Raw genomic sequence first — 57,671 nt, 5'->3', positions numbered from 1 at the left:
ATTTCGTGAGCAATTTTTAATACGCGGAAAACGGAAGGAATATATTTCTATTGAAGACGCTCGAAAAAATAAATATCCGATAGATTGGAAGTCTTCAGAAATTGTAAAACCAGTACAACTAGGAATTCAAATTATAGATGATTTCGATATCACCAAATTGGAGAGTTTCATTGATTGGAGTCCGTTTTTCAGAAGTTGGGATCTCCATGGAAGATATCCAGACATTTTAACTGATGCCATTGTTGGACCACAAGCACAAGAATTATTCAAGGACGCTCAAGAACTTTTGAAGCGTATTTTTGATGAACAACTATTGAAAGCAAAGGCTGTTTTCGGATTGTTTCCTGCGAATTCAGTCAATGATGATGATATTGAAGTGTATGATGAAAATGAAAACCTTAAAGTAACATTTTTAACGCTAAGACAACAGTTGAGCAAAAGAGAGGGGATTCCAAATCATGCTTTATCAGATTTTATTGCACCGAAAGATTCAGGTAAACAAGATTATATTGGATCATTTTGTGTGTCCACAGGTTTTGGAACACAAGAATTAGCTCAACAATTTGAAGCGGATAATGATGATTATAATTCAATCATGATAAAGGCATTAGCCGATCGATTGGCTGAGGCTTTTGCAGAATACTTGCATAAAGAAGTGAGAACAAAACATTGGAGCTATACCAAAAATGAGGATTTAACTAATGACGAATTAATTAAAGAAACTTATAAAGGTATTCGTCCAGCTCCAGGTTATCCAGCATGTCCAGATCATTTAGAAAAAGCAACAATATGGCGTTTGTTGGATGTTGAAAACCGAATAGGAGTAACACTAACTGAAAGCTTAGCCATGTGGCCAGCTGCAAGTGTGAGCGGTTACTATTTTGGCAATCCAGAAGCTAAGTATTTTGGATTAGGAAAAATTACCGAAGATCAATTAAAAGATTACGCTAAGCGCAGACATATAAGTGAAGATGAAGCCAGAAAATGGTTAAACCCTAATTTAGCAGATTAAAATATGAAAGTAACAGAACATATAAAAAATGCCAATGGAAACACACAGTTTTCATTCGAAATTTTACCACCATTAAAAGGACAGCATATCCAATCTATTTTTGATAATATAGATCCGTTAATGGAGTTTAAACCACCTTTTATTGATGTAACCTATCATCGTGAAGAGTATACCTTTAAGGATGTTGGTAATGGCTTGTTAAAAAAACAAATTGTGAAAAAGAGACCAGGTACAGTTGGTATTTGTGCTGCCATTCAAAACAAATACGGTGTAGATGCCATTCCTCATATTTTATGTGGTGGATTTACAAAAGAAGACACCGAAAATTTCTTAATCGATCTTGACTTTTTAGGAATTAATAATGTGATGGCACTTCGCGGTGATGCTGTAAAAACGGAAACCTATTTCAAACCTGAAAAAGAAGGTCATGATTATGCTAGTGGTTTAGTGACTCAGATTTCAGAATTAAATAATGGTCAATATTTAGATGATGAGTTGCTGAATTCATCACCAACTAATTTCTGTATTGGCGTTGCTGCTTATCCCGAAAAACATGCCGAAGCACCAAGCTTGGATAGTGATATCCACTTCTTAAAAAAGAAAATTAAAAAAGGAGCTGAGTATATTGTAACTCAAATGTTCTATGATAATGATAAATTTTTCAAGTTTGTAGACAAGTGCCGAAACGAAGGGATTACTGTTCCAATTATTCCAGGTTTAAAACCAATAGCAACTAAAAAGCAATTGAATATGATTCCGCATCGTTTTCACGTTGATTTACCAGAAGATTTAATTGTTGAAATTGTTAAATGTAAAGATAATAGTCAGGTAAGGCAAGTCGGAATTGAATGGTGCATTGAACAATCTAAAGCATTACAAAAGGCTGGAATTCCTGTGCTGCATTACTATTCTATGGGTAAGAGTGATAATATTCAAGCTGTGGCCAGTCAGCTCTTTTAGTAAGGAAAAAGCCATTTCTAAATTCGTTAATTATGCCTTACTTTTGCAAAACGAAAACGATATAGTTGAAAGTTATGCAAACATCAAAATTAGCCAAAGGTTTAAAAGGTTCAGAAATTATAAAAATTGCAGGAGAAGTCAATGCTCTGAAAGCGCAAGGAGAGATTATTTATAACCAAACTATTGGAGATTTTGATGCTAGTATTTTTCCTATTCCTCAAGAATTAAAATCAGAAATTGTTTCTGCATACAATAACAATCAAACAAATTATCCTGCTGCAAATGGAATGGAAGTGCTTCGAGAAAGTGTTTCTTCTTATTTGTCACAGAACCTAGGACTTGACTATTCTAAAAATGAAATCTTAATTTCAGGAGGCGCAAGACCATTAATTTATGCTATCTACCAAACGATTTTAGATCTTGAAGATACTGTATTGTATCCTGTGCCTTCTTGGAATAATGATGCATATACATACTTGGCTAGAAACAATGCTGTGATTATTGAAACTAAGCCTGAGAATAAATTCATGCCTTCTGTTGACGATATTAAACCTCATATTCAAAATGTGAATTTAATAGCATTGTGTTCTCCATTAAATCCTACCGGAACAACCTTTGACAAACAAACCTTAACTGAGATTTCTCAGTTGGTTGTTGATGAAAACAAACGTAGAGCGGAAGTAAATATGAAACCTTTATATGTGCTTTACGATCAAATATATTGGCAATTAACTTATGGTTCTACAGTGCATTACAATCCTGTTGATTTAGTTCCAGAAATGCGAGAGTATACCATTTTTGTTGATGGTATTTCAAAAGCTTTTGCGGCTACAGGAGTTCGTGTAGGTTGGGCATTTGGACCTAGTCATCTCATCAATAAAATGAAAGCGATGTTAAGTCATATTGGAGCTTGGGCACCAAAGGCAGAACAGATGGCAACCGCATCATATTTAAATCAAACGGAAGCTGTATCAACTTATTTGGACCATATAAAAAGTGAATTAGATTTTAGATTGAATCGTTTTTACGACGGCTTTAAAAAACTTAAATCTGAAGGTTTCCCTGTTAATGCGATTGAGCCAGAAGCAGCTTTGTATTTAACAGTTCAGTTTGATCTTATCGGTAAAACAACGTCTACTGGCAAAACATTATCTACAATACAAGAAGTGACAAGCTATTTGCTTACAGATGCTAAACTTGCGATAGTACCTTTTTATGCATTTGGAACGTCAAAAGATTCTAATTGGTTTAGACTATCGGTTGGAACTTCAAAAAAAGAAGAGATTTCAACAGTTTTTGAATTATTAAAGCAAGCACTAACAGATTTATCATAAGTGTTATTTCAATTATTCTGTTACTTTTGTTTCAGAATAAAATTCATGAAGTTTTACTTAACTATCTTTCTTACGCTTTGTTGTGGAATCTTGTTTTCACAGGACAAAAAAGACAATATATTTACTTTAGATGCAAACTTGTTTTATGGGACTATTTTAGAGCATAATCCAGACATCGCACATTTAATTACAGATCATCCAACAGGTTTAATTTTAAGTTATAACAAAAAAACCTACGGTTTTAAAGATTGGGAAAGCAGATTTAATTATCCAGATTGGGGATTTTCATTTGTTTACCAGGACATGAAAAACTATAATTTGGGTGAAAACTATAGTTTGTATGCGCATTACAACTTCTATTTTCTTAAAAGGAATATTAATCTAAGAATCGGCCAAGGTCTGGCTTACAATACAAACCCCTACGATAAAGAAACAAACTTTAAAAACAATGCTTACGGTTCGCATTTATTGAGTACAACTTATTTGATGTTGAATTATAAAAAAGAAAACATATTTATAGGTTTTGGATTGCAAGCAGGTATTTCAGTTATACATTATTCAAATGCCAATTTTAAAGCGCCAAATACGTCTACAAATACATTCGTTTTTAATGTTGGTACAAATTATTTGTTTGATTATGAAAATGAACCTGAATATATACCATCTACAGAAGATAAAAAATTCAAAGAAAAGGTCAAATATAATTTTGCGTTTAGATCAGGTGTAAATGAAAGTGATATTATTGGTGTTGGTCAATTTCCATTTTATATTGTTTCAGCATATGCAGATAAACGATTGAATCGAAAAAGTGCAATACAAGTTGGTACAGATGTATTCTTTTCTAAATTTTTAGAAGAACTTATTTATTTTTATTCTGTTGCCTTTCCTGAGTTAGACGTTAGTGGTGATGAAGATTGGAAGCGTGTTGGTGTTTTTGTTGGTCATGAGTTGTTTATTAATAAAATGTCTATCATTACTCAGTTGGGTTACTATATTTATTACCCTTACGATTTTGAAGGACGTGTTTATAATAGAGTAGGTTTGAAACGCTATTTTGGAGATAAGTTTTTTGGAGCGATCACTCTAAAATCTCATGGAGCCAAAGCAGAAGGTGTAGAATTTGGAATAGGTGTTAGATTATGAAAAAGATACTATATATAATTTTAGCGATTGTCGTTTTTTCTTGTAATAGTGAAGACGCACCAGACTGTTTTCAGAATTCTGGAGATACTATTCAAGAAGAATTTATAGTAAATGACTTTACTAAAATAACAGCTTTTGCTAGAGTCGAACTTATTGTGAAACAAGAAGCTACTCAAAAGGTTGTTGTTGAAACAGGAGAGTATTTACTGAATGATATTGAAGTAAAAGTTGAAAACAATACATTGTTAATTACTAACAATAACGCTTGCAATTTTAGTAGAGACTATGGCATTACTAAAGTATATGTAAGTGCTCCTAATCTAATCGAAATTAGAAATGGTTCAGGGTTAACAGTGAGTAGTGATGGTATATTAAGTTATGATAATTTAAAATTAGTTTCTGAAGATTTTAATTCTGAAGGTGATGTAAATAGTGATGGAGATTTTAATGTAAAAGTAGATTGTATAAAGCTCGATTGCATAGTAAATAACTTATCTACAATTTTTGTAAGTGGAGAGGTAGATGACTTGTTTGTTAGGTATTACTCAGGTGATTCACGTTTTGAAGGTAGAAATCTTATAGCGCAAAACATCGACATTTTTCAACGTAGTAGTAACGATTTGATTATTAATCCACAACTAATGTTAACGGGCGAAATTAGAAGTACAGGTGATGTAATTGTTGTGAATACTCCTCCAACAATTGATGTAGAACAATTCTACACTGGTAAATTAATTTTTGAATAATTATTAGTCTGAAGTTAGTTCTCTAAACAAACTTTCCAGACTTGCATTTTTTTGATTCAATTGAAGAATTTTCAGTTCGTTATCATGAGCAAAATCAAAAACATGAGAACGCATATCTTCACTAGTTGAAAAAGTGATTTCATAAACAAAGTCATGTATGTTTTTTACTGTTTTAGCATTAGGTAATTTTAGTAAAAAAGCATCTTCTACACGATAATCAAATTCCACAATAACAGTTTGCTCTTTATCGTCACGGAGTTCTTTAAGTTTTTTATCGGCAACAATCTTTCCTTTATTTATAATAATAACACGATCACAAATAGCTTCAACTTCTTGCATGATGTGAGTAGATAAAAACACAGTTTTGTCTTTGCCTACAGATTTAATTAAATGTCTAATATCCACTAATTGATTAGGATCAAGACCAGTTGTTGGTTCATCAAGTATTAAAACTTCTGGTTCATGCAATAAGGCATTTGCTAATCCGACTCGTTGACGATATCCCTTTGAAAGCTGTCCGATTTTTTTATGAGCTTCAGGTGTTAATCCAGTAAGTTCAATAACATCATTTACACGTGTCTTAGGCGTATTATAAACATTAGCATTAAACATCAAATACTCTCTTACATACATATCGAGATATAAAGGATTGTGTTCTGGAAGATATCCAACACTATTTTGAACATTTTGTTTACTTTCTAAAACATCAAAATTGTTAACTTTTGCTTTACCTTCAGTAGCACTGATATATGTAGTAAGTATTTTCATAAGCGTTGATTTTCCAGCGCCATTTGGACCTAAGAAACCGACAATTTCACCTTTGTTAACTGAAAACGAAATGTTATTAAGCGCTTTTTGTTCGCCATAAACTTTAGAAATATTTTCAACTTCAATAGACATATACCAATTAGTTTATTCAAAAATAGTAATTATAACGAATGCCTACCTTCAAATTATGAATTCTTTAAAACTGAAACGTAAAACTCAAAAATATGTTATAACAATTTTGATTTCTTAAAATAATAATTACATTAGCAACTTAATTACGATATGAACACAATAAATAATACATATTATAGCTGGTTTTATTTCTTTTTTAGCTAAAAGAGAGAGACGTTATATGTATAATTTATTCTAATAAATATAATATGAGTCTCGATGAAAATCGAGACTTTTTTTATGATTAAATCAGTAGCCATACAAGGAGTTAAAGGGTCTTTTCATCACATTGTGTCACAGCAATTTTTTGATGAAACGATTAGTGTATCAGAATACCTAACATTTGATGGTGTGGTTGATAGCATACTGAATGCTAAAGATGATGCGGCTATCATGGCTATTGAAAATTCTATAGCAGGTTCTATAATTCCTAATTATGCACTAATCGATAATTTTGGTTTACATATTGTTGGAGAGCATTATTTAGATATTCAACATCATTTAATGGCCTTGCCAAACCAAACTATAGATGATATTAAAGAAGTATATTCTCATCCAATGGCATTATTGCAGTGTAAAGCATTCTTTAAGCAATATCCACATATCAAGTTAATTGAAGATAAAGATACTGCTGAAGTTGCGCAAAGGATTCAAGCCAATCAATCAAAACACGTTGCAGCAATTGCATCTCGATTGGCTGCAGAATTATTTGAACTCGAAATTTTAGCAGAAAGTATACAAACGATAAAGCATAATGAAACACGATTTTTTATTGTAAAGACTAAAAACTCTGAAATACCAGAGGTAGAAATCAATAAAGCGTCAATAAAATTTGAATTAGACCATAAAAGAGGAAGTTTAGCGACTATTTTGAATGTATTAAGTGATTGTAAGTTAAATTTAACAAAGATACAATCACTCCCAAAAATTGAAACACCTTGGAAATATGCTTTTTTCGTTGATGTAACATTTGATACCTATAATGATTATAAGAAAGCGAAGTCCATTATGGAAATCATGGCACAAGATTTTAAAGTTTTGGGCGAATATAAAAATGCAAGACTATGATACAGATTGCTGACCGATTAAAAAATGTTGAAGAGTATTACTTTTCAAAAAAACTTAGAGAAGTAAACTTACTAAAGGCTCAAGGGAAACCCATCCTTAATTTAGGAATTGGGAGTCCTGATTTGAATCCACCAGAACGTGTTCTTAACGCAATGGTTGAAGTTTTTAATGAAGATGGTGCACATAAATATCAAAGTTACCAAGGTATTCTAGAATTGAGAGAAGCCATGGCAGGATTTTATAAACGACATTTTAATGTGCCTTTAAGTCCGTTAACAGAAGTGTTACCTCTTGCTGGAAGTAAAGAAGGGATTTTGCACATTTCTTTAGCATTTTTAAATGAAGGTGATGAGGTATTGATTCCTAATCCTGGTTATCCAACATATCAATCTGTAACTAAATTGGTTGGAGCAAAGCCAGTTTTTTACGATTTAACCGAAGAGAATCATTGGTTTCCAGATTTTATCGCTTTAGAAAAAAGAGGTCTTGAAAAGGTGAAAATAATGTGGGTAAATTATCCGCATATGCCAACTGGTGCTCAAGCAACAAATAAACTATTTGAAGATTTAATAACCTTCGCTAAGCGTAATAATATATTAATTGTTAACGATAATCCTTACAGTTTTGTTTTAAACCGTTACCCAAGAAGTATTTTGAAATATCGAGATGCTAAAGACGTGTGTTTGGAGTTAAATTCGTTAAGTAAGACCTTCAATATGGCGGGTTGGCGAGTAGGAATGTTATTGGGTAAAACCGAATATATTGCTGCAGTATTACGTGTAAAAAGCAATATGGATTCTGGGATGTTTCTAGGCATTCAAAAAGGAGCCATCGAAGCATTGAATTGCTCAGATATGTGGTACTTAAGCCTTAATAGTGTTTATGAGCAACGACGACAAATCGTTTGGAAAATTGCAGAAGCACTTAAGTGCACGTACGATTCAAATGCTACTGGATTATTTGTGTGGTGTAAACTTCCAGATTATTTAGATGCTGAAGAATACATTGATTTAATTCTAAAAGAAAAAGGAGTATTTATTGCACCAGGAACAATTTTTGGTACTAACGGAAAAGGATATATAAGAATATCGCTTTGTGCATCTCAAGATGATTTGGAAGAAGCCTTAGAAAGATTGAAATAAAGAATGAATAAGATATACATCATAGGAGTTGGTTTAATTGGAGGAAGTATAGCATTAGATATAAAGTCTAATAATAAACATGCTAAAGTCTTCGGAATAGATACTAACGATTCCCATTTAGATGATGCTTTAAAACTCAATGTTATTGATGAAAAAGCAAGCTATGGTGATTTAAAAGAAGCCGATTTAGTTGTGCTTTCTATTCCTGTGGATAAAGCCGTATTAGAATTGCCAAAAGTGTTAGATGCTATTTCAGATAGAGCACTTGTCATTGACGTTGGTTCGACTAAGGATCCTGTTTGTAAAGCAATTGAAAATCATAAAATGCGACGTAATTTCTTAGCAACGCATCCTATTGCTGGTACAGAGTTTTCAGGACCCAAAGCAGCTATTCACGGACTGTTTCAGAAGAAAACAAATATTATCTGTGAAGTTGAAAAGACAACTTTTAAACTTCAAGAGAAAGCTTTGCAGTTATTTTCAGACTTAGGAATGCGTATTAGGTATATGAATCCTGAAGCACATGATAAACACATCGCTTATGTGTCGCATTTGTCGCATATAAGTTCTTTTATGTTAGGAAAAACAGTAATTGAAAAGGAAAAAAATGAACGCGATATTTTCGATATGGCAGGCAGTGGTTTTGAAAGTACTGTGCGATTGGCAAAAAGTTCTCCAGCAATGTGGACACCAATTTTTAAACAAAATAGAGAGAACGTCATAGAAACACTTGATGAATACATCAATAATTTAAAACAGTTCAAAGCGTTAATGGAATCTAATGATTTCGACGAGATATATAAAGAAATGCAAAGTACAAATCATATAAAAGACATATTAAACGGTATTGCATAATAAAGATTATGGAGAATAAAAAAGAAATGAGAACATGGTTGGATGATTTAGGTTTAAATCATCCTTTAGTAATTGCAGGACCATGCAGTGCAGAGACAGAAGAACAAGTTTTAAAAATAGCTCATGAGCTTAAAGATACAGATGTAAATTATTATAGAGCTGGTATCTGGAAACCTAGAACACGTCCAGGAAACTTCGAAGGCGTTGGAGCTTTGGGTTTAAAATGGCTACAAAAAGTAAAAGAAGAAACTGGCTTAAAAACAGCAACAGAAGTTGCCAATAGAAACCATGTAGAACTTGCATTAGAACATGATATCGATTTATTGTGGATTGGTGCACGATCAACTGTAAGTCCGTTTATTGTACAAGAAATTGCAGATGCATTAAAAGGGACAGATAAAATTGTATTGGTTAAAAATCCAGTAAATCCAGATTTAGCATTATGGTTAGGAGCTATTGAACGTTTAGCGTCTGCTAACATTAAAAACTTAGGCGTAATTCATAGAGGGTTTTCAACTTATGAAAAATCTAAATATCGTAACAATCCAGAATGGCAGATTGCTATTGAATTACAAACTAAATTTCCAGATTTGCCATTAATAAATGATCCTTCACATATTACTGGTAAACGTGATATGATTTTTGATGTGTCTCAAACGGCATTAGATCTAAATTTTGACGGATTAATGATTGAAACTCATTTCGATCCTGATAATGCATGGAGTGATGCTGCACAACAAGTGACTCCAAATCGATTGGTGCATATCATGAATGATTTAAGAATTAGAAAAGAAACGGATCCTGAGGCAGAATATAATAACGAACTTAATAATTTAAGAGCTCAAATTGATGTTGTAGATAATCAGCTTATTGAGTTATTAGGAAAGCGAATGAAAGTAGCCGATGGAATAGGTGAACTTAAAAAACAAAAGAACGTTGCTGTATTACAAAGTAAACGTTGGAATGAGATTTTAGGAAAAATGGTTATGGAAGGTGATGAAAAAGGACTTAGTGAAGAGTTTATCTTACGCATGTTTAAGGCCATTCACCAAGAATCAATTAATCATCAAGAGAAGATTATTAATCATTAAACAAAAAAAAAGCCTCATGAAAATGAGGCTTTTTTTAATTTATTTATGTTTATCCTTTTTTAATTTTTGAATGATTTAATTCAAGTTTATTTAAAACAGTTTGTTTAAATTCTTTAGTAATTTTTAGATGATCCTCATACTGTGTATCAGTAAGAACGGGTTTAGTATCTTTATCAATTTTAGCAACTAAAGAATGAACTTCTTCTACCATTTCTTCATAAGAATAATCAGAATCTTTATCGTCTAAACGCGACATTCTGTATGTGTATTTGGTTATAACAAAACTATATTGTACTTCTTGTTCTTCGCTTAATCTTAATTCCAAAACCTTATTATTGTACCAGATGTGAAGATTTGCAAATTCTTGTGTATTAAATAAATCAATTCTATTATTTTCTCTTTCTATTTGCTGAGGAGTTAAATTTTGTGAATTAACATTCATAAATGATAAAACACAGATTCCAATAACAATTAATTTGATAGTTTTCATGATTTTTTTTTTAAATTATATATGTACTATTGTTTGTTTCGTTTGAAAATAAAACGTGTAATAAAAATCCCGTTGTTATCGCCTTTACCAGCGCTTTCAACAGCACTAGTAACAAAAGCCAATTCCCAACCTTCTTCAATCATTGTATTAACTTTAGAAGTTAAAACAGCGTCATTCGCTGCAATATTTTGAAAACGAATACCGCCTATGTTATAAAAGTTTAACAATTTTGTTTCTTCAAAATTCTTCACTCTAATCTCGCTTCTGTCAGATTTGTTTCTTTTATCTTCTTTTTTGTCATCAGATCGTACTGAAGTGTAATCTTTGTAATCTCTTTCTTCATCTGCAGATACAATTCTAGATCTACCTAATCCATTAGGAACAATAGATTCTACACTGGTGATGATTTTGTATTCTACTTGCGCAAAAACATCAGTAAAAGTTAAGAAACCAATAGCAATAAATAGCACTAATTTTTTCATGTTGTAGAGTTTTTATTAATAAACCACTAATATAATGCTATATGTTTTATCTACAAAAAGATTAAGAAGACAAATATAGGATGCTTGTTATTGATTTTAATTTTTTGATTCAAAGAGACTTCCGGCAGGTTAATAGAAATTAAAATTGTTACTTTGCTTAATATTATTTTAAATGACAGGAACCGTTTATAAATCTACTGGAAGTTGGTATACCTTGAAGACAAATCTTGGTGCCGTTTATCAATGTAGAATAAAAGGTAAATTCAGATTAAAAGGCATTAAAAGTACCAATCCTATTGCAGTTGGAGATATTGTAAATTTTGAATTGGAAACCAATAACGACACAATTACAGGTGTTATTGATCGTATTCATGATCGTAAAAATTACATCGTTCGTAAATCGGTTAATTTATCTAAACAAACACATGTAATTGCTTCAAATATTGATCAGGTGTTTTTATTAATTACTATTGATAATCCTCCAACCTTTACCAGTTTTATAGATCGTTTTTTAGTAACAGCTGAAGCCTATTCCATAAAAACCGTATTACTATTTAATAAAGTTGATACCTACGATGAAGCTACTTTAGATGAGGTTAGATATTTAGCTCATGTGTATAGAAAAATTGGATACGAATGCATAGGTATTTCAGCCACTACAGGAAAAAATATAGATAAGGTAAAATCTCTTATGACCAATAAGGTAAGTATGTTTGCTGGTCATTCTGGAGTTGGGAAATCTACATTAGTAAATGCTATAGAACCAGATTTAGATTTGAAGACAAAAGCAATTTCAACTCAGCATAGTCAAGGTCAGCATACAACAACATTTGCAGAAATGTTCGATTTGAGTTTTGGAGCCAAAATTATTGATACACCAGGTATTAAGGGGTTCGGAATTGTTGATATGGACAGAGAGGAAATAGGCGATTATTTTCCAGAATTTTTTGAACTCAAACAAGATTGTAAATTCAATAATTGTTTACATAAAGAAGAGCCCAAGTGCGCTGTAAAAGCAGCTTTAGATAAAGATGAGGTTTCGTATTCTAGATACAGAAGTTATCTTCAAATTTTAGAAGGTGATGATGAGCATTATAGAACTGATGTTTGGGAAGAATAATATGAAGATCTTCAAGTTATGAAAGCAGTAATCCAACGTGTATCAAAAGCCAGTGTAACCATTGATGGAGAAATTGTAGCTTCTATCACAAACGGAATGCTTATCCTATTGGGTATAGTAGATGAAGATACTCCTGAAGACATTAAATGGCTGTCAAACAAAATAACGAATCTTCGTATATTTTCTGATGATGATAATGTGATGAATCGTTCACTTATTGAAACTCAAGGTGACGCAATTGTAGTTAGTCAATTCACACTACAAGCCAGTATTAAAAAAGGGAACAGACCTAGTTATATTAAAGCTGCTAAACCTGATAGAGCAATCCCTCTTTATGAATCTTTTATTGAACAATTGGAATTTGACTTAGGTAAATCCGTTGGGACAGGAAAATTTGGAGCAGATATGAAAGTTGAGTTATTAAATGATGGACCTGTAACTATTATTATTGATACTAAAAACAAAATATAATGGCATCCCTTTTTGGACATGGCATTTTAGCTTTTACAATTTCAAAAGTTATTGATAAACAAGATTTAAAAATCTTAATGATTTTAGCCATTGTTTCTTCTATAATTCCTGATGCAGATGTTTTGGCTTTTAGTTTTGGAATTCCATATGAACATATGTTTGGTCATCGTGGTTTTACACATTCAATAGTATTTGCATTACTTTGGTCGACCCTGTTAACTTTTATCTTTTCTAAAACAAAACGATTAGTCTTTTTTAGTGTGCTGTTTTTGGCAACAGTATCTCACGGAATTTTAGATGCCATGACTTCAGGTGGAAAAGGCGTAGGTTTTTTAATTCCGTTTAGCGATGATCGCTATTTTTTCCATTTTAGAGGAATTAAGGTTTCTCCAATTGGTATTGAAAAGTTCTTTTCAGAATGGGGTAAACAGGTCTTGATAAGTGAGTTTAAGTATATTGTTATACCCTGTTTTTTAGTTTTATTTTTAGTTTTTTTGAGAAATAAGTATAGAAAATAGTCGTAAAATTTTGTTCTTATTTAATGTATTTTTACCTTTGATATGTGAACTAACATACCATTAGAATGCTAAAAAAAACACTACTTTTAATTAGCTTTATTTTGTTGTCATTACCCTCAATGGCACAAGAGGAACTCTTGTTACAGTCGCTTTTAATTCCTTCAGAACTTCGCGAAAATGCCAATGCCGTTATTAGAATGGAAGACAAGCGAATAGAAATTGTTGCATTCGACAAAATGATTTACAAAAACAAGCGCATTGTTACCGTTTTGAATTCTTCTGGCGATTCTAAACATCGTGCTTACGTGAGTTACAATGATAATACCAATGTTAAAAAGTTGGAAGCAAGAATTTATAATGAACACGGTAAAGAAATCAAGAAAATACGTAAAAATGATTTCAAAGATCAATCTGCCGTAGATGGAGGAACCTTATATTCAGATAGTCGAGTAAAATTCTTAGATTATACACCAATTAGTTATCCATACACCGTCGTTTTTGAAACTGAAGTTGAATTCAGTTCAACTGCATTTATTCCATATTGGAGACCTATAGATGGATATTATATTAGCTCCCAGAACGTAAGCTTCAAAATATCAAATCTTTCAGGAATTGATTTAAAAACCAAAGCATTTAATTTTGAAGATTACGAAATTAAAAAGCATAGTGATACACATTACTCCGCAGAGAATCTGAAGGCATTAAAATATGAAACTTACAGTCCTCCATTTAATTATTTCGCACCTGTTTTAAAAGCGTCATTAACTCAATTTGATATGGAAGGTGTAGAAGGTGTCAATAATAATTGGAGTGACTTTGGGAAATGGGTAAATGATAAACTAATTCAAGATACTCAAGAATTACCTGAAGCTGTTATTAAAGAAATAAAAGCCCTAACTGCAAATGCTGATACAGATTTAGAAAAAGCTAAAATAGTATATAAATACATGCAAAATAAAACACGATATATAAGTGTTCAAGTTGGTATTGGTGGTTGGAAACCTATGTTAGCAAGTGATGTGGATAGACTGGGTTATGGTGACTGTAAAGGCTTAACTAATTATACAAAGGCCATGCTTGATGAGTTGGGTGTTGAAAGTTATTACACGCTAATATATGGAGGAAGAGATATTAGAAATATAGATGATTCTTTTTCATCTGCACAAGGTAATCATGCTATTTTATGCCTGCCAATTGAATCTGATTATGTTTGGCTAGAATGTACAAGTCAAACGTCTCCATTTGCTTATAATGCTAATTTTACCGATGATAGAGATGCCCTTATTATTACTCCTGAAGGTGGTAAAATTGTACATACTAAGGTCTATAAAACAGGAGATAATTTGCTAGATACAAATGCTAAAATTAATTTTGATGCTGCTGGAAATATAGAAGCAGAAGTTGTATCAAAATCATATGGTACACAGTATAGTCATCACGAAGGGAAAGAAAGTCAATCCTTAAAAGATCAAGTATTGTTGTATAAAGACTATTGGAGTCATATCAATGGTTTAGATGTTTCTGAAATGAATTACAATAATGACAAAGATAGTATTGTGTTTACAGAATCAGTAAAAGTTACAGCTGAACGTTATGCAGCAAAAGCGGGTAACAGACTTTTATTACAGCCCAATCTTTTTAACCGATTGGATTCTGCACCAAAGCGTTATGCTGAACGTACGCTTCCATTCGAAATTGATAGAGGGTTTGTAGATACAGATAGCTACGAGATTAAGATTCCAAGTACTCTGCAGGTCGAGGCTTTAATGAATCCTGTTTCTATAGAAAACAAGTTTGGAACATATCAGGCTTCAGTTACACAAACTTCAGAAGACACGCTTTTATATCAACGAGAATTGATAATGAATAAAGGAACTTATGAAAAAGAAGAATATGATGCCTTCAGAGAGTTTTGGCTCGAAGTTGTTAAAAATGATAAATCTAAAATAGTATTAAAACCTAAATCCTAAATAATGAAAAAATTAGTAATCATTGCTATTCTAATTATAGCTCAAACAGTTACTGCTCAGAACTATAAATTTGGTAAAGTTAGCGAAGCAGAGCTTTTAGAAAAATCTCATCCAGATTATCCAGAAGCTAATGCAGCAATATTATATAGCAAACAAAAAATTGCATTTGATTATCAACAAGGAAAAGGATTTATCCAAAATAACGAGATTCATCAAAGAATAAAAATTTACACAAAAGAAGGATTTGACTATGCTACTAAGGCAATTAGTTTATATGTAGGAGTGAGAAGTACTTCTAGGGAAGAGGTAATGGGTTTAAAGGCCTATACATACAATATTGAAGGAGGCAAAATAGTAAAAGACAAGCTAAAGAATGATGGCATTTTTGAAGAAGAAACCAATAAATTCCGTTCGACTACTAAATTTACAATGCCAAACATTAAAGAGGGCTGCGTTATTGAATTTGTGTATACTGTTCAGTCCCAATTATTAGGAATTGATGATATTACATTCCAACAATTGATACCAATTAACCGAATGGAGTTTAAAATAGCGACTCCAGAATACTTTAAGTATTCTAAGGTTTTAAACCCTAGAGCAAGTTTTATTCCAACCCTGGAAGAGACAAAAGAAAGAGGTCAAATTACAATAACTTCAAAAACAAGATCAATTGGTGGTGTTGCTCAAGGTGGTGGTGGTGTTTCAACTTCAAATAATTCAAGAACTACAGATTATCAAGCAGATGTAATTATGGCTAATATTGACAATATTCCTCCATTAAAAGATGAGGATTATGTCGATAATTTGAGTAACTATCAAGCAAAACTAATCATGGAGTTAGAACAAATTGCTTATCCTAGCGAACCAATAAAATATTTATCGACTACATGGGAAAAAGTAACTAAAACAATTTATGATGATTCAGATTTTGGAGATCAATTAAAGAAAAAGAACTACTATAAAGATGATCTTGATGCATTGTTATCTGGAGTTCCAGAAAATGATATTCAACAAAGGGCAAGTTTGATTTTTAATCACGTAAAATCTAAGGTAAAATGGAATGAGTATTACGGTTACTCAGCAGATGAAGGAGTTGCTAAGGCGTACAAACAAGGGTCAGGAAACAGTGGTGATATTAATTTAATGTTGACATCAATGTTGCGTTATGCTGGGTTAGATGCTAATCCCGTGTTAATAAGTACGAAAAGCAATGGAATTCCATTAATTCCAACTCGAACAGGTTACAATTATGTGATTTCTGCTATAAATGTAGATGGTACTATTATACTTTTAGATGCAACTCGCAAGTTTACTACAGCTAATATTTTGCCGACAAATACTCTCAATTGGTTAGGTCGTTTAATCAAGGAAGATGGAAGTTCAGCCATGATTGATTTAATTCCAAAAACATCTTCAAAAGAATCGATAACCTTTAATGTTAAGCTTAGCTCAGATTTAACAGCTAGTGGAAAGGTAAGACATCAGTATACGAACTATCAAGCAAAAAATATTAGAAACAAGTTTGAAAATTTTAATGATGATGAGCTTATTGAAAGTTTGGAAAAGGATAAAGGGGAAATAGAGATTTCAGAGTTGAAACTAGACAACATGAATGATGTCAATAAACCAATTAATGAATCTTATAGCTATGTTCTTAATAATGCGATGGAAGATATTGGAGGTAATTTATATGTGACCCCTTTATTATTTTTGGCAGATGAGGAGAACCCTTTTAAGGAAGATACACGTGTGTATCCAATAGATTTCGTATATCCAGTAGCAGATAAGTATATGGTTAATATGATGATTCCTGAAGGCTATGCAGTAGAATCTTTACCTGAGAGTGTTAAGTATCAATTTAATGGAAAAGATGGAGAGTTTACCTACTTAGCAAAATTGAATGGTAATTTTATTCAGTTTATTGTTTCTTTAGACTTGAACAAAACCTTAATTTTACCAACAGAATACGAGCAATTTAAAGAGTTTTATCAATTAATGATTGAAAAACAGACAGAACAAGTTGTTCTTAAAAAGATATAAAAATGGATATCAAAGACGCTCAAATAGAAGTTGATAACTGGATTAACGAACATGGAGTTCGGTATTTTAACGAATTGACCAATATGGCTCAACTTACGGAAGAAGTTGGAGAAGTAGCCCGAATTATTGCTCGTAGATATGGTGAACAGAGTGAGAAAGAGAGTGATAAAGATAAAGATTTGGGTGAAGAGTTGGCAGATGTTATGTTTGTAGTATTATGCCTTGCAAATCAAACAGGTATTGATCTTCAGGCTGCTTTTGATAAGAAATTAGAAAAAAAAACAAAGCGGGATCACGATAGACATCACAATAACGAGAAGTTAAAATAATAATTCTTAAAAGGTCACATCTAGCATAGTCAAATTGTTTCATAACAATACAATGAACATCAAACTTCATCAGTCTTCTATAGCATCCGCTTCAAGCATCACGATTACAGGTTCTAAAAGTGAATCTAACAGATTGTTATTGCTTCAAGCACTATTTCCTGAAATCAAGATTGAGAATCTTTCCAATAGTGATGACACAAAGGTGATGCAATATGCTCTGCAGACTTCAGAAGATTGTATAGATATTCATCACGCAGGAACTGCAATGCGTTTCCTTACTGCTTATTTTGCTACTCAGGAAAATAGAAATATAGTTTTGACAGGTTCTACTCGTATGAAAGAGCGACCAATAAAAGTTTTAGTTGATGCATTAAATTACCTTGGAGCAGATATATCGTATTTAGAAAGTAAAAATTGTCCGCCTATTCAAATTAAAGGTCAAAAATTAGTCAATGAAAAGGTCACTCTAAAGGCAAATGTAAGTAGCCAATACATTTCAGCATTATTGCTTATTGCTCCAAAGCTTAAAAATGGATTAGAAGTAACTCTCGAGGGAGAAATAACGTCTGTTCCGTATATTAATATGACCTTAGATTTACTTAACCAAATCGACGTTAAAACTGACTTCACAGATAATGTAATTACCGTGTTTCCTAAAACATCAAAAAGTGAATCCCAAACACTTGTTGTAGAATCAGATTGGTCGTCTGCGTCGTATTTTTATAGTATTGTTGCTTTGAGTCCTATTGGAACTCAGATTACATTAGCTTCTTATAAGCAGGATAGTCTGCAAGGGGATTCCGCTTTAGTTAGTATTTATAAAGATTTCGGAATTGAAACAAATTTTAAGGATCATGCAATTGTATTGAAAAAAACGACTGAAAACTTCAATCCTAAAATTTATAACCTTAATAATTCACCAGATATAGCGCAAACCATAGCTGTCACTTGTCTCGGATTAGGGATTGAATGTCAACTTTCAGGATTACATACTTTAAAGATTAAAGAAACAGATCGTTTAGAGGCCTTAAAAACTGAAATAGAAAAGTTAGGAGGACAAGTTGATATCACTAAAGATTCACTTCATTTAATGTCAAATAAAACCTTGAATGAAAACGTTTCAATTGACACTTATAATGACCATAGAATGGCAATGGCATTTGCGCCTTTAGCGTTAAAATCTTCAATAAAAATTAATGATGCTAATGTAGTTTCAAAGTCATTTCCAACATTTTGGGAAGACCTTAAAACCATCGGATTTAAAATTTCTGAATAATATCTGTCCATTTACTTGACAAGGCCTACTTTGAGATTGTATATTTGCGACTTGCAAAAAACAAACAACATATGAAATTATCTCACTTCAATTTTACATTACCAGAAGAATTATTAGCCGAACACCCTTCAGACATTAGAGATGAAGCGAGGTTAATGGTTTTAGATAGAAAAAATAAAACCATTGAGCACAAGCTTTTCAAAGATATTATCGACTATTTTCAAGAAGATGATGTGATGATATTAAACAATACAAAAGTGTTTCCTGCACGTTTATATGGTAATAAAGAGAAAACAGGAGCAAGAATTGAAGTGTTTTTACTTAGAGAGCTTAATGAAGAACAACGTCTTTGGGATGTTTTAGTTGATCCAGCAAGAAAGATTAGAATTGGTAATAAGCTGTATTTTGGAGATGATGATACTTTAGTTGCTGAAGTTATAGATAATACAACATCAAGAGGAAGAACATTACGTTTCCTTTATGATGGATCTTATAGAGAGTTTAGAAGAAAATTAACTGAACTTGGAGAAACACCATTACCTAAATACATTAAAAGAGATGTAGAGCCAGAAGATGAAGAGCGCTACCAGACTATTTTTGCTAAAAAGGAAGGTGCTGTTGCTGCTCCAACTGCAGGTTTGCATTTTTCAAAACATTTGTTGAAGCGTTTAGAAATTAAAGGTGTTCATTTACCAGAAGTAACCCTTCATGTTGGTTTAGGAACTTTTAATCCAGTTGAAGTTGAAGATTTATCTAAACATAAAATGGATAGTGAAGAAATAGAAATCTTACCAGGTGCTGCAGAAGTTATTAATAGAGGAATATCTGAAAAAAGACGTGTTTGTGCTGTAGGTACTACTGCAATGCGAACTGTTGAGAGTTCAGTGTCTTCGAGTGGTTCATTAAATGAATACTCTGGATGGACGAACAAGTTTATTTTTCCTCCATATGAGTTTAGTATTGCAAATAGTATGATTACTAATTTTCATACACCAAAATCTACATTATTGATGATGGTTTCTGCATTTGCTGGGCATGACTTTGCTAAGGAAGCTTATGAAGAAGCAGTAAAAGAAAAATATCGTTTTTACACTTATGGTGACGCGATGTTAATTATATAAATAGAGCATTTTTATTTACAATATCAAACAAAGCCTTGTCTAAAAAGATAAGGCTTTGTTTTTGCTAAATAGGAGTTCATCTATTAAAAAGCTAATCAAAAAACCTTTGCTTACTTTTGCAAAACAGATGGAAATAAAAAAGAAAGACATACGAGCATTAACTAAAGAGCAATTGCGTGACTTTTTTGTAAGTCAAGGTGATAAAGCATTTAGAGGTAATCAGGTTTATGAATGGTTATGGAGTAAAGGTGCTCATAGTTTTGAGGATATGACTAACATCTCTTTAGAAACCAGAGAAATGATGGAGACTAGCTTTACTATTAACCATATTAAAGTAGATCAGATGCAACGAAGCTCTGATGGAACCATAAAAAATGCTGTTCGGTTACATGATGGTTTAATAGTAGAATCGGTCTTGATTCCTGCTAAAAATCGTACAACTGCATGTGTGTCAAGTCAAGTTGGATGTAGTTTAGATTGTAGATTTTGTGCAACATCAAGACTTAAACGTATGCGTAATCTTAATCCAGACGAAATATATGACCAAGTGGTTGCTATTGATAGAGAAAGCAGATTATATCATAATAGACCTTTAAGTAATATCGTATTTATGGGAATGGGAGAGCCTCTTATGAATTATAATAACGTACTCAAGGCAATTGATAAGATAACATCTTCTGATGGCTTAGGGATGTCACCAAAACGAATTGTAGTATCTACTTCAGGTGTTCCAAAGATGATAAAGAAAATGGCAGACGATGAGGTAAAGTTTAAGTTAGCTGTATCTCTGCATTCTGCAATTGATGAAATTCGCACATCAATTATGCCGTTTAATGAAACGTTTCCTCTTAAAGATCTTAGAGAAGCATTGGTATATTGGTATGCCAAAACTAAAAATAGAATTACTTATGAGTATGTTGTGTGGGATGGAATTAATGACAAAAAAAAAGACGTAGATGCTTTAGTCGAATTCTGCAAGTTTGCACCAAGTAAAGTAAATATTATTGAATACAATCCAATTGATGATGGAGAGTTTCAGCAAGCTAATTCTAAAGCTTTAGATATGTATGTGTCTGTTTTGGAAGCTAACAATATTACAGTTACCGTAAGGCGATCAAGAGGAAAAGATATTGATGCTGCTTGCGGACAGTTGGCAAATAAATCATAAAAAAAAGAGCTACATATTGTAGCTCTTTTTTATTGAATGAAATAAAAATTATTGTTTAATAACTTTTATCGTTTGTTTTTTACCTTCAGCAGTAATATTTAAGAAATACATACCATCAAGTAAAGATGTCATATCAACTCTATTGTTTAAGATAGAATCACCTGAAATACTTTTAACTTGTTTTCCAAGGATGTTGAAAATCTCAACAGACTCAATTGATAATTCTGTTTTAATTGTAAGTTGGTCCTTAACTGGGTTAGGGTACACAGAAAGTGATTGGCTTTCAAATTGAGCAACACTTAACGCAGGATCTTCTTCTGTAGTAAAAGTGAATGACGTACAAAGAGTAGCAGCACCAAAACAATTTGTTGGTTCAATAGACCAAGTGTAAGTTGTATCATATGCTAAACCAAAAAGATCGATATCTGTATTTGGAGTTGCCCCTAATATATTTCCATCAAATGTTATTTGATAAGCATCAGCACCTGTAATTGGATCCCATGATAAATTAACTTCTCTACTCATATCAGCAGCTTCAGCTGTAGCGACACCAGTTTGGGTATCTGTTGGAGCTAGAAGTGTTGTACATGCTGGTGCAGCAACTTCAGGACAGTCTATTGTGTTAAAACTCCATACAGGACTTGTTGTAGTTCCAAAACAATTTATCGCATCAATTTTCCAATAATAAGTTGTGTTAGCAACGCCACCAAAGTTAACACCACCACCACTTGCAAAACCTGGTAAATTTCCAATGTCATCGCCTGATGTTGTTGTACCAATGAAAATAGTATAGCTATCTGCAGGCTCACCTGTCAAGTTTTCCCATGCGAATGTAGTTCCTCCGGCTAGAGTTAATACAACATCAGATAAATCAGCTGGTGTAGGATTTGTTACTGCATCTGGAGCAGCTGTTGCACTACAAGTACAAGTTGTACACTCAATTTGAGTAAGGATATCAGTATCTGGACCATCTGCACATGCAGCATTTAAAGTCCAATAAATTGTAATCTCAGCAGTAGAGGCAACAAAAGACACAGAATCCTGTCCAAAAACTACAACGGTTGTACCATCTGTAGTTACAGTAATAAACGTTGATATGTCAGTTGTAACAGTGTAAGACTCACCAGGAACTAGTCCATCAACAACTGAAAACTCACTTTGAGCCCAGTTATTTGCAGCAATTTGTTGCAGACCAGGTACAGCAGCAATAGTAACCGTTGTTGTTGGGAACTGATACACTGGGTTAGTACATTGGCTATAAGACCAAGACACAGCTGTTAAACAAAACAAAAGTAATAAAGTAATTTTTTTCATAATTTTCGAATTTTAAATTGATTATAAAACAAATATAGTAATTTTTAGCCTTTTACCGATTTATTGTAAATCGAAGTCGGACAAAGCATTATCATCTAAGTAATAATTGTAAGCACGCCACATATTTGTATTTTGACTATTATACTTCCATGCAACTAATCCATCCTGAGTTATTTCCCAGAAACCATAGGCACCTTCACAAATTAAAGTATTCCCGTTTTTAAGCCTCACAGCTCCTGAAATAATTCTAGAATACATGGTTGGATCTGTGAATTCCCATACAACGTTTGGCTCATTATTAGTATTAGGAAGTAAATTGAAAGTATCTGGCAAGTCTAATTCATAAACTGCAGATTGTTCTTCGTCATTGTCTTTATTGACAAAAACAAGCATGTTGTCTTTGCCAGGTACATCTTTTTCAATCAAATTCGGAAAATGGTTGTTGTAAAATAATCGATTTCCAATGTTGTTATAAGTTTCCGGATTACCAAATCGATACACTAAATCACCTCCCTTGTTATAATTGCCTCCAGAATTTGAACTTGCCTCAGTAGTTGTGGTGCTATGATCTATTACCCAAATTTCACTATAATTATTTACACTTAAATAAATAACATCATTTGTGTCATCATAATCTATACCATTGGCATGCATAATGTCTCCACCATTTGCACTACTATTATAATTAATGTCTATTAACTGCGGGTTTTCACTTATTATTCCGAAATTTAAATCACTAGATTCAAAATCTTGAATGATATGATCGAAACTATTCCATTTCCAAACAATTTGATTTGTTGTTGGATTCACTTCGACTAAAGTTTCAGGAAAAATATCATCAGTAACATTAACACCGTTTATTTGAGCAATTAAACCTTCAACACGTTCCCAGGCAATAAATAATACGTTACCATTTGGTAATAATTCTACATCGTGATGCGCAATATGATTATTTGTTGCATATGTATATTGCCAGTCTACTCCAGAATTAAGGTTTAATATTTTTACGGTTCCTCCAGCACCACCAAAACTTATTTCTGGACCAAACACTTTAAACATGCCAATTAATTTTCCATCAGGTAATATTTCTAAGTCATTCCCTAAGTTGGTGTCGAAATCCCACTGATAAACACGATGCCCTTGTTTATTTAATAAATATGAAGTATTACCACCATTTTCAACAGCCAAAACTAAACTGTTTTCTAATAAATCTTCTTCATATACTTCAACGTTTTCTGTTAGATTGGGTTGAATTATTGATCCTGAATCATCATCATCACTGCAGCCAAAAAAGCAAAGGATAAGTATAAACAATACTATTTTTTTCATAAGAAAATTTTAACTTAAATATATACATTTTTTGCATTCTAAATCAAGTGACTATTCTTTTTTTTACTAGGTTTGTTAAAAGTTAACTTCACTTGAAAATAACTGAACAAATAAAACAACCAATTGCCTATGAAATGGAGCTTTTTGAACAAAAGTTCTTGCTTTCTATGGCTAGTAAGGTTGCATTATTAAATCGAATCACGCATTATATTGTGAACCGAAAAGGGAAACAAATGCGTCCAATGTTCGTCTTTTTAGTGGCGAAAATGGTCGATAATGGTCAAGTTAGTGAACGAACTTATAGAGGAGCCTCTGTAATTGAGTTGATTCATACAGCTACTTTAGTTCACGATGATGTTGTAGATGATAGTAATAGAAGACGTGGTTTTTTCTCAATAAATGCACTTTGGAAAAATAAAATTGCCGTCCTAATTGGTGATTATTTATTATCCAAAGGGTTGTTGCTTTCTATTGATAATAACGATTTTGATTTACTGAAAATTATTTCGGTTGCCGTTAGAGAAATGAGCGAAGGTGAATTACTTCAAATAGAAAAGGCAAGACAACTCGATATTACTGAAGATATCTATTATGAAATTATCCGACAAAAGACAGCAACTTTAATTGCAGCATGTTGCAGCCTTGGAGCAGCTTCAGTAAAACCAAACTCTCAAGATGTTGATACCATGCGTAAGTTTGGGGAACTCATAGGAATGGCTTTTCAAATTAAAGATGATTTGTTTGATTATGGTGAAGAAGCTATTGGTAAGCCTACAGGAATTGATATCAAAGAGCAAAAAATGACTTTGCCATTAATTCACGTATTGAATCACTGCACTAAAAAAGAAAAGAAGTGGTTGATTAATTCTATCAAGAATCATAATAAAAATAAAAAGAGAGTAAAGGAAGTTATTGCTTTTGTAAAACAAAACAACGGATTGGAATATGCCGTGAGCAAAATGAAATCCTTTCAAAATGAAGCATTACAATTACTTAATACTTACCCAGAATCTGAATATAAATCTGCTTTACGACTCATGGTGAATTACGTTATTGATAGAAAAAAATAATTTTTTTTCTTAGTCAGGCAACCATTTGCACAATACTTGCGTCTATATAAATAGGAGACTTAAATAAGCACATTTGAAAGTTATTCAATTACATAATAATAACACTGCACTTTTAAAAAAAGCAGCCAAAAACAATCGTGAAGCACAACACGACCTGTATAAGGCGCATGCACCAAAAATGTTAAATGTTTGCAGGTATTATATAAAGGATATCCAAAATGCCGAGTCTGTAATGCTTAACGGTTTTTTTAAAGCGTTTACAAACTTAAAAAATTTTAAGCATCAAGGAAGCTTTGAAGGATGGTTGCGAAAAATAATGGTTAGAGAATCTATTTCTTTTTTAAGACAAGAGAAAAAAATTGAGTTTTCAATTGAAGACGTATCTATACCTCATGATCATTCTAATAATATTAATACTGAGATTGAAGTTGCACAAATTCAGCAATTAATCGATGAGCTTCCTGAAGGTTATAAAATGGTATTTGTCATGTATGCTATTGAAGGCTATAAACATTTTGAAATAGCCAAAATGCTTAATATTTCAGAAGGAACTTCTAAGTCACAATTATTTAAAGCACGACAAATGCTTCAGAAAAAAATTAAAGAATTAAACAAAACGAGTTATGGCACCAATTAAATTTGAGGACAAACTAAAAGAAAAGCTCGAAAATCGAACTTTGCAACCATCACCAGATGCTTGGAATGATTTGGCTAATAGACTAGATAAAGAGGAAAAAAAGAACAGTAGCACTAGATTCTGGTGGCTTGGTATTGCAGCTAGTATTTTAGGTGTAATTCTTGTAACTACTCAGTTTTATAAAAACACGTCTACAGTAGAAAACTTACCAATTGTAGTTGAAACAAAAACAAGTACTCAAAATGAGTCGAAATTAATTACAGAACCTATTACACGTGATGAAATTGTTTCAAATTCGGAAGTGGAGAAAGAAAATATTAAAATTACAACTTCTACAGAAGTAGCTTCAGTAACAAATAGTCAAACTACAGAAACTCAAGAGTCAGTTGAAAAAGAAAAAGCAAAACTGCAATTAGAGACACCAAGAAATGTTGTTGCTTCTTTAGAGAAATCTAAAGACGAAATAAATGACAACATTCCTGTAAAAGTGATAATGAGTCCGGAAGAATTAAAAATCATAGAAGTTGTGGCCGAAATAAAACAACTTCAAGCGAGTGAGAATTCAGTGTCTGATAAGGAAATAGATTCACTTTTAAAACAGGCTCAAAGAGAAATTTTAAAGCAACGAATATATAATGAAACTACCAGAACGGTAAATGCCGATGCTTTACTTCAAGACGTTGAAGTAGAATTGGAACAAACATTTAGAACTAAGGTATTTGAAGCTTTAAAATCAAGTTATAATTCGGTAAAAACTGCAGTTGTCGAACGTCGTAACTAAAATTTCATCAAACAAAAAACGAAAAGTTTAACCCATCATCAATTAAATTATTAACATTATGAACACTATTACTAAACATGTAGTGCTGCTAGTCCTATGTCTAATTGCAAGCACAATTACAGCTCAAGAGCAACAAAAAGATCCTATTGTAAATGACACCATTTCTTATCACGAAAACGGTTTAAAAATCGATAGACTAGAAGAAACAAAAAAAACAATTGCCGAGGAGGAGCGTGATTTTTTAAAGCAAGAAGTCGAAACGATTAATCAACGTTTAGATAGAGGTGAAATTACGAGCACTCAAGCCGAAAACCTTAAAAAGGAAGCTGCCATGAAACATGCAGCAAATATTGAAGATCGCATCGCAATTATTGACGCAAAAATTAACCTTCTAAAACGAAACCCTGGGACAGAACATATCGCAGATGATGAGGATAATTCTATGTCCATTAATATAGGTTCTAAAGGGTTTTTAATAGACTTTGCAAATGGAAAAAGGAAACCACCAAAGTATGATATTCGTACGACAAACAAATTATTGTTTGCCATAGGATTTAATAATGCCATAGGTGATGGACAAGATTTGAGTAATACGCCTTATGAGTTAGCTGGTTCTGGATTTGTAGAGCTTGGTTGGATTTGGGAAACACGTTTGTCTAAGAATTCTAATTTCGCGAGAATTAACTATGGTTTCTCATTTCAATGGAACAAACTAAATGTGAAAGATGAGATGTATTTTGTTCAAGATGGAGATAAAACTACACTTGAAGAATTTCCAGTAAGCCTAAGAAAATCACAAATTAGAGTGACTAATTTAGTATTGCCTGTTCATTTTGAGTTTGGTCCTTCTAAATTCAAGGATTATGGAAATAGAATACGCTACTCTAACTATAATAAGTTTAAAGTTGGTCTTGGTGGTTATGCAGGTGTGAGAATTGCTACACAAACTAAATTAAGATATAAAGAAGATGGAGATTCTGTAAAGGATAAGTCTAGACGTAATTTTAATGCTTCTAATTTTGTTTATGGATTAAGTGCTTACGTTGGTGTTGGTCAGGTTTCACTTTATGCTAAGTATGATTTAAATCCATTATTTAAAGATCAAGTTGTAGATCAGCATAATATTTCTTTAGGATTAAGATTTGATTTGCAGTAGTCTAATATGATTACAGAATAAAAAACCCGATTCAATTAAATGTGAATCGGGTTTTTTATTCTGTAATCGTTTTAGGTTATTCTTCAAGATTTAAATCAAGAATTTCTTGATCATCTAGGTCATAATTATAACACCTCCAAAAATTCACTCCAAGTCCGTTAAATTTCCAAGCTACAGTTCCGTCAGTCGTTACTTCCCAAAATCCATAATCACCTTCTGCAATCAAGGTGTTGCCGTTTTTGAGACGTACAGCGCCAGATACTCTTCCATGAAATAAATCGGGATCTGTAAAACTCCAGACAATATTCGGTTCATTGTTTGTATTTGGAATGAGATTAAAATTATTTGGGAGATCTAATTCATAAACAATAGACTGTAAATTATTAGTGCCATTGTTATAAACTAAAATATTACCCTCTCCAGGTTCATTATCCTCTAAAAGATTTGGAAAATGGTTGCTGTAAAAGAGTCTTGTGCCTTCAGTGTTTTTGTAAGCTGAAGGGTTGCCGAATCTATAAAGCAAATTGCCACCTTTATTGTAGTTTCCTCCAATGTTAGTGGAAGCTTGTTCAGTAGTTGTACTATGATCAATTACCCAAATTTCATTATAAAAATTTACACTCAGATAAATAACATCTTTTTCTTGGTCATAATCAATTCCATTTGCATGCATAATATCTCCATTATTAACAATAACATAATTGCAATCTATTAATTGAGGATTATCACTAACACTTCCAAAATTTAAAAGGGTATTGTCTATATCTTGAATAAGGTGATCAAAACTTCTCCATTGCCAAACGACTTCGTTGTTTAATGGGTTGATTTCAATTAATGTTTCTGGATAGATAGGAATAGTAGTAACGAAGCCATTTGCCTGAGCTTCAATGGTGTCAATTTTTTCCCAGACTATAAATAGTACATTGCCATTTGGTAAAAGTTCAACGTCGTGATGTGAGATGTAATTTTCTGAAGAATATTCATATTCCCAATCGATGCTGCCATCCGGATTTATAATTTTAACAATTCCTCCATAGCCACCAAATGAAATAGAAGGGTTCTCTGATTTGAAAATGCCTAGAAACTTTCCTCCAGGTAATAACTCTAAGTCATTACCAAGATTATCATCAAACTGCCATTCTTTAATTCTATTCCCTGCTTTATCTAACAAATAAGATTTTGTTCCTCCATTTTCTACAGCCAATGTGTAACTATTGTCTATTAAATTGCCGTTGTAAACTTCAATATTAGGTGTTAGTATTGGGTCAATATTCTCATTGGTGTTGTCGTCATCATTCTGACAATTGAAAATTAAAGCACTTAAGATTAAATAGCAGATAGGTCTTAAAATTCTCATAGTTTTTTTTAGTGTATTATTTTTTTCAGTATTATGCCAAAATCGCAACTACTTAAATTAATAGCTGAAAGACGTTTTTTGTCTTGATGTTAATTTAAATAAATGATGATAAATAATAATACAAAGTTAATTCACTCAGTTAATTTTTAATACAAATTCTTTATCTTAAATTTACCCTTACTTTTTAAGTGAACCAAGATCATTAATTTTTTTATAGTATTTAGTAATCAAAGTTTATAAATGATATCACAAAGCACCATAGAACAAGTATTTGAAACCTCTCGAGTTGAAGAGGTTATTGGTGATTTTGTGCAATTAAAGAAAGCAGGAAGCAACTTTAAAGGTTTAAGTCCATTTAGTGATGAGCGCTCACCTAGCTTTATGGTGTCACCTGTAAAGCAGATTTGGAAAGATTTCTCAAGTGGAAAGGGAGGGAATGCTGTCACTTTTTTGATGGAGCATGAGCACTTTACTTATCCAGAAGCTATTAAGTATTTAGCCAAAAAATATAATATTGAAATTGAGGAAACCGAACAAACCGACGAGCAAAAGCTAGAAGCTAATGAGCGTGAGAGTCTGTATTTGGTAAATGAATTTGCTAATGACTATTTTCAAAAAGTCATGTTCAAAACGGATCAAGGTCAGGCAATTGGTTTGAGTTATTTTAAAGAACGTGGTTTTACTAATGAGACTATAAAAACCTTTAATTTAGGATATTCTCTAGACGAGTGGCAGGCGTTTACAGATGAAGCAATAAAAAAAGGATATCAGTTAGAGTTTTTAGGTAAAACAGGACTTACTATTATAAAAGAGGATAAAAAGTTTGATCGTTTCAAAGGTCGAGTTATGTTTCCTATTCATAGTATGAGTGGTCGTATTTTAGGATTTGGTGGACGAATTTTAAAAACGGATAAAAAGGCTGCTAAATATTTGAACTCACCAGAGAGTGAAGTGTATCATAAAAGTAAAATCTTGTATGGTTTGTTCCATGCCAAGCAAAGTATTGCCAAAGAAGATAATTGCTATTTGGTAGAAGGTTATACAGATGTCATTCAGTTTCATCAAACTGGAATAAAGAATGTTGTCGCATCTTCAGGAACTGCACTTACTCCTGAGCAAATTCGACTTGTCAATAGACTAACAAAAAACATAACAGTTCTTTTTGATGGTGATGCCGCTGGAATTAGAGCTTCAATAAGAGGAATTGATCTCATACTGGAACAAGGTATGAATGTTAAGGTTTGTACTTTCCCCGAAGGTGAAGATCCAGACAGTTTTGCTAAGCAAAATACATTAGAAGAATTATCTGAATACTTAGATGGTAATGCTAAAGATTTTATTCAGTTTAAAGCCTCTTTGTTAGTAAAAGAAGCTAATAATGATCCTATTAAAAAGGCGGAAACTATTAGAGAAATTGTCAATAGTATCTCTAAAATTCCAGATCAAATAAAAAAGGAAATCTATATTCAAGAGTGTTCACGAATCATGGATATTAGTGAAGAGGTGTTGTTTAGTACCTTGGCTCAAATCAACAAGAAAGATAATCAAGAAGCAAATAAAGCCTACAAAACACAACAGAAAGCGTTTGATGTTGTAAGGCCAGAAGTAAAAGCTCCAAAAATAGATTTACAATATGAGTTAGAACGCAAAATTATTGAAATCTTATTGCTCTATGGAAACAAAACTGAAGATTTTGAAGATTTAGTTTTAAAAGAAGGAGATGATGGTGAATTACAATTAGAACCTGTAGTTCATAATGCAAGAGTATTTGAAAAAGTCTACTTGGATTTACAAGAAGATGAAATGCAATTTACTAACACTACTTTTAAAAGCTTGTATTATACTATAATTGATACACTGCATCAGGAACCTGAATTTTCTACACGTAATTTTGTAAATAAATTGGACCAGGATTTAGCAGGAGAAGTGACGACTATCTTAATGAATGATGAGCGATATAATTTGCACGATTGGGAACGCAATCATATTATTCCAAAAGAGAAGCATAATAGTGTTTCACAGTTGGTAAATCAAACTATTTTAACTTTGAGATGTTACTTAATTGATAAAAAAGTTGCTGAATATCAAAATGATACACTTAGAGAAGATGCCAACTCCAGAAGTATTTTAGAAGATGTAAAAGATTATTTAGGACTTAAAATGTTGCTTTCACGAAAGCTTGGAAAAGTTATAGGAGGAAAGGTTTAAGTAATCTCCATATGCTTACCTTGATTGACAAGATCGATTAAATTTGTGACATTTAGTTTTTTGAATAATCTAGCTTTGTATGTACTAACAGTTTTTTCATTAATGCTAAGTTCTAAAGCAATTTCCTTATTCTTTTTACCCGAAGACAATAGTTTCAAAACTTCTACTTCACGAGTAGATAATCGTTTGTAAATTCTACTTTTAGATTTCTTCGTGTCATCATACTTAAGGTGTTTAGACATTTTTTCACTTAAATATAAATCACCTTTATGAGCAAGTAGAATTGCTTTTTCAATAGTATCAGTAGATTCAGTCTTTGATACATACCCAGAGGCTCCAGCTTTTATAGTGCTAATAGCATATATCTCTTCAGGATGGTAACTAAACATGATAATATTAATGCTGCTATGTTCTTTCTTTATAGCTCTTAAAGCAGTTATTCCATTAAGTTCTGGGAGATCAATTTCAGAAATAATGACATCCACTTGATGTCTTCTTACAAACTCAAATATTTCAACACCACTCCCAACGGTTCCTATTACTTCTATCTCGCTATGTTCTTTGAATAAGAGTTCTAAACCAGTCCTGATTATAGGATGGCTGTCTACTACTAATACCTTGATCATGATATTCTATTTAGTTGGTTACTAAGTGCCAGAACTTTATACACATTAAGTTCTAGAAAGTGGAGACTTCAAGTGTAAAAATAGAAAAAAAATCAATAAGTACGACTTTTTACAACGATTAATTCATTGTTTGTTTCAAATCTTTAGGAATTTCGCAAATTGGTATTGGCACCATTTTATGCTGATTATTTCTATTATATCTCATAAAAATTTGAAATACTTCCTTTTCTCGACCTTCAAAATCAACAGCAGTTTTACCGTCATCTTTTTGTAACATTGCCCATTCTAATTCTGGATAGGATGCTCCAATTTGATCTTCGTCACTTCTTGCGTCACCAAAAAGTCCGTCGCTTGGTGCTGCATTCATTATAGACTCTGGTACGTTTAGCGATTTTCCTATAGCATAAACTTCAGATTTCAGTAAGTCTGCAATCGGGCTTAAATCTACGCCTCCATCACCATATTTTGTGTAGAACCCTACGCCAAAATCTTCAACTTTATTACCTGTTCCAGCAACTAATAGCCCTAAAAGACCTGCGTGATAGTATAAAGTTGTCATACGTAATCTCGCTCGAGTATTGGCCAAAGCCATATCTACGATACTTTGTTTACCCTTAAGAGAGACTTCAGTTTTAAATTCTTCGAATACAGGAGTTAAATCAGTTCTTGTGTCTTTAACATTTGGAAATCGTTGTTTTAATTGACGAATATGTTCTTCAGCTCGACTAACATGGCTAGCGGCTTGGTGAATAGGCATTTCAATACATAAAACATCTAAGCCTGTTTTAGCACAAAGTAAGGAAGTTACTGCAGAATCAATGCCTCCAGAAATACCAATAACAAAACCATTAACTTTTGCATTAGTAGCATAATCTTTAAGCCAATTTACAATATGATCAATAACTTTTTCTGTTTGCATTTTTATAGAATTTAAATGAAAGAATAGTACCTTTGCAAAACAAAAATAAAGGAATAGCGTTAGTTATAAAAATTAATAATGCTTAAGTTTTTTGAAAATAGTTATGAAAAAAATTTGTTGTATTCTCTTCTTACTATTAATTACTTTTTCTTGTAAAAAAGAAGACCAAATTGAAAACGAGATTTCTAAAATTGACGTCAATCTTATGGTTGAACGTTTTGATCGTGCATATGCAGAGGCAGGCCCAAAAGATTTAAGTCAACTCAAAAAAGCATTCCCTTTTTTGTTTTCAAAACATATTCCTGATTCAGTTTTTATTGCTAGAATGAGTGATACTTTGCAGAATCAATTGTTGGAAGAAGTAAATCAAAAGTTTAGTGACTTCTCAATTATTGAAGACGAAATTACTGGCCTTTTTCAGCATTTGAAATATTACGATATAACGTTTTCTGAACCTCGTGTGGTGACCTTAACCAATGATGTAAAGTATAGAGATAAAGTGATTGTGACCGATACGATTGTTCTTATTCCTCTCGATAATTATTTAGGACAAGAACATAAATATTATGCTAATATCCCAAAGTACATTACCCAAAACATGAAGCCTTCTCAGATTGTTTCTAATATTGCTTCTGATTATGCTAAACGTTATACATTTCAGTCTCAAAAGAAAACACTTTTAGATGATATGATCTATTTTGGTAAGCAATTATACTTTAAGGATAAAATGATTCCTTTTAAAGCTGACGAAGAAAAAATAGGGTATTCACAGTCTCAATTAGAGTTTGCAAAATTTAATGAAAGTGAAATTTGGACCAACTTTATTGAGAACGAATATTTATATAGTACAGAAAGTAGTTTGCCAGGACGTTTTATAGCTGACGCACCTTTTTCAAAATTTTATTTGCAATTAGATAGAGAATCACCAGGTCGAATTGGTCAATATATAGGATGGCAAATTGTTAGAGCGTATATGAATAATAACGATGTGTCTTTATTAGATATGATGAAGAGAGATGCCGTTGAAATTTTTAATAAATCAAATTACAAACCACCAAAATGATGGAAAAAAAACATACATCAAAAATAGAACTTAGCGTAGAGCTTGACGATAATAAAGTACCTGAACAATTGCATTGGACGGCTAAAGATGGAGGGATCTCAAATGCTGAAGCTAAGGCAATGATGTTATCTGTTTGGGATAGTAAAGCACAAGAAACACTTAGAATCGATCTTTGGACAAAAGACATGCCTGTTGATGAAATGAAACTGTTTTTTCATCAAACTCTAGTTGAAATGAGCAAGACTTTTCATAGAGCAACACAAGATGAAAAGATGTCTGCAACCATGATGGATTTTTGTGATTACTTCGCTGAGAAATTAGAACTTAAAAAGAATTAGTCTCTGTAAGACTATGAATTTTTAGATAGAGTTACTTTATACTGAATGTAGTATTAAAGTGATTTGAAATATTTATTATGAATTTAATAATCGGAATCACTCTCTTCTGTACCTACAGATGCATAAATTGGTACAACATTAAAGAGCTCCGATTTTTTTAATTCATAATATTTCGGATTTTTAGTCTGCTTGGTCATAAACTGTGATCTATTATAAATTTCATAAACAAGTAGCTTATTATTCTTTCCTATGTTTGATTTTAATTCTAACTTATTTTTTAAAATCAATTTAGCTAAGTCGCGCTTATATTCTAACCTCATTGACTTACTCGATCCAAAACTAGAATTACTTTCAGACACAACCCAGTAATAAGCGGAGTTATTTTGTTTCGCAATTTTATTTGACGTATGCTTAGATGTTAAACCCTCAAAGCCTATATCTAGCTCGTTTTGGTCTGAAGATGCAATTTCATAAGACTTACGTTTAGATGTTAAACCTTCATAGTTTAATTCTTGCTCTTTTTGGTCTGAAAATAAAATTTCATGAGGTTTATGTTTAGATGCTAAACCTCCATAATTTAAATCTTGCTTTTTCTGATTTGAAGAAGTCATTTTTAAATCTTCATTCTTTTCAAGATACATAACAATCCATTTTTCGCCTAATTTGGCCTGAATAACAAAATTTCCTTCAGGTAATGTTTTAAGGTCAATCTTGGTTTTATTACTATAAACATCAATGCGTTCCGAATAGTCCTTGTTAAAGATTTCTACTTTTTGGATTTGTTTACTTTTACTTTCCAAAATGAGGCTATCTCTGTCTGTATTAAGACTTTGTTCTAATAAACTAGCTCTGTGGTTTACGTTTTTATGAAAAGTTATTTGCTGACCATAGCTGAGAATGGTGCATAGCAAGAATGCTACAAAGTAGGTGTTTTTGATCATAGTTTTGGGGCAATGATTAAACTAATATAACTAAAAATATTTACAAATGTACGTTTTAGCTTACATATATTTTCAATTTATCTGTAAATAAGTGTATTTAGTGGTGATTTTATTCAAATATCGAACTAAAACAAAACATGTTTTAACAAATATTAATTAGACTGCGCAAGAGATTTTATTTGGGTAATCATACTATTTTTTTTAAGTATTATGAAGATAAATATGATATTAAATGTCTTTTAAAAATTTAAGAGTTGGATTTTCTCTCTTTTTTATTTAATGACTTGTAAAAAGGGACTACATTGAAGAGTTCTGACGCTTCAGATTTATAATATCCAGGATTCCTTAATTGCTTGGTCATAAACTTTGACCTGTTATAGATCTCATAAACGAGTAACTTATTATTTTTTCCTACGTCTGAATTTAATTCTAGCTTAATTTTAGTTATCAATTTATCCAAGTCTCCCTTATACTCTAGCCTCATAGTTTTACTCGATCCAAAATTAGAATTACTTTCAGATACGACCCAGTAGTAGGAAGAACTATTTTTTTGTGCTATTTTGTTAGATTTATCCTTAGCTGCTAAACCATTATGGTCTATATTTTTCTCCAATAGTTCAGAAGAAGCAATTGTCACATTCTCATTTTTGTCTAAAGACATTATAATCATTTTTTTGTCAAATCTAGCTTGAATTACAAAATTGCCTGTAGGTAATGTTTTAAGGTCAATCTTGGTCTTAATGTTGTGAACATTAATGCTTTTTGAAAAGTCTTTGTTAAATATATCTACATAGAGTATTTGTTCGCTTTTACTCTCTAGTATAAGGCTATCTCTATCTTTATTCAGGTTTTGTTGTAATGCCCTAGCTTTATAATTTACATTCTTTTGAAAGGTTATTTGCTGACCTTGCATGAAAAAGGAGGAAATCAATAATAATAATAATATGGGCAATCTTTTGTTCATTACGTTTGTTTTATTCAATATGGTCAAGTCTGGGAGTATTTAGACACTCACACTTCAGTTAGGTCACAATTAGTAAATGTTTAATTGAATATTTTATGTAAAATTATAGGTCATGAGCAATAGTTCTTTTTTTAATATTTAAATTAGCCTATGCGAAAAATACTGTTCGGAGTTGTTGTTACATTAATTATTCTATTCACATTTAAATATTGTGGAGATCAAAAGGAAAGTAGAATTACTCTTCAGGAGAATTCTGCATTGATAAGAGAGCAAGTCGAAAATGTTGGTAAACTTGTTGTTACCGAAGGTCATTTTAGCCAAGTATATACACATAAAGATTCTGAAGAAGTGTTTTTTGGATTTGATTCGGAAAAGAAAGCGATTGTTGTTGTCAATGCTGATGTGACTATTGGGTATGATTTAAGCTTGATTGAATATGAAATTGACGACCTCACTAAAACACTTCGTATTGTTAGTATTCCGAAAGAAGAAATTAAAATTAGTACAGATTTCGAATATTATGATATTGAAGATGGATTAATTAATAAATTTGAGGCTAAAGATTTTAACGATATAAAAGAGACTGTCAATGCATCATTGATGAAAAAAATGGAAGCTTCTGATTTAAAATCAAATGCTCAAAATCGGCTCATAAGTGAGCTAGCTAAATTTTATATTCTTACAAATTCTTTAGGATGGACACTTGAGTATAACGAATTGTATATCACAGATGTTGAGACGCTCGAAAATATCAATTTTTAGATGAAGCAAGAAACACGTAAAGACGAAATTATCGTTACAGCTTCTAAGCTTTTTAAAGAAAAAGGATACAGTGCAGTTACCATGCGTGATCTCGCCACAGCTATGGGAATAAAGGCAGCTAGCCTTTATAATCACATCAATTCGAAACAAGACATATTAAAAGCTATTATTATTTCTATTGCAGAAGAATTTACGAGCGGAATGAATGCAATTATACACTCCGATGCATCTAATATTGACAAACTGGAAAAGATAGTAGATTTACATGTTAACATTACATCTCATAATACGAATGGAATGGCATCTTTAAATAATGATTGGATGCATCTTGAAGATCAACTAGGCTACTATTTGCAACTTCGAAATGAATATGAAGCTAATTTTTTGAACATCATAAAAGAAGGTATTTTGTCTTCAGAACTCAAAAACAGCAATCCCGAAATCATCATGTTTTCAATGCTAACCACTTTACGGTCATTGTATTTGTGGATTCCTAAAAAAGAAGACCTTAACGCAAACGATTTATCGAATAGCTTGAGTGAAGTTCTCATTGAAGGAATTAACAACTAATTAAGAATAAAATTTTGTATCTTTGTTCACCAAACTAACAAGCGTTAGTTTAATATTTTAAGGATTTCATATGGCAGAATTTCACAACTTGAAAGTTGAAGATATTTATAAGGAAACAGAGGATACTTCAGTAGTATCTTTTGAAATTCCATCAGAATTGCAAGAGACATTTAAATTTAGACAAGGGCAACATTTGACTCTTAAAGCTGATATCGATGGAGAAGATGTTCGTCGATCTTATTCTTTGTATTCAAGTCCAATTGAGCGCCAATGGAAAGTAGCTGTAAAGCTAATTCCAGGCGGAAAGTTTTCAACCTATATAAATGAAGAATTAAAAACGGGTGATCAGCTTGAAGTCATGGCTCCAAGTGGAACATTTGGCGTTTCTGTAAAACCGGAAGAGCAAAAAAACTATTTGTTCTTTGCTGCTGGAAGTGGAATTACACCAGTACTTTCCATGATTAAAACGCATCTTAAAGCTGAGCCAAATTCAACATGTAAGTTGTTTTATGTAAATAAAACAGCAAAATCCATTATCTTTAAGGAAGAACTAGAACAGCTTAGAAACACCTATTTTGGAAGATTAGAAATTTATTATTTCTTAACTAAAGAACGTAGAGATATCGATTTGTTTAATGGTCGTTTTGATGATGAAAAAATGAAAGTCCTAACAAAAACATTTATCGATATTCCAGACACAAGCGAAGTATTTCTTTGTGGTCCAGAAAAAATGGTAAACTATGTTAGTGAGTATTTAATAAATGAAGGATTACAAAAAGAACTAGTGCATTATGAATTGTTCGTAACTGGACTTTCTGATGAGGATATAAAAAGAGCAGAGCGCTTGGCACAACAAAACGTTGAAGGAATTGAAGTCATTATTGTTGATGGTGGGAAAGAATTTGAGTTTACTATGACCAAAGAATATGATAACATTCTTGATGCAGCTTTAGGAGCAGGAGCCGATTTGCCTTTTGCTTGCAAAGGAGGTGTCTGTAGCACATGTAAGTGTGAGGTCATTGAAGGTGCTGTAGAAATGAAAATTAATTATGCTCTAGATGAAAAAGAAGTATCACAAAATTTGGTATTAAGTTGTCAAGCTGTGCCAACAACTGAGAAAGTAGTAGTCAATTTTGATGTATAATTCTTCGGAAAAATAATATCAAAACCACAACATATTGAAAAAGGAGAATTGAGTCACAATAAACAGAAGTTATGAGTGAAGAACAAATTAAAAATCTTGAGAAGCAGTTCGAAGAACGCATCCTAAGGGATGAAAAAATCGAACCTAAAGATTGGATGCCAGAAAAGTATCGCCAAACGCATATCAGACAAATGTCACAACATGCCCATTCAGAGGTAGTAGGTATGCTTCCTGAAGGTAACTGGATTACAAGAGCGCCTTCGTTAAGACGTAAAGTTGCTTTGTTAGCAAAAATTCAAGATGAAGCAGGACATGGTTTATACTTATACAGTGCCTGTGAAACTTTAGGTGTATCAAGAAACGAGTTGTACGATCAACTGCATTCAGGGAAAGCTAAATACTCTAGTATCTTTAATTATCCAACAGTGACCTGGGCAGATATGGGAGCAATCGGTTGGTTAGTTGATGGAGCAGCCATTATTAATCAAGTGCCATTGTGTAATACATCTTACGGACCTTATGCAAGAGCAATGATTCGCGTATGTAAAGAAGAAAGTTTTCATCAACGTCAAGGTTATGAAATCATGATGAAATTGGCTAATGGAACACCCGAACAAAAGGAATTAGCTCAAGATGCACTTAACCGTTGGTGGTGGCCAAGTTTAATGATGTTAGGTCCAACAGATGCTGAATCTGTTCATACCGAACAATCAATGAAATGGAAATTAAAGCGTAAATCAAATGATGATTTGCGTCAGCAGTTTATAGATCAAACAGTTCCTCAAGCAGAATTAATTGGCTTAACAATTCCAGATCCAGATTTAAAATGGAACGAAGAAAACAAGAGTTACGATTTTGGCGATATTAATTGGGACGAATTCTGGCAAGTTGTTAAAGGTCATGGGCCTTGCAACAAAGAAAGAATGAAAGCTAGAGTTGGTGCATGGGAAGAAGGTGAATGGGTTCGTGATGCAGCAATGGCTTATGCCGAGAAGAAACAAGAAAGAAAACAAAAACAAGCAGTTTAAAAAAACATAAAGTCATGTCAAAAAAACACTGGCCACTTTGGGAAATCTTCGTAAGAAGTAAAAACGGATTAGAACATAGGCACTTTGGTAGCCTCCATGCAGCAGATGCAGAAATGGCTCTAGAGAATGCTCGTGATGTCTATACAAGACGTAATGAAGGTGTAAGTATTTGGGTTGTAGAATCTAAAAATATTACAGCTTCAAACCCTGAGCATAATGGCGAATTATTTGAACCAGCTCAAGATAAGGTGTATCGTCATCCAACTTTTTATGATTTACCAGACGAAGTAAAACACATGTAATGAAAGAGAATCTATATAATTACATTCTTGGTATCGCAGATAATAGCCTTATTCTAGGACAACGCATGGGAGAACTCTGTGGTCATGGACCAAGTTTAGAAACAGATATCGCTTGTACTAATATTTCACTGGATTTATTCGGACAAGTGCGCAGCTATTTTCAATACGCAGCAAAAATTGCTGGTGATGGAAGAAATGAAGATGATATTGCTATGCTTCGAAAAGAGCGTGAGTATAAAAATGTGTTGTTGGTAGAACAACCAAACACAAATTTCGCGTACTCAATTGGCCGTCAGTTTTTATTTGATGTGTATCATTTAGCATTTTTAGCAGAGCAACAAAAAAGCGCAGATTTAACACTATCAGCAATTGCTAATAAATGTATCAAAGAAGTAAGTTATCACGAACGTTTTTCTTCAGATTGGGTAAGACGTTTAGGAGATGGTACTGAGGAAAGTAATAAAAAAATGCAAGAAGCTATCAATGATTTGTGGGCGTATACTGATGAATTATTTCATCAAACAGAAGCAGATAAAGCAATGGTAGTAGAAGGTTTAGGTGTTGATGTTACTAAACTTAAAGATGAGTTTTACAAAAGCGTAAGCGATTTATTAGAAGAAGCTAACCTTCAAACGCCAGAATCCAAATGGTTTCAAAAAGGAGGTAAAGAAGGGATTCATACAGAACATTTAGGATTCTTATTAAGTGATTTGCAATACATGCAACGCACGTATCCGAATATGGAATGGTAACATGACAACAACAGAACAACATATCGACCAAATTTTAATTCCAATACTTGAGCAAGTTTCTGATCCAGAAATTCCAGTATTGTCAATTATGGATATGGGAGTTGTACGTTCTGCACAGATTATTAATGGTATAGTCGAAGTCGAAATCACACCAACCTATAGTGGTTGTCCTGCAATGGATGTGATTGGAGATGATATTAAAAAAGCACTAAAAGATGAAGGTTACAAATCTACAATTGATTTGATTCTTCATCCTGCTTGGACAACCGATTGGATTACACCAAGAGGAAGAAAAGCTCTAGAAGATTACGGAATAGCAGCACCTTTAGAAGCACAAGCAGATAAAGATGTGTTATTAAATGAGAAGCGATTAGTGAAATGCACGAATTGTGGTTCTCAGAATACGAGATTAGTCAGTCAATTTGGTTCAACTGCATGCAAATCACAATTTCAGTGTGAGGATTGCCAAGAACCATTCGACTATTTTAAATGTTTAAAATAGGTATAGCGTTACCCAAAGGTCAGGCTTTCGGCAGTCGCTCTTAAAATTTTAATTTTAAGTAGCTCCAACAAAGCCTTTATTCTTAACGCCAAATAAAACAGGTATGAGCAGTAATTCAATACAGTTAAAAATTGAAAACAAGGTCGCGTACATTACGTTTAACAGACCAGAAGTTTTTAATAGTTTCAATCGTGAAATGGCTTTAAGTCTACAATCTATTATGGATGATTGTGAGATAAATGATCAGGTCAGAGCAATAGTACTTACCGGAAACGGCAAAGCATTTTGTGCAGGTCAAGATTTAAAGGAAGTCACAGATCCAGATTTAAATCCAGGATTTAAAAAGATTCTCGAAGAACATTACAATCCAATCATTACAAGAATACGATCTATAAAGAAACCAATTATAGCAGCAGTTAATGGAGTCGCAGCTGGAGCTGGAGCAAATATTGCTTTGGCATGTGATATCGTTATAGCTCATGAGAAAGTGAGTTTTATTCAAGCTTTTAGTTTAATTGGTTTGGTTCCTGATAGTGCAGGTACATTTTTTTTACCACGATTAATAGGATTCCAAAAAGCATCGGCTTTAGCCATGTTAGGCGATAAAGTATCTGCCCAAGAAGCCGAACGTTTAGGTATGATTTACAAAGTTGTATCATTAGAAAGTTTCGGAGAAGAGATTGATAAAACAGCTATTAAATTGGCTAATATGCCAACCAAAGCTTTAGGGTTCATTAAAGAATTATTCAATTCATCAATGACCAATACACTAGAAGACCAATTAGCTCTAGAATCGAAATTACAAATTGAAGCAGCCCAAAGTGAAGATTATGCCGAAGGCGTTGCCGCATTTATAGGAAAAAGAAAACCAGAATTCAAAGGAAGATAATATGAACGTAGGCATTATAGGTTCAGGAACAATGGGAAGTGGTATCGCTCAAGTGGCTGCTACTGCTGGTTGTAGAGTTAAATTATACGATACAAATCAAGCTGCTTTGGATAAAGCTAAAGCCGCTTTAGAAAAAATATTATTGCGCCTTATTGAAAAAGGGCGAATCGATTCTACAGAAAAAGATAGAATTCAATCTAATATTTCCTATGTAGATAGTTTGAAAGCTTTAAAAGATTCAAACCTTACTATTGAAGCGATTATTGAAAATATCGATATTAAACAAAAGGTCTTTTCAGAATTAGAGAGTTATGTGTCAGACGATTGCATCATTGCATCAAACACATCTAGCTTGTCTATAGCATCGATAGCTGCATCATTACAGAAACCTGAACGATGTATCGGGATTCATTTCTTTAATCCAGCACCTTTAATGAAATTGGTTGAGGTGATTCCGGCGATACAAACATCAAACGCTGTTTTGGATACTTCTGTTAAAATTATTTCCGATTGGAAAAAAGTAGTTGCTGTTGCTAAAGATACTCCTGGTTTTATTGTGAATAGAGTTGCTAGACCATTTTATGGAGAATCATTAAGAATATATGAAGAAGGGCTTGCAGATTTTGCAACCATCGATTGGAGTTTAAAAACCTTAGGAGGTTTCAGGATGGGACCATTTGAATTGATGGATTTTATTGGTAATGATGTTAATTACACAGTAACAGAAACCGTGTTTACAGCATTTTATTTTGACCCAAGATATAAGCCTGCATTTACTCAAAAGCGCTTCTCAGAAGCCGGTTATTTAGGCAGAAAATCTGGAAAAGGCTATTACGATTATACAGAAGGCGCTACAAAACCAACTCCAATAGAAGATGAGAAATTAGCGCAAAGTATATTTAATCGCGTTTTAGTGATGTTAATCAATGAAGCAGCAGATGCGCTATTTTTAAAAATTGCTTCAGCTGAAGATATTGATAATGCAATGACCAAAGGAGTTAATTATCCTAAAGGGTTATTAGCTTGGGCAGATGAAAAAGGAATCAATTGGTGTGTGTCTAAATTAGATGAATTATACGACGAATATCATGAAGATCGTTATCGTTGTAGCCCGTTATTGCGTAAAATGAACAGAGAGAATAAGACTTTCTTTTAGATGAAAGGAGAGCAGATTCCATATAAAATGTTAAGTCAAGATGCCTATAGTCAATGGTTGGGTATTGAGATTTTAGAATGTAAAATAGGACATTGTAAAGTTGCAATGACCATTAGGAAAGAAATGCTTAATAGCATGAACAAAGCTCATGGTGGAATTAGCTATTCACTTGCAGATACGGCATTTGGATTTGCGGCCAATACACATGGTAAATATGCAGTTTCAATAGAGACAAGTATCAACCACATTGAAGCCATTAGTGAAGGGGATTATTTGATTGCAGAATCAGTAATAGAAAAAGTAAATAATAAACTAGGTTTCAATATTATTGAAGTGAAACGTGGTAACGAATTAGTAGCCTTATTTAAAGGTGTCGTATACAGAACACAAAAAGATTGGGAAGAATAAATAACTAACATATGAAAGAAGCATACATCATAGACGGAGTTAGAACTCCAATAGGGAATTATAAAGGGACATTGTCAGCTGTTCGTACAGACGATTTAGGTGCTTTGGTGATTTCTGAAGTAGTTAAACGTAATCCAAATATTCCAAAAGAAGCCTATGATGATGTCATTATGGGTTGTGCCAACCAAGCAGGAGAAGATAACCGAAACGTTGCAAGAATGGCTTCGTTACTAGCAGGTTTACCATTTACAGTGCCTGGAGAAACAGTAAATAGATTATGTAGTTCAGGATTGTCTGCAATTATTCATGCCAATCGTGCTATTAAAGCTGGTGATGGAGACGTATTCATTTCTGGAGGTGTTGAAAATATGACACGTGGTCCATACGTAATGTCAAAACCATCAACTGGATTTGGAGGGGATTCGAAAATGTATGATTCAACATTTGGCTGGCGTTTCATCAATCCTAAAATGCAAGAATTGTATGGAACAGATGGTATGGGAAATACCGCTGAAAATTTAGTTGCAAAATATGCTATATCGAGACTAGATCAAGATAAATTTTCTCATTGGAGCCAAATGAAAGCGACAAAAGCACAAGAAAATGGCCGACTAGCAAAAGAAATTATTACTGTTGAAATTCCACAACGTAAAAAAGATCCAATTTTATTTTCTAAAGATGAATTTGTAAAACCTACAACCTCATTAGAAGTGTTAGGGAAATTACGTCCAGCCTTCAAAAAAGAAGGAGGAAGCGTAACAGCAGGAAATTCATCTGGATTAAACGATGGTGCTGCAGCAACGATAATTGCTTCTGAAGATGCAGTAAAAAAATATAATCTAAAACCTTTAGCAAGAATCGTAAGTTCTGCTGTGGTTGGTGTAGAACCAAGAATTATGGGAATTGGTCCAGTTCAAGCGTCCAATAAAGCTTTGGAAAAAGCAGGATTGAAAATGGATGATATGGATATTATCGAATTAAACGAAGCTTTTGCAGCTCAAGCCTTAGCGTGTACTCGTGCTTGGGGTTTAGCAGATGATGATTCAAGATTAAACCCAAATGGTGGCTCTATAGCTATCGGACATCCGTTAGGAGTAACTGGAGCAAGAATTGCATATTCAGCAGCTTTAGAATTGCATGAACAACAAAAAAAATATGCATTGATTACAATGTGTATTGGTGTTGGGCAAGGTTATGCTGCAATTATTGAACGCGTTTAGTATGAAAATATTAATAATAGGAGGAAACGGAACCATTGGAAAGAAAGTAAGTGAGCGCTTATCTCAAAAACATGAGGTGCTTATTGCTGGACGAAACTCAGGAGATGTTTTGGTCGATTTTTCAGTATCGTCATCTATCAAATCGATGTTTGAATCCGTTGGTAAATTAGATGCTATTATTGCAATTGCTGGTGATGCTAAATGGGACAAGTTTGATAAGCTTTCCGAAGAAGATTTTTATATCGGAATCAAAAGCAAAATGATGGGACAGGTTAATGTGGTTCGCATAGGGAAAGATTATCTAAATTCAGAAGGTTCAATTACTCTTTCTACCGGAATCTTAGCTGATGATCCAGTAGATATGACAACAAGCGCAGCTATGGTTAATGGCGCAATTAATAGTTTTGCTAAAGCTGTGGCATTAGAATTAGAAGATGGAAAACGTATTAATGTGGTCTGTTCAGATTTAGTTGAAGATTCATTTGAAAAATATAAAGACTATTTCCCAGGGAATACACCAGTGCCAATGGATAAAATTGTAGATGGTTATATAAAATCTATTGAAGGGAAAATCACAGGAAGAATCTTAAGAATAATGGCATAAAGAGTTATTATGGAAAAAATACAACATTATGTTCAAGGTAATTGGACAACAGGAAAAGAAGAAGGAACACCAATTCTAGATGCCATTACTGGTGAAGCATTCACTAGTGTAGCCATTGAAGGTCTAGATGTTCCCGAAATTTTGAATTACGGTAGAACAAAAGGAGGAGAACAACTCCGTAAAATGACTTTTCAAGAACGTGGAAACATGCTTAAGAAATTGGCATTATATCTTACAAAAAGAAAAGATGCGTTTTATGAGTTAAGTTACAGAACAGGTGCTACTAAGGTAGATAGTTGGATTGATATTGAAGGTGGTTTTGGGAATTTATTCGCCAATGCATCTTTAAGAAAACTATTTCCTAATCAACCTTATCATGTAGAAGGCGATGCTATCGATTTATCTCGTGGTGGACGCTTTATGGCGCATCATATTATGGTGCCTAAAAAAGGGGTTGCTGTACATATCAACGCATTTAATTTCCCAGTTTGGGGAATGTTAGAAAAATGTGCAGTGAATTGGATGGCTGGAGTCCCAGCTGTCGTTTTGCCTGCACCATCATCATCATATTTAGCTGAAGCCGTTGCAAGAGAAATTGTAAACTCTGGAATTTTACCTGAAGGTGCATTGCAGATCATAAATGGAACAGTAAAAACAATTCTAGATACAGTAGAATCTCAAGATGTGGTAACCTTTACAGGTTCTGCATCTACTGGACGATTATTAAAAGCACATCCTAGATTAATTCAAGAATCTGTGCCATTTACCATGGAAGCTGATTCTTTGAATGCATCTATTTTAGGAGAAGATGCTGTTCCAGGAACACCAGAATTTAATTTATTTATTAAAGAAGTTCGTAAAGAAATGACTGTTAAAGCTGGACAGAAATGTACTGCTATTAGAAGAATTATTGTTCCTGAAAATTTAGTTGAAGATGTACAAATTTCCTTAGGGAAAGCACTTGATAAAGTAACTATAGGTGATCCAAGATTAAAAGAAGTTAGAATGGGATCGCTTGTTAGTCATCAACAAGTTCAAGCGGTAAGAGATTCTGTAAACGATTTAGCTAAGGAAGCACAAATTGTTTACGGTGATATAGATGAAATTGAAACTATTGGAGCAGATGCCAAAAAAGGTGCTTTTATTAGTCCGATTTTATTGAGAACAGATCATCCGTTCGAAAATACTGTGATTCATGAGCGTGAAGCTTTCGGACCAGTAAGCACCATAATGCCATATAAAAACCTTGAAGAAGCTATTACATTGGCACAAATGGGAAAAGGATCTTTAGTGTCTTCCATTGTAACTAATGATGATAAAATAGCCAAAGAGTATGTTATTAATGCAGCTAGTCACCACGGAAGAATACTAGTGCTTAATAGAGAAAGCGCTAAAGAAAGTACTGGTCATGGTTCACCATTACCATATTTAGTTCATGGTGGTCCAGGACGTGCTGGAGGTGGTGAAGAAATGGGAGGAATGCGTGGAATTAAACATTACTTGCAACGAACTGCTATTCAAGGCTCGCCAACAACGATTACAGAAATCACTGGTATTTATCAGCAGAATGCAAAATATAAGGAAGCAGAACAGCATCCATTTAAATATCATTGGGAAGATATCCAACCAGGAATGTCACTCAAAACACACAAGCGTACATTTACAGATACCGATATCATCAACTTTGCGAATTTAACTTGGGATCATTTCTATGCGCATACAGATATTACCTCGTTAGATGGGAGTATTTTTAAAAAAAGAACCGCTCATGGTTATTTCATTATTTCAGCAGCAGCTGGATTATTCGTGTATCCAAACAAAGGACCTGTAGCTGCAAATTACGGACTAGAAGAATGCCGTTTTTTACGCCCACTATATCATAACGATACTGTTTATGTGAGATTGACCTGTAAACAAAAAGTAGATCGTGATGTGGCTTCGGCAGAGCATCCTAGCGGAATCGTAAAATGGTATGTAGAAGTATTTGATGCTGAAGATGAATTAGTAGCGATTGCAACCATACTAACCATGGTTCAGAAAAAACAAGAAGTGTTTGTTGAAATGACTGAAGACAAAATCACTGAATGTTTATCTAAGCTTACTGAAGAGACAAAACCAAAATGGGGAATTATGACACCTCAGCATATGATAGAGCATTTGGAGTATACCTATCAAATTGCAGCTGGAAAGATTCAAGATTTTGAAGTGGCCACACCTGAAAAAATTCTGGAGAAGGTTAAAAACAGTTTATATAACTATGATAAGTTTCCGAAGAACACAAGATTCCCTTTACTAGAAAAGGACACACTCGACACCTTAAAATATGATGATTTAGCAACTGCAATTATTAGGTTTAAGGAGGAAAGAGAAGCATATTTAGAATTTTTTAAAGAACATCCAGATGCCACATTAAGTAATGTGGTTTTTGGAGAATTAAATAGATACGAATGGTCTTTAATGGAGCGAAAGCACTTAAATCATCATTTTGAACAATTTGGAGTATTATAATTATGACACAACCATACGTTAAACAAACGATTGAAAACGCAGTAGGATATATTGAATTTTTTCACCCAGCTCATAATTCCTTGCCTGGAGATATATTAGCTAAACTAGCTCAGACAATTACAGAAGCAGGAGAAAACGATGCCATCAAGGTCATTGTTTTAAAAAGTGGAGGCGATAGAACTTTTTGTGCTGGTGCGAGTTTTAAGGAACTTATAAATATTAATGATGCAGCAACAGGAAAAGTATTCTTTTCTGGGTTTGCAAATGTGATTAATTCGATGCGTAAATGTCCAAAATTTATTATTGGACGAGTTCAAGGAAAAACAGTTGGAGGAGGAGTAGGTCTTGCGGCTTCAACAGATTATTGTATGGGAACAAAATTCGCGGCTATCAAGTTGAGTGAATTGAATATAGGTATTGGTCCATTTGTTGTAGGACCAGCAATCGAACGCAAAATGGGATTAAGTGCGATGTCACAAATAGCCATTGATGCCAATTCGTTTTATCCTGCGGAATGGGCAAAACAGAAAGGTTTATTTACACATGTTTATGAGAATACAGAAGAACTTGACGACGCTGTAAAAGTAACTGCTGAACATTTATGTACCTATAATACAGAAGCAATGTTGGAAATGAAAAAAGTATTCTGGAAAGGCACTGATGATTGGGATGATTTGTTAGCAGAACGTGCGGAAACAAGCGGACGATTAGTGCTATCAGATTTTACAAAAGAAAAATTAAAAGGATTTAAATAAGAATGATTTACAGTTTTAAAGACTATACACCAGTTGTTCACGAAAGTAGTTTCGTGCATCCCTTGGCTGCTGTTACAGGTAATGTCATTATAGGAAAGAACTGTTATATTGGTCCAGGTGCTGCAATTCGTGGAGATTGGGGACAAATAATTTTGGAAGATGGTGTGAACGTGCAAGAAAATTGTACAGTCCATATGTTTCCAGGGAAATCTATCACACTTAAAGAAAGTGCACATGTAGGTCATGGAGCCATTATTCATGGCGCTAATTTAGGTAGAAATTGCCTTATTGGTATGAATACTGTAATTATGGACGATGCCGAGATTGGAGACGAATCCATAGTAGGTGCAATGGCATTTGTAAAAGCTCAAACTATTATTCCAAAGCGCAGTTTAGTAGTTGGTAATCCAGCAAAAGTGATTAAAGAAGTGAGTGATGAAATGATTGAATGGAAAACAAAAGGCACACAATTATACCAACAGTTACCAGCGGATTGCCACGAAAGTTTAAAAGAAGCTGAGCCTTTGAGAGAAGTCCCAGAACATATGAAAGTACAAGAAGATGTTTATAAAACACTTCGTGATTTTATGAAAAAATAACTATGTCAAGAGTTGAATTTAAAATGCCCAAATTGGGTGAAAGTATAACTGATGCAGCCATAATTACATGGTTCAAAAATGTTGGTGATACCATAGAAGAAGATGAAATGCTTTTAGAAGTTGCTACAGATAAGGTCGATTCTGAAGTGCCTTCAACAGTTTCAGGTGTAATTGAGGAGATTTTATATAATGCTAATGATGTTATTAAAATTGGAGCAACTATCGCCATAATTAAAACAAACGGTGAAGTTTCAGCGTCTAAAAAAACGTCTAAAAAAGCAGATAGTAAACTCGAACAAACAAAAGGAGAAAAACCTAAAACATCAAAAAGACCAAGGCCTACTTCTGTTGTCTCTTCAGACCAATTTAGCGTGTCAAATTCGAATACATTCTTTTCGCCATTAATAATCAAAATTGCCAAAGAAAATCATATTAGTTTTGAAGAATTAGCGAGAATTCCAGCTACTGGTCATGACGATCGCTTGCGCAAGAGTGATGTCTTTCAGTATATAGAAGATGGTCGACCGTTTAAATTTGCTCAGCCTGTTTCTCAACAAGACCCAACAGCGTATCGCATTCCACAATTAAAATTTGATAAAGGAAAAGGCAAAGTGATTGAAATGGATCGTATGCGTCAAATGATTGCAGATCATATGGTGTATTCAAAACATACATCACCACACGTTACAGCATATGTAGAGGCAGATTTAACCAATATGGTAAATTGGCGAAACGCAAACAAAGTACCTTTTCAAGAAAAACATGGAGAACGCTTAACCTTTACACCATTATTTGTTGAGGCTGTTGCAAAAGCAGTTAAAGATTTTCCAAATATCAATGCTTCAGTCGATGGCAAAAATATCATTGTTAAAGAAGATATTAATATAGGTATGGCTACAGCATTACCTAGTGGAAATTTAATTGTCCCTGTGGTTAGAAATGCTGATACAAAAGATTTGAAAAGTTTAGCTGAAGATGTTAATGAACTTGCAAAAAGAGCTAGAGAAAATAATTTGAAAGCTGATGATATTCAAGGTGGCACATTCACGATTTCTAATGTAGGAACCTTTGGTAGTGTCATGGGAACACCAATTATCAATCAACCAGAAGTTGCTATCCTAGCTTTAGGAATTATAAAGAAGCGACCTGAAGTGATTACCACAGAAAAAGGCGATGAAATTGCTATTAGAAGCATGATGTATCTATCCTTATCATTTGATCATAGAGTGGTAGATGGATTCCTTGGAGGAAGCTTTGTACGTCGCGTTGCTGATTACTTTGAGCAATTCGATACCAACAGAAAAATATAAATAAAGAATTACCTGTTTTATAGGAATTATGATGAATAAAGAGATACTAAAAAAAGGGTTTTCAAATTTGTGTACTGCCAAGTCTATGGCAGAATTATATGAAGCGAATTTCAAACAGGTTTCAAAATATGTGCACGCCACATCAAGAGGTCATGAAGCTATTCAAACAGCCTTAGGAATGCAATTATTACCTCAGGATTATGCCTTTCCATATTATAGAGATGATGCTATGTTATTATCATTTGGATTAGAACCTTATGATTTAATGTTGCAATTATTAGCCAAAAAAGCTGATCCTTTTTCTGGAGGAAGAACATATTATTGCCATCCTAGTTTAAAGGATGATGACAAACCTAAGATTCCTCATCAATCCTCTGCAACTGGTATGCAAACTATTCCTGCTACTGGTGTTGCTATGGGAATGAAATATAAAGAACTTCAAGGTCTTGACGATAAAACACTTAAAGATTTACCTTTTGTAGTTTGCTCTTTAGGAGATGCTTCAGTTACCGAAGGTGAAATTTCTGAAGCCTTTCAAATGGCTGCTTTAAAGCAAATGCCAATTTTGTATTTAGTACAAGATAACGGTTGGGATATTTCTGCTAATGCAGCTGAAACTAGAGCACAAAATGCTTTTGAATATGCTCAAGGATTTCATGGTTTAGATGCAATTTCAATTGATGGTGCCAACTTTATAGAAAGCTATGAAGCTGTTGAAAAGGTTATAGCTACTATTCGTAAAGAACGTCGGCCATTTTTAATTCATGCAAAAGTTCCGTTATTAAACCATCATACATCAGGTGTACGAATGGAATGGTATCGTGATGATTTGGAAGAAGCAAGATCTCGTGATCCTTATCCAGTAATTAAGCAACAATTATTAGATAATGGGTTTTCATCTGAAGAAGTTGATGCCATTGAGAATTCTGCGAAAGTGAAAGTAGAAAGTGATTTTAAAGAAGCATTAAAAGCTGAAGATCCAAAGCCTGAAGATTTATTTACAAATGACTTTGTGCCAACACCAATTACTGAAGAAAAAGGAGTTCGATCTCCCGAAGGTGCTGATAAAGTAGTTATGGTAGATTGCGCATTATTCGCAGTTGAAGAGCTCATGAGAAAGCACAAAGAATGTTTGCTTTATGGACAAGATGTTGGCGGACGATTAGGTGGTGTGTTTAGAGAAGCAGCTACGTTAGCTCAAAAATTTGGAGATGATCGTGTTTTTAATACACCAATTCAAGAAGCCTTTATCGTTGGTTCAACGGTTGGTATGAGTGCTGTTGGATTAAAGCCTATTGTTGAAGTTCAGTTTGCTGATTATATTTGGCCAGGACTAAATCAGTTGTTTACAGAAGTGAGTCGCAGCTGTTACCTTTCTAACGGGAAATGGCCAGTAAGCATGATTCTTCGTGTACCAATTGGCGCTTATGGTAGTGGTGGACCTTATCATTCGTCTTCTGTAGAAAGTGTATTAACTAATATACGCGGAATTAAAATAGCTTATCCAAGTAATGGAGCCGATTTAAAAGGCTTGATGAAAGCCGCTTATTATGATCCAAATCCAGTCGTGATTTTAGAGCATAAAGGTTTGTATTGGTCAAAAGTTCCTGGAACGTTAACAGCAACATCTGTTGAGCCTTCTGAAGACTATGTTTTGCCATTTGGTAAAGCTTGGGTACTACAAGAAATCTGGAAGCAAGATGATCTAGAAACACTTACAATAGTTACATATGGAATGGGAGTCCATTGGGCTTACAATGCCTCTGGAGAATTAGGAATGCGTGATCAAATTGAAATTATTGATTTGAGGACTTTGTATCCTTTAGATGAAGACACTATCATGGCTTCGGTTAAAAAAACAGGAAAATGTTTAGTAGTTACTGAAGAACCTTCTAATAATAGTTTTGCTAGAGCTTTAGCTGGAAAAATACAAGAAGAGTGTTTTAAATATTTAGATGCACCAGTAATGACAATTGGTAGTGAAAATATGCCAGCGATTCCTTTAAATTCAACCTTAGAACAAACGATGATTCCTTCAACGGAGAAAGTAAAGACTAAAATAGAAAGCTTGATTAATTACTAGTCTTTTGTATCTTACGTGATATAATATTATTTCATGTATACAAAGAGAATATTTCCTGTTAGAGGTGTTTTAAAATGGACACGTCGCCATATTTTCCTATTTCTTATTTTAGCAACTGTTCCTGTTCTTTTATTTGATATAGTTGGATTAAAGTGGTTGCATTTGCCTTGGCTTCCTTTAGGCGTTTTAGGTACTGCAGTAGCATTTATAGTTAGTTTTAAAAATAATGCATCTTATGACCGTCTTTGGGAAGCACGTAAAATTTGGGGAGGCATTGTTAATACATCTCGCTCTTGGACTATAATGGTTAAAGATTTCATTACCAATACACATGCATCGTCTAAATTAAGTGATAACGAATTACAATCAATAAAGCGAGAACTTGTACATCGTCATGTAGCTTGGTTAACTGCATTACGTTACATGTTAAGACAAGATAAGCCTTGGGAAATGCATCTTAAGGAGAAGCGATCTACTAGAGAATTTAAAGAAGCTCATTTTCGAGTTTGTGAAGATGAAACTCCAATTGAAGACGCTATTAAAGGTTATATTTCAGAAGAAGAATATAAAGAAATATTTGCTAAAGGCAATAAAGCTTCACAATTACTTGGAGTACAATCTAGACGTCTTAAAGAATTGATGAATGTTGGCTTGATAGAAGATTTTAGGCATATGGAAATGGCTAATGTATTAGTCGAATTTTATACTCTACAAGGAAAAAGTGAGCGTATCAAAAATTTCCCATATCCAAGGCAATTTGCAACGCTAAATTATATGTTTGTTTGGATTTTTATCATTCTTTTACCCTTTGGTATCATGCAAGAATTTGAATCTATAGGTGAACACATTGTTGATGATTTGGTAAATCATGTGTCTCATACATCCACTTTACATCGCATTCAAGAATTTATAGCGCATCATTTTGTGTGGTTTTCAATTCCCTTTAGCACTTTATTAGCATGGGTATTTCATACCATGGAAGTTATTGGAGAGAATACTGAAAACCCTTTTGAAGGTGGGCCTAATGATATTCCAATAACAGATATGAGTAGAGGTATCGAAATAGATATTAGACAACTTATTGATGATACAGATATACCAGAAGCTTATGTATGGAAGAATGATATTGTTATGTAATACAATTGCGTTTCCTCGTGTAATCCCTCGTTTTTAAAAATATTAATGTGTGAAGTATTTCAAATTTTGTATATTGAACCATTAATTTATCTTACTATATTATGAAAAAAAATATTTTACTTATTGCCACAGCTTTATTTTTGTTTGCAGGAAATCAATCTGTAACTGCTCAGGCTAAAATGAAAAAAGAAGTACAGTCTATTAGTGTTGATAAAACTAAAACTGAAGTTAGTGCGAAAAAGAAGACTGCTAGCTTAATACGTCCATTAGGTTTAAATGAAAAACAGCAAGAGCAAGTGTATGCTCTTTTTGCTAAGGCAGGAGAAAAAATGAGTAGGGTAGGTGCTGATAGTGGTGCTAAAATTCAAGGAGATAAGCAAGCTAAAATGGATAAATACGTTATGGCCAAAATGAAAGAAATTTTAACTGAAAAACAGTTTTTAAAATATCTAGACTTGGCAAAAGATTTATAATCCAATAATCATATAGAAAAAAGCGACCAAAATTTGGTCGCTTTTTTTATACGTTATATTCAGATAAAGGTTTAGTGAATTTTTCTGGATCAGCAGCCAAATGATATCTTGGATCGTCAATGTCTTCAACAATTACTTCTTTAAATTTAGGGTTTCCTTTGTACAGCAAAATCTTACAATCTTCACTTAAATGTCTAAGCTTTATTGATTTTCCTTCAGCTTCGTATTTGTTTACCAAGTTAAAGATTGCTTCTAATGCAGAGTGGTCACTCACCCTAGATTCAATAAAATCTATTTCAACATTCTGAGGGTCACTCTTTACATCAAATTTTGAAGTAAAATTTTGTATAGAACCAAAGAAAAGCGGTCCCCAAATTTCATATGTTTTTGTCCCGTCTGGTTGTATGCGTTTACGAGCTCTAATCATAGTAGCGTTTTTCCAAGCAAATACTAACGCTGAGATTATTACACCAGCAATCACTGCTACTGCAAGATCTTTCCAAACAGTTATTGCAGAAACTGCGATTAAAACAATGGCATCAGATAATGGGATTTTTCTAATAATTCGAAAACTACTCCAAGCAAAAGTTCCAATAACAACCATAAACATTACACCTATAAGAGCTGCTATAGGAATCTGCTCAATTAGAGGTGCTCCAAATAGCACAAAACATAATAAAGTTATTGCTGCAACAGCTCCAGATAATCGACCACGACCACCAGAATCTATATTAATAATTGATTGACCAATCATAGCGCATCCTCCCATTCCTCCAAAGAGTCCGTTGAGCATATTTGCACCACCTTGAGCAATACATTCTCTATTTCCATTCCCTCTACTTTCTGTCATTTCATCAATAAGGTTGAGTGTCATCAAGGATTCAATTAAGCCAACTGCAGCTAAAATAACAGCTGTAGAAAGTATTAAATCCCAATGTCCAGCTAAGGTGTTAAAAAGTCCAAATATTTGGTCCTGAAATGTAGGTAATCCGCCTTCTAATCCTTTTCCTCCGCCTTCTTGAATAAATGAACCTACTGTGCTCATTTCAATTCCACCAAAAATTGTAATACAAGCAACGACTATAATAGCAATCAAAGCAGCAGGAATCTTTTTGGTTAGTTTAGGTAATCCATACATGATTCCCATTGTCAAACCAATGAAGCCCATCATTTTCCAGAAGGCAGCATTAGAAAATAATGTTGAAAACCATTCAGATGTATTTGACCAAATAGAGATGTCTTTTGGAACAGCGTTTGGGAATAAGCCTAATTGAGATAGAAATATAACAATAGCAAGACCATTTACAAATCCCATCATTACTGGGTGCGGAATAAGTCTAACAAACTTACCTAATTTGAAAATACCAGCTGATACTTGGATGCCACCAACAAATAATAAAGTAATAAATAGCCATTGAAGACCAAGGTTTTCTATTGGAGTTTCAAGATTAATACCTACTTCGTTTCCTTTTTGAATTAAATGCACCATTACAACTGCCATTGCACCTGTGGCTCCTGAAATCATTCCAGGTCGTCCACCAAATAGAGCTGTAACTATTCCCATCATAAATGCACCATAAAGTCCAACTAAAGGATCAATTCCAGCTACAAAAGCAAATGCCACTGCTTCAGGAACGAGTGCTAATGCAACCGTTAGACCTGAAAGAATGTCATTTTTCGGATTTTGGGTAAAGTTTTTTCTAGTGGTTTGGCCTAATATCATAATACTCGCGCTTAAAAGTCGGCAAATATATGCTTTTATAAGTGAAGCTTAAAACACATTATATAAAACAGACAAGCATCAATATTATATTGATGCTTGTTAAAATGTAATTTGTATTGTTTATTTTTTTTCTTCAGGTGGATATTTTTCTAATATTTTCATTACAAATTCTTTGATTTGATCTTCTTTTTTATCCATTTTTTGAGAAATAAACCCCGTTCCCATACCTTGCCAAACGAGTTCTTTCTTCTCCATATCAATGAGGTCAATGAATAATGTGCCTTCAGATTGTGTGGAAACTACAGGTTGGTTGTAATAACCCCACCCAGGACCATATCCTCCCCAACCAGGACCGTAACTTCCCCATCCCCAAGTATTGTTGTATACATCAACACGTTGTTGCGATTTCGTAAAAATACTTACAAGCATGTCTGGGTTTTCAGATTTTGTGAAACCTTTTGCTAATAATTCGGCCTCAATGGCACGTAATATTCTTCGTTTGTCTAAATCGCTTATTTCAGCTTTATCGATACCTGTTTTAAAAAAAGCAAACGTTTTATAAGATTTAAAATCGGCTTCTTTATCATAATCCGCGGCAACTCTAACGGAACTGCATGATGTAATAATTATGGCAATTATAAGAAATGGTAAAATGTTAAATAGTTTTTTACTCACGTCACTAATACTTAAAAAGTGTTCGCGAACATAATTTGAATGTTTCATATCATTTTTTTTTGTTTGTTATAACGAGTCTAGTAAATCTTCATCAACTAAATTTGGAAGCGTTACCTTTAAATTAGGTTCACTTTCCATAGCACGTTTTATGGCAAAAATAGCACCTTCATTTCTTGCCCAATTTCGTCTGGCAATTCCGTTATTTACATCCCAGAATAGCATAGATTTTAAACGTCTTTCTGCATCATTACTACCATCAAGAACCATACCAAATCCGCCATTTATGACTTCACCCCAACCTACGCCTCCACCGTTATGGATGCTCACCCAAGTAGCGCCTCTAAAACTATCTCCAATTACATTTTGAATAGCCATATCTGCAGTAAAACGAGAGCCATCATAAATATTGCTTGTTTCGCGATAAGGAGAATCTGTTCCTGAGACATCATGATGATCACGTCCAAGAATAACAGTTCCTATGCGTCCATTTTTGATAGCATTATTGAAAGCTTCAGCAATTTTCATTCTTCCCTCAGCATCTGCATATAGAATTCTTGCTTGTGAACCTACAACCAATTTATTTTCTTGTGCGCCTTTGATCCATTGAATGTTATCAGCCATTTGCTGCTGAATTTCATTAGGAGCATTTCTTTTTAACTCTTCTAATACATCACATGCAATTTGATCTGTTTTTACCAAATCTTCTGTTTTTCCAGATGCACAAACCCATCTAAATGGTCCAAAGCCATAATCAAAACACATTGGTCCCATTATATCTTGCACATAACTTGGATATTTAAAGTCAATACCATTGTCTGCCATGATATCAGCGCCAGCTCTAGAAGCTTCTAGTAAAAATGCATTTCCATAATCAAAGAAATAAGTGCCCTTTGCCGTATGTTTATTTATTGCTTTAGCATGACGTCTTAAAGTTTCTTGTACTTTTTCTTTAAATAACTCTGGGTTATTTGCCATCATATTATTGGCTTCTTCAAATGACATGTCAACAGGATAGTAACCTCCAGCCCATGGATTATGTAAAGAAGTTTGATCACTTCCTAAATCGATATGAACATTGTCTTTGTCAAATTTC

At 33.3% G+C, this 57,671-nt stretch carries 57 protein-coding genes (2 of these 57 running past the window's edge); 44 read left to right on the top strand and 13 right to left on the bottom strand.

What is annotated here, in order from left to right; translation table 11 throughout:
* The 5 genes from metH to RH81_RS13390 all read left to right on the top strand — a co-directional run.
* A protein-coding gene (metH, locus tag RH81_RS13410; protein WP_033961150.1) for a methionine synthase crosses the window boundary here: on the top strand, positions 1 to 1,012 show its 3' portion. 1,670 nt of this gene lie to the left of the window's left edge; the window shows 1,012 of its 2,682 coding nt (coding positions 1,671–2,682); its start codon lies off the left edge, out of view; the stop codon is at positions 1,010 to 1,012.
* 3 nt (positions 1,013 to 1,015) lie between these two features.
* The gene (gene metF, locus RH81_RS13405; RefSeq protein WP_033961149.1) at positions 1,016 to 1,972 is read left to right on the top strand and encodes a methylenetetrahydrofolate reductase [NAD(P)H]; all 957 of its coding nucleotides are present in this window, start codon (positions 1,016 to 1,018) and stop codon (positions 1,970 to 1,972) included.
* A gap of 74 nt (positions 1,973 to 2,046) precedes the next feature.
* Positions 2,047 to 3,306, top strand: a complete 1,260-nt coding sequence (locus RH81_RS13400; RefSeq protein ID WP_033961147.1) for a pyridoxal phosphate-dependent aminotransferase — start codon at positions 2,047 to 2,049, stop codon at positions 3,304 to 3,306.
* A 45-nt stretch (positions 3,307 to 3,351) separates the two neighbouring features.
* On the top strand, positions 3,352 to 4,449 hold the full coding sequence (locus RH81_RS13395) for an acyloxyacyl hydrolase (protein ID WP_033961145.1): 1,098 nt from the start codon (positions 3,352 to 3,354) through the stop codon (positions 4,447 to 4,449).
* Positions 4,446 to 5,195, top strand: a complete 750-nt coding sequence (locus RH81_RS13390) for a head GIN domain-containing protein (RefSeq protein ID WP_033961143.1) — start codon at positions 4,446 to 4,448, stop codon at positions 5,193 to 5,195. The genes RH81_RS13395 and RH81_RS13390 overlap by 4 nt, the downstream gene beginning before the upstream one ends.
* 3 nt (positions 5,196 to 5,198) lie before the next feature.
* Here RH81_RS13390 and gldA read toward each other — a convergent pair whose 3' ends face one another.
* Positions 5,199 to 6,095: a gliding motility-associated ABC transporter ATP-binding subunit GldA gene (gldA, locus tag RH81_RS13385; RefSeq protein ID WP_033961142.1), complete on the bottom strand. Its 897-nt coding sequence runs from the start codon at positions 6,093 to 6,095 to the stop codon at positions 5,199 to 5,201.
* Positions 6,096 to 6,374: 279 nt separating this feature from the next.
* On the opposite strand from gldA, the gene RH81_RS13380 reads away from it, so the two are divergent.
* From RH81_RS13380 to RH81_RS13365, 4 genes are read left to right on the top strand one after another with little or no spacing between them, the layout of a single operon-like run.
* Positions 6,375 to 7,202 (top strand): prephenate dehydratase, encoded by an 828-nt coding sequence (locus RH81_RS13380; protein WP_033961301.1) that lies wholly within the window; start codon positions 6,375 to 6,377, stop codon positions 7,200 to 7,202.
* Positions 7,199 to 8,344, top strand: coding sequence for a pyridoxal phosphate-dependent aminotransferase (locus tag RH81_RS13375; protein ID WP_033961141.1), 1,146 nt, complete (start codon positions 7,199 to 7,201; stop codon positions 8,342 to 8,344). The genes RH81_RS13380 and RH81_RS13375 overlap by 4 nt, the downstream gene beginning before the upstream one ends.
* A 3-nt stretch (positions 8,345 to 8,347) precedes the next feature.
* Entirely contained in the window at positions 8,348 to 9,199 is an 852-nt protein-coding gene (locus tag RH81_RS13370; RefSeq protein ID WP_033961138.1) for a prephenate dehydrogenase, read from the top strand.
* Between the two features lie 8 nt (positions 9,200 to 9,207).
* Entirely contained in the window at positions 9,208 to 10,290 is a 1,083-nt protein-coding gene (locus RH81_RS13365) for a bifunctional 3-deoxy-7-phosphoheptulonate synthase/chorismate mutase type II (protein WP_033961136.1), read from the top strand.
* A 49-nt stretch (positions 10,291 to 10,339) separates the two neighbouring features.
* Here the strand turns inward: RH81_RS13365 and RH81_RS13360 are convergent, their stop codons facing one another.
* Together RH81_RS13360 and RH81_RS13355 are read right to left on the bottom strand one after the other, a co-directional pair.
* Entirely contained in the window at positions 10,340 to 10,780 is a 441-nt protein-coding gene (locus RH81_RS13360; RefSeq protein WP_033961134.1) for a hypothetical protein, read from the bottom strand.
* 26 nt (positions 10,781 to 10,806) lie between these two features.
* Positions 10,807 to 11,262 carry a hypothetical protein gene (locus tag RH81_RS13355; protein WP_033961131.1) on the bottom strand — a complete coding sequence of 152 codons (456 nt, stop codon included), beginning with the start codon at positions 11,260 to 11,262 and terminating at the stop codon, positions 10,807 to 10,809.
* A 172-nt stretch (positions 11,263 to 11,434) separates the two neighbouring features.
* Between RH81_RS13355 and rsgA the strand changes: the two genes are divergently transcribed.
* From rsgA to rlmN, 9 genes are all read left to right on the top strand, one after another.
* The gene (gene rsgA / locus RH81_RS13350; RefSeq protein WP_033961129.1) at positions 11,435 to 12,382 is read left to right on the top strand and encodes a ribosome small subunit-dependent GTPase A; all 948 of its coding nucleotides are present in this window, start codon (positions 11,435 to 11,437) and stop codon (positions 12,380 to 12,382) included.
* Between the two features lie 18 nt (positions 12,383 to 12,400).
* Positions 12,401 to 12,853: a D-aminoacyl-tRNA deacylase gene (dtd, locus tag RH81_RS13345; protein WP_033961126.1), complete on the top strand. Its 453-nt coding sequence runs from the start codon at positions 12,401 to 12,403 to the stop codon at positions 12,851 to 12,853.
* Entirely contained in the window at positions 12,853 to 13,371 is a 519-nt protein-coding gene (locus tag RH81_RS13340) for a metal-dependent hydrolase (protein ID WP_033961124.1), read from the top strand. The genes dtd and RH81_RS13340 overlap by 1 nt, the downstream gene beginning before the upstream one ends.
* A gap of 65 nt (positions 13,372 to 13,436) precedes the next feature.
* Complete coding sequence (locus RH81_RS13335; protein WP_033961121.1) at positions 13,437 to 15,341, top strand: DUF3857 domain-containing protein; 1,905 nt, start codon at positions 13,437 to 13,439, stop codon at positions 15,339 to 15,341.
* Positions 15,342 to 15,344: 3 nt separating this feature from the next.
* A complete protein-coding gene (locus tag RH81_RS13330) occupies positions 15,345 to 17,381 on the top strand; it encodes a DUF3857 domain-containing protein (RefSeq protein WP_033961120.1) in 2,037 nt (678 codons plus the stop codon).
* Between the two features lie 2 nt (positions 17,382 to 17,383).
* On the top strand, positions 17,384 to 17,710 hold the full coding sequence (locus tag RH81_RS13325; protein WP_033961119.1) for a nucleotide pyrophosphohydrolase: 327 nt from the start codon (positions 17,384 to 17,386) through the stop codon (positions 17,708 to 17,710).
* Positions 17,711 to 17,762: 52 nt separating this feature from the next.
* Positions 17,763 to 18,986 carry a 3-phosphoshikimate 1-carboxyvinyltransferase gene (locus RH81_RS13320; RefSeq protein WP_033961118.1) on the top strand — a complete coding sequence of 408 codons (1,224 nt, stop codon included), beginning with the start codon at positions 17,763 to 17,765 and terminating at the stop codon, positions 18,984 to 18,986.
* Between the two features lie 71 nt (positions 18,987 to 19,057).
* On the top strand, positions 19,058 to 20,107 hold the full coding sequence (queA, locus tag RH81_RS13315) for a tRNA preQ1(34) S-adenosylmethionine ribosyltransferase-isomerase QueA (protein WP_033961117.1): 1,050 nt from the start codon (positions 19,058 to 19,060) through the stop codon (positions 20,105 to 20,107).
* A gap of 127 nt (positions 20,108 to 20,234) precedes the next feature.
* Positions 20,235 to 21,275, top strand: a complete 1,041-nt coding sequence (gene rlmN, locus RH81_RS13310; RefSeq protein ID WP_033961115.1) for a dual-specificity RNA methyltransferase RlmN — start codon at positions 20,235 to 20,237, stop codon at positions 21,273 to 21,275.
* A gap of 48 nt (positions 21,276 to 21,323) precedes the next feature.
* On the opposite strand, the gene RH81_RS13305 is transcribed toward rlmN, so the two are convergent.
* The gene (locus RH81_RS13305; protein WP_033961112.1) at positions 21,324 to 22,589 is read right to left on the bottom strand and encodes a T9SS type A sorting domain-containing protein; all 1,266 of its coding nucleotides are present in this window, start codon (positions 22,587 to 22,589) and stop codon (positions 21,324 to 21,326) included.
* A gap of 60 nt (positions 22,590 to 22,649) precedes the next feature.
* Complete coding sequence (locus RH81_RS13300) at positions 22,650 to 23,918, bottom strand: aryl-sulfate sulfotransferase (RefSeq protein ID WP_033961110.1); 1,269 nt, start codon at positions 23,916 to 23,918, stop codon at positions 22,650 to 22,652.
* A gap of 92 nt (positions 23,919 to 24,010) precedes the next feature.
* On the opposite strand from RH81_RS13300, the gene RH81_RS13295 reads away from it, so the two are divergent.
* The 4 genes from RH81_RS13295 (at position 24,011) to RH81_RS13280 (ending at position 27,562) form a co-directional block, all read left to right on the top strand.
* Positions 24,011 to 24,988, top strand: coding sequence for a polyprenyl synthetase family protein (locus RH81_RS13295; RefSeq protein WP_033961108.1), 978 nt, complete (start codon positions 24,011 to 24,013; stop codon positions 24,986 to 24,988).
* Positions 24,989 to 25,061: 73 nt separating this feature from the next.
* Positions 25,062 to 25,625, top strand: coding sequence for an RNA polymerase sigma factor (locus RH81_RS13290; protein ID WP_033961105.1), 564 nt, complete (start codon positions 25,062 to 25,064; stop codon positions 25,623 to 25,625).
* Entirely contained in the window at positions 25,612 to 26,406 is a 795-nt protein-coding gene (locus tag RH81_RS13285) for a hypothetical protein (RefSeq protein ID WP_033961102.1), read from the top strand. Before RH81_RS13290 ends, RH81_RS13285 begins: the two co-directional genes overlap by 14 nt.
* Positions 26,407 to 26,464: 58 nt before the next feature.
* Positions 26,465 to 27,562, top strand: coding sequence for a hypothetical protein (locus RH81_RS13280; protein ID WP_033961100.1), 1,098 nt, complete (start codon positions 26,465 to 26,467; stop codon positions 27,560 to 27,562).
* 76 nt (positions 27,563 to 27,638) lie between these two features.
* On the opposite strand, the gene RH81_RS13275 is transcribed toward RH81_RS13280, so the two are convergent.
* On the bottom strand, positions 27,639 to 28,919 hold the full coding sequence (locus tag RH81_RS13275) for an aryl-sulfate sulfotransferase (protein ID WP_033961299.1): 1,281 nt from the start codon (positions 28,917 to 28,919) through the stop codon (positions 27,639 to 27,641).
* Positions 28,920 to 29,159: 240 nt separating this feature from the next.
* Here RH81_RS13275 and dnaG point away from each other — a divergent pair, with 240 nt between their 5' ends.
* Entirely contained in the window at positions 29,160 to 31,127 is a 1,968-nt protein-coding gene (dnaG, locus tag RH81_RS13270; protein WP_033961099.1) for a DNA primase, read from the top strand.
* On the opposite strand, the gene RH81_RS13265 is transcribed toward dnaG, so the two are convergent.
* Positions 31,124 to 31,753, bottom strand: coding sequence for a response regulator transcription factor (locus tag RH81_RS13265; protein ID WP_033961092.1), 630 nt, complete (start codon positions 31,751 to 31,753; stop codon positions 31,124 to 31,126). The genes dnaG and RH81_RS13265 overlap by 4 nt on opposite strands.
* Before the next feature lie 118 nt (positions 31,754 to 31,871).
* Complete coding sequence (nadE, locus tag RH81_RS13260; protein WP_033961091.1) at positions 31,872 to 32,672, bottom strand: NAD(+) synthase; 801 nt, start codon at positions 32,670 to 32,672, stop codon at positions 31,872 to 31,874.
* A gap of 103 nt (positions 32,673 to 32,775) precedes the next feature.
* Between nadE and gldB the strand changes: the two genes are divergently transcribed.
* Positions 32,776 to 33,735 (top strand): gliding motility lipoprotein GldB, encoded by a 960-nt coding sequence (gene gldB / locus RH81_RS13255; RefSeq protein WP_033961090.1) that lies wholly within the window; start codon positions 32,776 to 32,778, stop codon positions 33,733 to 33,735.
* Positions 33,735 to 34,073 (top strand): gliding motility protein GldC, encoded by a 339-nt coding sequence (gldC, locus tag RH81_RS13250; RefSeq protein ID WP_033961297.1) that lies wholly within the window; start codon positions 33,735 to 33,737, stop codon positions 34,071 to 34,073. Before gldB ends, gldC begins: the two co-directional genes overlap by 1 nt.
* Before the next feature lie 83 nt (positions 34,074 to 34,156).
* Here gldC and RH81_RS13245 read toward each other — a convergent pair whose 3' ends face one another.
* Positions 34,157 to 35,014: a hypothetical protein gene (locus RH81_RS13245; protein WP_033961087.1), complete on the bottom strand. Its 858-nt coding sequence runs from the start codon at positions 35,012 to 35,014 to the stop codon at positions 34,157 to 34,159.
* 247 nt (positions 35,015 to 35,261) lie between these two features.
* On the bottom strand, positions 35,262 to 35,978 hold the full coding sequence (locus RH81_RS13240) for a hypothetical protein (protein ID WP_152604836.1): 717 nt from the start codon (positions 35,976 to 35,978) through the stop codon (positions 35,262 to 35,264).
* Between the two features lie 150 nt (positions 35,979 to 36,128).
* Here RH81_RS13240 and RH81_RS13235 point away from each other — a divergent pair, with 150 nt between their 5' ends.
* From RH81_RS13235 to RH81_RS13145, 19 genes are all read left to right on the top strand, one after another.
* Positions 36,129 to 36,740 carry a DUF4230 domain-containing protein gene (locus RH81_RS13235; protein ID WP_033961082.1) on the top strand — a complete coding sequence of 204 codons (612 nt, stop codon included), beginning with the start codon at positions 36,129 to 36,131 and terminating at the stop codon, positions 36,738 to 36,740.
* Positions 36,741 to 37,310 (top strand): TetR/AcrR family transcriptional regulator, encoded by a 570-nt coding sequence (locus tag RH81_RS13230; RefSeq protein WP_033961080.1) that lies wholly within the window; start codon positions 36,741 to 36,743, stop codon positions 37,308 to 37,310.
* Between the two features lie 70 nt (positions 37,311 to 37,380).
* Positions 37,381 to 38,454 (top strand): FAD-binding oxidoreductase, encoded by a 1,074-nt coding sequence (locus RH81_RS13225; protein WP_033961078.1) that lies wholly within the window; start codon positions 37,381 to 37,383, stop codon positions 38,452 to 38,454.
* Between the two features lie 71 nt (positions 38,455 to 38,525).
* Positions 38,526 to 39,482, top strand: coding sequence for a 1,2-phenylacetyl-CoA epoxidase subunit PaaA (paaA, locus tag RH81_RS13220; RefSeq protein WP_033961076.1), 957 nt, complete (start codon positions 38,526 to 38,528; stop codon positions 39,480 to 39,482).
* Positions 39,483 to 39,496: 14 nt separating this feature from the next.
* Complete coding sequence (gene paaB / locus RH81_RS13215) at positions 39,497 to 39,784, top strand: 1,2-phenylacetyl-CoA epoxidase subunit PaaB (protein ID WP_033961073.1); 288 nt, start codon at positions 39,497 to 39,499, stop codon at positions 39,782 to 39,784.
* Entirely contained in the window at positions 39,784 to 40,536 is a 753-nt protein-coding gene (paaC, locus tag RH81_RS13210; protein WP_033961072.1) for a 1,2-phenylacetyl-CoA epoxidase subunit PaaC, read from the top strand. The genes paaB and paaC overlap by 1 nt, the downstream gene beginning before the upstream one ends.
* A gap of 1 nt (position 40,537) precedes the next feature.
* On the top strand, positions 40,538 to 41,038 hold the full coding sequence (gene paaD / locus RH81_RS13205) for a 1,2-phenylacetyl-CoA epoxidase subunit PaaD (RefSeq protein ID WP_033961071.1): 501 nt from the start codon (positions 40,538 to 40,540) through the stop codon (positions 41,036 to 41,038).
* Between the two features lie 103 nt (positions 41,039 to 41,141).
* Complete coding sequence (locus RH81_RS13200) at positions 41,142 to 41,927, top strand: enoyl-CoA hydratase-related protein (protein ID WP_033961070.1); 786 nt, start codon at positions 41,142 to 41,144, stop codon at positions 41,925 to 41,927.
* A 1-nt stretch (position 41,928) separates the two neighbouring features.
* Complete coding sequence (locus RH81_RS13195) at positions 41,929 to 43,083, top strand: 3-hydroxyacyl-CoA dehydrogenase NAD-binding domain-containing protein (protein WP_033961069.1); 1,155 nt, start codon at positions 41,929 to 41,931, stop codon at positions 43,081 to 43,083.
* Positions 43,084 to 43,491: a PaaI family thioesterase gene (locus tag RH81_RS13190; protein WP_033961067.1), complete on the top strand. Its 408-nt coding sequence runs from the start codon at positions 43,084 to 43,086 to the stop codon at positions 43,489 to 43,491.
* 11 nt (positions 43,492 to 43,502) lie between these two features.
* Positions 43,503 to 44,711, top strand: a complete 1,209-nt coding sequence (gene pcaF / locus RH81_RS13185) for a 3-oxoadipyl-CoA thiolase (RefSeq protein ID WP_033961064.1) — start codon at positions 43,503 to 43,505, stop codon at positions 44,709 to 44,711.
* 1 nt (position 44,712) lies between these two features.
* The gene (locus RH81_RS13180; protein WP_033961056.1) at positions 44,713 to 45,315 is read left to right on the top strand and encodes a short chain dehydrogenase; all 603 of its coding nucleotides are present in this window, start codon (positions 44,713 to 44,715) and stop codon (positions 45,313 to 45,315) included.
* A gap of 9 nt (positions 45,316 to 45,324) precedes the next feature.
* Positions 45,325 to 47,823 carry a phenylacetic acid degradation bifunctional protein PaaZ gene (gene paaZ / locus RH81_RS13175; protein ID WP_033961053.1) on the top strand — a complete coding sequence of 833 codons (2,499 nt, stop codon included), beginning with the start codon at positions 45,325 to 45,327 and terminating at the stop codon, positions 47,821 to 47,823.
* 2 nt (positions 47,824 to 47,825) lie between these two features.
* Positions 47,826 to 48,578 (top strand): enoyl-CoA hydratase/isomerase family protein, encoded by a 753-nt coding sequence (locus RH81_RS13170; protein WP_033961051.1) that lies wholly within the window; start codon positions 47,826 to 47,828, stop codon positions 48,576 to 48,578.
* A gap of 2 nt (positions 48,579 to 48,580) precedes the next feature.
* Positions 48,581 to 49,177: an acyltransferase gene (locus RH81_RS13165; protein WP_033961049.1), complete on the top strand. Its 597-nt coding sequence runs from the start codon at positions 48,581 to 48,583 to the stop codon at positions 49,175 to 49,177.
* Between the two features lie 2 nt (positions 49,178 to 49,179).
* On the top strand, positions 49,180 to 50,487 hold the full coding sequence (locus tag RH81_RS13160; protein WP_033961047.1) for a dihydrolipoamide acetyltransferase family protein: 1,308 nt from the start codon (positions 49,180 to 49,182) through the stop codon (positions 50,485 to 50,487).
* A gap of 31 nt (positions 50,488 to 50,518) precedes the next feature.
* On the top strand, positions 50,519 to 52,570 hold the full coding sequence (locus RH81_RS13155; protein WP_173424374.1) for an alpha-ketoacid dehydrogenase subunit alpha/beta: 2,052 nt from the start codon (positions 50,519 to 50,521) through the stop codon (positions 52,568 to 52,570).
* Positions 52,571 to 52,603: 33 nt separating this feature from the next.
* The gene (locus RH81_RS13150) at positions 52,604 to 53,707 is read left to right on the top strand and encodes a bestrophin family protein (RefSeq protein WP_033961043.1); all 1,104 of its coding nucleotides are present in this window, start codon (positions 52,604 to 52,606) and stop codon (positions 53,705 to 53,707) included.
* A gap of 101 nt (positions 53,708 to 53,808) precedes the next feature.
* On the top strand, positions 53,809 to 54,180 hold the full coding sequence (locus RH81_RS13145) for a hypothetical protein (RefSeq protein WP_033961042.1): 372 nt from the start codon (positions 53,809 to 53,811) through the stop codon (positions 54,178 to 54,180).
* Between the two features lie 46 nt (positions 54,181 to 54,226).
* Here the strand turns inward: RH81_RS13145 and RH81_RS13140 are convergent, their stop codons facing one another.
* From RH81_RS13140 to RH81_RS13130, 3 genes are all read right to left on the bottom strand, one after another.
* Positions 54,227 to 55,903, bottom strand: coding sequence for a SulP family inorganic anion transporter (locus tag RH81_RS13140; RefSeq protein WP_033961041.1), 1,677 nt, complete (start codon positions 55,901 to 55,903; stop codon positions 54,227 to 54,229).
* Between the two features lie 120 nt (positions 55,904 to 56,023).
* Positions 56,024 to 56,626, bottom strand: coding sequence for a DUF4136 domain-containing protein (locus RH81_RS13135; RefSeq protein WP_081988320.1), 603 nt, complete (start codon positions 56,624 to 56,626; stop codon positions 56,024 to 56,026).
* An 18-nt stretch (positions 56,627 to 56,644) separates the two neighbouring features.
* Positions 56,645 to 57,671: the 3' portion of a urocanate hydratase gene (locus RH81_RS13130; RefSeq protein WP_033961293.1), read on the bottom strand. The gene runs 959 nt beyond the window's last position; the window shows 1,027 of its 1,986 coding nt (coding positions 960–1,986); the start codon falls outside the window, past its right edge; its stop codon occupies positions 56,645 to 56,647.

Origin of the sequence: Psychroserpens jangbogonensis (assembly GCF_000797465.1) — a bacterium.
In the GTDB taxonomy this organism is placed as follows: domain Bacteria; phylum Bacteroidota; class Bacteroidia; order Flavobacteriales; family Flavobacteriaceae; genus Psychroserpens; species Psychroserpens jangbogonensis.
The sequence above is the reverse complement of the archived record's forward strand: the minus strand, read 5'-3'. Positions and strand labels throughout refer to the sequence as shown.

What these genes read in the sequence shown, in the direction of transcription:
- dnaG (WP_033961099.1), top strand. Translation starts at nt 29,160, where the DNA reads ATGATATCACAAAGCACCATAGAACAAGTATTTGAAACCTCTCGAGTT.
- RH81_RS13240 (WP_152604836.1), bottom strand. Translation starts at nt 35,978, where the DNA reads ATGAACAAAAGATTGCCCATATTATTATTATTATTGATTTCCTCCTTT.
- paaC (WP_033961072.1), top strand. Translation starts at nt 39,784, where the DNA reads ATGAAAGAGAATCTATATAATTACATTCTTGGTATCGCAGATAATAGC.
- RH81_RS13365 (WP_033961136.1), top strand. Translation starts at nt 9,208, where the DNA reads ATGGAGAATAAAAAAGAAATGAGAACATGGTTGGATGATTTAGGTTTA.
- nadE (WP_033961091.1), bottom strand. Translation starts at nt 32,672, where the DNA reads ATGCAAACAGAAAAAGTTATTGATCATATTGTAAATTGGCTTAAAGAT.
- RH81_RS13375 (WP_033961141.1), top strand. Translation starts at nt 7,199, where the DNA reads ATGATACAGATTGCTGACCGATTAAAAAATGTTGAAGAGTATTACTTT.
- gldC (WP_033961297.1), top strand. Translation starts at nt 33,735, where the DNA reads ATGGAAAAAAAACATACATCAAAAATAGAACTTAGCGTAGAGCTTGAC.
- RH81_RS13400 (WP_033961147.1), top strand. Translation starts at nt 2,047, where the DNA reads ATGCAAACATCAAAATTAGCCAAAGGTTTAAAAGGTTCAGAAATTATA.
- RH81_RS13370 (WP_033961138.1), top strand. Translation starts at nt 8,348, where the DNA reads ATGAATAAGATATACATCATAGGAGTTGGTTTAATTGGAGGAAGTATA.
- RH81_RS13165 (WP_033961049.1), top strand. Translation starts at nt 48,581, where the DNA reads ATGATTTACAGTTTTAAAGACTATACACCAGTTGTTCACGAAAGTAGT.
- RH81_RS13140 (WP_033961041.1), bottom strand. Translation starts at nt 55,903, where the DNA reads ATGATATTAGGCCAAACCACTAGAAAAAACTTTACCCAAAATCCGAAA.
- RH81_RS13245 (WP_033961087.1), bottom strand. Translation starts at nt 35,014, where the DNA reads ATGATCAAAAACACCTACTTTGTAGCATTCTTGCTATGCACCATTCTC.
- RH81_RS13190 (WP_033961067.1), top strand. Translation starts at nt 43,084, where the DNA reads ATGAAAGGAGAGCAGATTCCATATAAAATGTTAAGTCAAGATGCCTAT.
- RH81_RS13195 (WP_033961069.1), top strand. Translation starts at nt 41,929, where the DNA reads ATGAACGTAGGCATTATAGGTTCAGGAACAATGGGAAGTGGTATCGCT.
- RH81_RS13225 (WP_033961078.1), top strand. Translation starts at nt 37,381, where the DNA reads ATGGCAGAATTTCACAACTTGAAAGTTGAAGATATTTATAAGGAAACA.
- RH81_RS13200 (WP_033961070.1), top strand. Translation starts at nt 41,142, where the DNA reads ATGAGCAGTAATTCAATACAGTTAAAAATTGAAAACAAGGTCGCGTAC.
- RH81_RS13390 (WP_033961143.1), top strand. Translation starts at nt 4,446, where the DNA reads ATGAAAAAGATACTATATATAATTTTAGCGATTGTCGTTTTTTCTTGT.
- RH81_RS13275 (WP_033961299.1), bottom strand. Translation starts at nt 28,919, where the DNA reads ATGAGAATTTTAAGACCTATCTGCTATTTAATCTTAAGTGCTTTAATT.
- gldB (WP_033961090.1), top strand. Translation starts at nt 32,776, where the DNA reads ATGAAAAAAATTTGTTGTATTCTCTTCTTACTATTAATTACTTTTTCT.
- RH81_RS13160 (WP_033961047.1), top strand. Translation starts at nt 49,180, where the DNA reads ATGTCAAGAGTTGAATTTAAAATGCCCAAATTGGGTGAAAGTATAACT.
- paaA (WP_033961076.1), top strand. Translation starts at nt 38,526, where the DNA reads ATGAGTGAAGAACAAATTAAAAATCTTGAGAAGCAGTTCGAAGAACGC.
- RH81_RS13335 (WP_033961121.1), top strand. Translation starts at nt 13,437, where the DNA reads ATGCTAAAAAAAACACTACTTTTAATTAGCTTTATTTTGTTGTCATTA.
- RH81_RS13135 (WP_081988320.1), bottom strand. Translation starts at nt 56,626, where the DNA reads ATGAAACATTCAAATTATGTTCGCGAACACTTTTTAAGTATTAGTGAC.
- RH81_RS13360 (WP_033961134.1), bottom strand. Translation starts at nt 10,780, where the DNA reads ATGAAAACTATCAAATTAATTGTTATTGGAATCTGTGTTTTATCATTT.
- RH81_RS13285 (WP_033961102.1), top strand. Translation starts at nt 25,612, where the DNA reads ATGGCACCAATTAAATTTGAGGACAAACTAAAAGAAAAGCTCGAAAAT.
- RH81_RS13180 (WP_033961056.1), top strand. Translation starts at nt 44,713, where the DNA reads ATGAAAATATTAATAATAGGAGGAAACGGAACCATTGGAAAGAAAGTA.
- RH81_RS13355 (WP_033961131.1), bottom strand. Translation starts at nt 11,262, where the DNA reads ATGAAAAAATTAGTGCTATTTATTGCTATTGGTTTCTTAACTTTTACT.
- RH81_RS13320 (WP_033961118.1), top strand. Translation starts at nt 17,763, where the DNA reads ATGAACATCAAACTTCATCAGTCTTCTATAGCATCCGCTTCAAGCATC.
- RH81_RS13230 (WP_033961080.1), top strand. Translation starts at nt 36,741, where the DNA reads ATGAAGCAAGAAACACGTAAAGACGAAATTATCGTTACAGCTTCTAAG.
- RH81_RS13145 (WP_033961042.1), top strand. Translation starts at nt 53,809, where the DNA reads ATGAAAAAAAATATTTTACTTATTGCCACAGCTTTATTTTTGTTTGCA.
- rsgA (WP_033961129.1), top strand. Translation starts at nt 11,435, where the DNA reads ATGACAGGAACCGTTTATAAATCTACTGGAAGTTGGTATACCTTGAAG.
- dtd (WP_033961126.1), top strand. Translation starts at nt 12,401, where the DNA reads ATGAAAGCAGTAATCCAACGTGTATCAAAAGCCAGTGTAACCATTGAT.
- pcaF (WP_033961064.1), top strand. Translation starts at nt 43,503, where the DNA reads ATGAAAGAAGCATACATCATAGACGGAGTTAGAACTCCAATAGGGAAT.
- RH81_RS13265 (WP_033961092.1), bottom strand. Translation starts at nt 31,753, where the DNA reads ATGATCAAGGTATTAGTAGTAGACAGCCATCCTATAATCAGGACTGGT.
- RH81_RS13340 (WP_033961124.1), top strand. Translation starts at nt 12,853, where the DNA reads ATGGCATCCCTTTTTGGACATGGCATTTTAGCTTTTACAATTTCAAAA.
- RH81_RS13170 (WP_033961051.1), top strand. Translation starts at nt 47,826, where the DNA reads ATGACACAACCATACGTTAAACAAACGATTGAAAACGCAGTAGGATAT.
- rlmN (WP_033961115.1), top strand. Translation starts at nt 20,235, where the DNA reads ATGGAAATAAAAAAGAAAGACATACGAGCATTAACTAAAGAGCAATTG.
- metF (WP_033961149.1), top strand. Translation starts at nt 1,016, where the DNA reads ATGAAAGTAACAGAACATATAAAAAATGCCAATGGAAACACACAGTTT.
- RH81_RS13325 (WP_033961119.1), top strand. Translation starts at nt 17,384, where the DNA reads ATGGATATCAAAGACGCTCAAATAGAAGTTGATAACTGGATTAACGAA.
- paaZ (WP_033961053.1), top strand. Translation starts at nt 45,325, where the DNA reads ATGGAAAAAATACAACATTATGTTCAAGGTAATTGGACAACAGGAAAA.
- RH81_RS13380 (WP_033961301.1), top strand. Translation starts at nt 6,375, where the DNA reads ATGATTAAATCAGTAGCCATACAAGGAGTTAAAGGGTCTTTTCATCAC.
- paaB (WP_033961073.1), top strand. Translation starts at nt 39,497, where the DNA reads ATGTCAAAAAAACACTGGCCACTTTGGGAAATCTTCGTAAGAAGTAAA.
- RH81_RS13155 (WP_173424374.1), top strand. Translation starts at nt 50,519, where the DNA reads ATGAATAAAGAGATACTAAAAAAAGGGTTTTCAAATTTGTGTACTGCC.
- RH81_RS13300 (WP_033961110.1), bottom strand. Translation starts at nt 23,918, where the DNA reads ATGAAAAAAATAGTATTGTTTATACTTATCCTTTGCTTTTTTGGCTGC.
- paaD (WP_033961071.1), top strand. Translation starts at nt 40,538, where the DNA reads ATGACAACAACAGAACAACATATCGACCAAATTTTAATTCCAATACTT.
- RH81_RS13150 (WP_033961043.1), top strand. Translation starts at nt 52,604, where the DNA reads ATGTATACAAAGAGAATATTTCCTGTTAGAGGTGTTTTAAAATGGACA.
- queA (WP_033961117.1), top strand. Translation starts at nt 19,058, where the DNA reads ATGAAATTATCTCACTTCAATTTTACATTACCAGAAGAATTATTAGCC.
- RH81_RS13395 (WP_033961145.1), top strand. Translation starts at nt 3,352, where the DNA reads ATGAAGTTTTACTTAACTATCTTTCTTACGCTTTGTTGTGGAATCTTG.
- RH81_RS13280 (WP_033961100.1), top strand. Translation starts at nt 26,465, where the DNA reads ATGAACACTATTACTAAACATGTAGTGCTGCTAGTCCTATGTCTAATT.
- RH81_RS13330 (WP_033961120.1), top strand. Translation starts at nt 15,345, where the DNA reads ATGAAAAAATTAGTAATCATTGCTATTCTAATTATAGCTCAAACAGTT.
- RH81_RS13235 (WP_033961082.1), top strand. Translation starts at nt 36,129, where the DNA reads ATGCGAAAAATACTGTTCGGAGTTGTTGTTACATTAATTATTCTATTC.
- RH81_RS13305 (WP_033961112.1), bottom strand. Translation starts at nt 22,589, where the DNA reads ATGAAAAAAATTACTTTATTACTTTTGTTTTGTTTAACAGCTGTGTCT.
- gldA (WP_033961142.1), bottom strand. Translation starts at nt 6,095, where the DNA reads ATGTCTATTGAAGTTGAAAATATTTCTAAAGTTTATGGCGAACAAAAA.